This window comes from Thermodesulfobacteriota bacterium, assembly GCA_040755095.1.
GTDB lineage: Bacteria > Desulfobacterota > Desulfobulbia > Desulfobulbales > JBFMBH01 > JBFMBH01.
Map to the genome: position 1 here is coordinate 1 of JBFMBH010000005.1, position 57,671 is coordinate 57,671.

42 protein-coding genes and 1 tRNA gene (1 of these 43 running past the window's edge) are annotated in these 57,671 nt (G+C 67.3%); 24 read left to right on the forward strand and 19 right to left on the reverse strand.

Annotated features, from left to right (window positions below; translation table 11 throughout):
• The 6 genes from AB1634_01835 to AB1634_01860 all read left to right on the forward strand — a co-directional run.
• The coding region (locus tag AB1634_01835; protein MEW6218258.1) for a WD40 repeat domain-containing protein at positions 1-1,388 on the forward strand (1,388 nt) is incomplete at its 5' end.
• Positions 1,389-1,448: 60 nt separating this feature from the next.
• Positions 1,449-2,225 (forward strand): protein phosphatase 2C domain-containing protein, encoded by a 777-nt coding sequence (locus AB1634_01840; GenBank protein ID MEW6218259.1) that lies wholly within the window; start codon positions 1,449-1,451, stop codon positions 2,223-2,225.
• Between the two features lie 77 nt (positions 2,226-2,302).
• On the forward strand, positions 2,303-3,055 hold the full coding sequence (locus tag AB1634_01845; GenBank protein MEW6218260.1) for a Mut7-C RNAse domain-containing protein: 753 nt from the start codon (positions 2,303-2,305) through the stop codon (positions 3,053-3,055).
• A 72-nt stretch (positions 3,056-3,127) separates the two neighbouring features.
• A complete protein-coding gene (locus tag AB1634_01850) occupies positions 3,128-4,102 on the forward strand; it encodes an ABC transporter substrate-binding protein (protein ID MEW6218261.1) in 975 nt (324 codons plus the stop codon).
• Positions 4,102-6,933 carry an ATP-binding protein gene (locus AB1634_01855; protein MEW6218262.1) on the forward strand — a complete coding sequence of 944 codons (2,832 nt, stop codon included), beginning with the start codon at positions 4,102-4,104 and terminating at the stop codon, positions 6,931-6,933. Before AB1634_01850 ends, AB1634_01855 begins: the two co-directional genes overlap by 1 nt.
• A gap of 155 nt (positions 6,934-7,088) precedes the next feature.
• Positions 7,089-8,063 (forward strand): ABC transporter substrate-binding protein, encoded by a 975-nt coding sequence (locus AB1634_01860; protein MEW6218263.1) that lies wholly within the window; start codon positions 7,089-7,091, stop codon positions 8,061-8,063.
• Positions 8,064-8,087: 24 nt separating this feature from the next.
• Here AB1634_01860 and AB1634_01865 read toward each other — a convergent pair whose 3' ends face one another.
• From AB1634_01865 to AB1634_01885, 5 genes are all read right to left on the reverse strand, one after another.
• Entirely contained in the window at positions 8,088-15,890 is a 7,803-nt protein-coding gene (locus AB1634_01865) for a choice-of-anchor Q domain-containing protein (protein ID MEW6218264.1), read from the reverse strand.
• A gap of 64 nt (positions 15,891-15,954) precedes the next feature.
• The gene (locus AB1634_01870) at positions 15,955-18,354 is read right to left on the reverse strand and encodes a hypothetical protein (protein ID MEW6218265.1); all 2,400 of its coding nucleotides are present in this window, start codon (positions 18,352-18,354) and stop codon (positions 15,955-15,957) included.
• A 58-nt stretch (positions 18,355-18,412) separates the two neighbouring features.
• Positions 18,413-19,543: a cytochrome c3 family protein gene (locus AB1634_01875; GenBank protein ID MEW6218266.1), complete on the reverse strand. Its 1,131-nt coding sequence runs from the start codon at positions 19,541-19,543 to the stop codon at positions 18,413-18,415.
• A gap of 328 nt (positions 19,544-19,871) precedes the next feature.
• On the reverse strand, positions 19,872-20,276 hold the full coding sequence (locus tag AB1634_01880; protein ID MEW6218267.1) for a PilZ domain-containing protein: 405 nt from the start codon (positions 20,274-20,276) through the stop codon (positions 19,872-19,874).
• A gap of 43 nt (positions 20,277-20,319) precedes the next feature.
• A complete protein-coding gene (locus AB1634_01885; protein ID MEW6218268.1) occupies positions 20,320-21,015 on the reverse strand; it encodes a tetratricopeptide repeat protein in 696 nt (231 codons plus the stop codon).
• A gap of 340 nt (positions 21,016-21,355) precedes the next feature.
• Between AB1634_01885 and AB1634_01890 the strand changes: the two genes are divergently transcribed.
• The 3 genes from AB1634_01890 to AB1634_01900 are packed head-to-tail and all read left to right on the forward strand — an operon-like array spanning position 21,356 to position 25,974.
• Complete coding sequence (locus tag AB1634_01890; protein MEW6218269.1) at positions 21,356-22,321, forward strand: ABC transporter substrate-binding protein; 966 nt, start codon at positions 21,356-21,358, stop codon at positions 22,319-22,321.
• Between the two features lie 55 nt (positions 22,322-22,376).
• The gene (locus AB1634_01895; GenBank protein MEW6218270.1) at positions 22,377-25,346 is read left to right on the forward strand and encodes an ATP-binding protein; all 2,970 of its coding nucleotides are present in this window, start codon (positions 22,377-22,379) and stop codon (positions 25,344-25,346) included.
• Entirely contained in the window at positions 25,321-25,974 is a 654-nt protein-coding gene (locus AB1634_01900) for a response regulator (protein ID MEW6218271.1), read from the forward strand. The genes AB1634_01895 and AB1634_01900 overlap by 26 nt, the downstream gene beginning before the upstream one ends.
• Before the next feature lie 60 nt (positions 25,975-26,034).
• On the opposite strand, the gene panD is transcribed toward AB1634_01900, so the two are convergent.
• The 3 genes from panD to AB1634_01915 are packed head-to-tail and all read right to left on the reverse strand — an operon-like array spanning position 26,035 to position 27,994.
• Positions 26,035-26,424: an aspartate 1-decarboxylase gene (gene panD, locus AB1634_01905; protein MEW6218272.1), complete on the reverse strand. Its 390-nt coding sequence runs from the start codon at positions 26,422-26,424 to the stop codon at positions 26,035-26,037.
• Complete coding sequence (panC, locus tag AB1634_01910) at positions 26,421-27,290, reverse strand: pantoate--beta-alanine ligase (GenBank protein MEW6218273.1); 870 nt, start codon at positions 27,288-27,290, stop codon at positions 26,421-26,423. Before panC ends, panD begins: the two co-directional genes overlap by 4 nt.
• 17 nt (positions 27,291-27,307) lie before the next feature.
• Complete coding sequence (locus tag AB1634_01915; protein MEW6218274.1) at positions 27,308-27,994, reverse strand: tetratricopeptide repeat protein; 687 nt, start codon at positions 27,992-27,994, stop codon at positions 27,308-27,310.
• A gap of 204 nt (positions 27,995-28,198) precedes the next feature.
• Here AB1634_01915 and xseA point away from each other — a divergent pair, with 204 nt between their 5' ends.
• Positions 28,199-29,554 carry an exodeoxyribonuclease VII large subunit gene (gene xseA, locus AB1634_01920; protein ID MEW6218275.1) on the forward strand — a complete coding sequence of 452 codons (1,356 nt, stop codon included), beginning with the start codon at positions 28,199-28,201 and terminating at the stop codon, positions 29,552-29,554.
• A gap of 45 nt (positions 29,555-29,599) precedes the next feature.
• Here the strand turns inward: xseA and AB1634_01925 are convergent.
• The 5 genes from AB1634_01925 to AB1634_01945 form a co-directional block, all read right to left on the reverse strand.
• Positions 29,600-29,676 (reverse strand) — tRNA-Pro (locus AB1634_01925).
• Positions 29,677-29,737: 61 nt separating this feature from the next.
• A complete protein-coding gene (locus tag AB1634_01930) occupies positions 29,738-30,010 on the reverse strand; it encodes an HU family DNA-binding protein (GenBank protein ID MEW6218276.1) in 273 nt (90 codons plus the stop codon).
• Between the two features lie 156 nt (positions 30,011-30,166).
• Positions 30,167-30,916 carry a TIGR00268 family protein gene (locus AB1634_01935; protein ID MEW6218277.1) on the reverse strand — a complete coding sequence of 250 codons (750 nt, stop codon included), beginning with the start codon at positions 30,914-30,916 and terminating at the stop codon, positions 30,167-30,169.
• Between the two features lie 71 nt (positions 30,917-30,987).
• Complete coding sequence (locus AB1634_01940; protein MEW6218278.1) at positions 30,988-32,181, reverse strand: homocysteine biosynthesis protein; 1,194 nt, start codon at positions 32,179-32,181, stop codon at positions 30,988-30,990.
• A gap of 116 nt (positions 32,182-32,297) precedes the next feature.
• Positions 32,298-32,897, reverse strand: coding sequence for a CBS and ACT domain-containing protein (locus tag AB1634_01945; GenBank protein MEW6218279.1), 600 nt, complete (start codon positions 32,895-32,897; stop codon positions 32,298-32,300).
• 244 nt (positions 32,898-33,141) lie between these two features.
• Between AB1634_01945 and pheA the strand changes: the two genes are divergently transcribed.
• From pheA to AB1634_01975, 6 genes are all read left to right on the forward strand, one after another.
• Positions 33,142-34,257 carry a prephenate dehydratase gene (gene pheA / locus AB1634_01950; GenBank protein MEW6218280.1) on the forward strand — a complete coding sequence of 372 codons (1,116 nt, stop codon included), beginning with the start codon at positions 33,142-33,144 and terminating at the stop codon, positions 34,255-34,257.
• Between the two features lie 44 nt (positions 34,258-34,301).
• The gene (gene tsaD, locus AB1634_01955; GenBank protein ID MEW6218281.1) at positions 34,302-35,324 is read left to right on the forward strand and encodes a tRNA (adenosine(37)-N6)-threonylcarbamoyltransferase complex transferase subunit TsaD; all 1,023 of its coding nucleotides are present in this window, start codon (positions 34,302-34,304) and stop codon (positions 35,322-35,324) included.
• Positions 35,325-35,332: 8 nt separating this feature from the next.
• Entirely contained in the window at positions 35,333-35,857 is a 525-nt protein-coding gene (locus AB1634_01960; protein ID MEW6218282.1) for a DUF2062 domain-containing protein, read from the forward strand.
• A 5-nt stretch (positions 35,858-35,862) separates the two neighbouring features.
• Positions 35,863-36,789, forward strand: a complete 927-nt coding sequence (gene rsmA, locus AB1634_01965) for a 16S rRNA (adenine(1518)-N(6)/adenine(1519)-N(6))-dimethyltransferase RsmA (GenBank protein MEW6218283.1) — start codon at positions 35,863-35,865, stop codon at positions 36,787-36,789.
• A gap of 8 nt (positions 36,790-36,797) precedes the next feature.
• Complete coding sequence (gene surE / locus AB1634_01970; protein ID MEW6218284.1) at positions 36,798-37,568, forward strand: 5'/3'-nucleotidase SurE; 771 nt, start codon at positions 36,798-36,800, stop codon at positions 37,566-37,568.
• Positions 37,569-37,803: 235 nt separating this feature from the next.
• A complete protein-coding gene (locus tag AB1634_01975; protein ID MEW6218285.1) occupies positions 37,804-38,457 on the forward strand; it encodes a response regulator transcription factor in 654 nt (217 codons plus the stop codon).
• A 94-nt stretch (positions 38,458-38,551) separates the two neighbouring features.
• Here AB1634_01975 and AB1634_01980 read toward each other — a convergent pair whose 3' ends face one another.
• Together AB1634_01980 and AB1634_01985 are read right to left on the reverse strand one after the other, a co-directional pair.
• Positions 38,552-39,091 (reverse strand): methyl-accepting chemotaxis protein, encoded by a 540-nt coding sequence (locus tag AB1634_01980; protein MEW6218286.1) that lies wholly within the window; start codon positions 39,089-39,091, stop codon positions 38,552-38,554.
• 106 nt (positions 39,092-39,197) lie between these two features.
• A complete protein-coding gene (locus tag AB1634_01985; protein MEW6218287.1) occupies positions 39,198-40,382 on the reverse strand; it encodes a cytochrome c3 family protein in 1,185 nt (394 codons plus the stop codon).
• 365 nt (positions 40,383-40,747) lie between these two features.
• Between AB1634_01985 and AB1634_01990 the strand changes: the two genes are divergently transcribed.
• On the forward strand, positions 40,748-42,196 hold the full coding sequence (locus AB1634_01990) for a hypothetical protein (protein ID MEW6218288.1): 1,449 nt from the start codon (positions 40,748-40,750) through the stop codon (positions 42,194-42,196).
• A 120-nt stretch (positions 42,197-42,316) separates the two neighbouring features.
• On the opposite strand, the gene AB1634_01995 is transcribed toward AB1634_01990, so the two are convergent.
• From AB1634_01995 to AB1634_02010, 4 genes are all read right to left on the reverse strand, one after another.
• Positions 42,317-43,417, reverse strand: a complete 1,101-nt coding sequence (locus tag AB1634_01995; protein MEW6218289.1) for a cytochrome c3 family protein — start codon at positions 43,415-43,417, stop codon at positions 42,317-42,319.
• Between the two features lie 668 nt (positions 43,418-44,085).
• Positions 44,086-44,850, reverse strand: a complete 765-nt coding sequence (locus AB1634_02000; GenBank protein ID MEW6218290.1) for a hypothetical protein — start codon at positions 44,848-44,850, stop codon at positions 44,086-44,088.
• A gap of 98 nt (positions 44,851-44,948) precedes the next feature.
• Complete coding sequence (locus AB1634_02005) at positions 44,949-45,914, reverse strand: hypothetical protein (GenBank protein ID MEW6218291.1); 966 nt, start codon at positions 45,912-45,914, stop codon at positions 44,949-44,951.
• 129 nt (positions 45,915-46,043) lie between these two features.
• Positions 46,044-47,153 (reverse strand): cytochrome c3 family protein, encoded by a 1,110-nt coding sequence (locus AB1634_02010; protein MEW6218292.1) that lies wholly within the window; start codon positions 47,151-47,153, stop codon positions 46,044-46,046.
• Between the two features lie 416 nt (positions 47,154-47,569).
• Between AB1634_02010 and AB1634_02015 the strand changes: the two genes are divergently transcribed.
• From AB1634_02015 to AB1634_02045, 7 genes are all read left to right on the forward strand, one after another.
• Positions 47,570-49,732, forward strand: a complete 2,163-nt coding sequence (locus AB1634_02015) for a hypothetical protein (protein MEW6218293.1) — start codon at positions 47,570-47,572, stop codon at positions 49,730-49,732.
• Between the two features lie 154 nt (positions 49,733-49,886).
• Positions 49,887-50,519: a CsgG/HfaB family protein gene (locus tag AB1634_02020; protein ID MEW6218294.1), complete on the forward strand. Its 633-nt coding sequence runs from the start codon at positions 49,887-49,889 to the stop codon at positions 50,517-50,519.
• 15 nt (positions 50,520-50,534) lie between these two features.
• Positions 50,535-52,118, forward strand: coding sequence for a hypothetical protein (locus AB1634_02025; protein MEW6218295.1), 1,584 nt, complete (start codon positions 50,535-50,537; stop codon positions 52,116-52,118).
• Entirely contained in the window at positions 52,105-52,782 is a 678-nt protein-coding gene (locus AB1634_02030; protein MEW6218296.1) for a hypothetical protein, read from the forward strand. Before AB1634_02025 ends, AB1634_02030 begins: the two co-directional genes overlap by 14 nt.
• On the forward strand, positions 52,779-54,470 hold the full coding sequence (locus AB1634_02035) for a peptidyl-prolyl cis-trans isomerase (protein ID MEW6218297.1): 1,692 nt from the start codon (positions 52,779-52,781) through the stop codon (positions 54,468-54,470). The genes AB1634_02030 and AB1634_02035 overlap by 4 nt, the downstream gene beginning before the upstream one ends.
• 106 nt (positions 54,471-54,576) lie before the next feature.
• On the forward strand, positions 54,577-56,601 hold the full coding sequence (locus AB1634_02040; GenBank protein MEW6218298.1) for a cytochrome c3 family protein: 2,025 nt from the start codon (positions 54,577-54,579) through the stop codon (positions 56,599-56,601).
• On the forward strand, positions 56,601-57,671 hold the 5' portion of the coding sequence (locus AB1634_02045) for a cytochrome c3 family protein (GenBank protein ID MEW6218299.1). The gene runs 114 nt beyond the window's last position; the window shows 1,071 of its 1,185 coding nt (coding positions 1-1,071); the start codon lies at positions 56,601-56,603; its stop codon lies beyond the right edge, outside the window. Before AB1634_02040 ends, AB1634_02045 begins: the two co-directional genes overlap by 1 nt.

Genomic DNA, 57,671 nt, shown 5'->3' on the forward strand with positions numbered 1-57,671 from the left:
GCGTCTCCCTGTACGAGTTGGGGCGCAAGGAGGAGGCCGAGCAGGCCTTCAACCAGGCCCTGGACGTCAACGACGTGCTGCCGGAAGCGATCCACAATCTCATTCTGGTCAAGGTCCGCTCCGGTCGCATGTCGCCGGCCCGGGCCGGCCGGCACCTGGCCGCTCTCAAGAGGCGGCTGCCCAGGGCGGTCATCCTGGACGAGCTGGCGGCGGTCCTCGGGGAGCCGGCGGCAACGGTGCCGCCGCCCGGCACCGGCCCGGAGCTCAAGCTGTGCCTGCCGCGCAACAGCCTGGATGTCTATCGGGATGGGCAGGTCCTGGATTCGGTGCGCCGCTCGGTGGCGGATCACTTGGCCGGCCGCCGGTACCAGGCCAGCCAGGAGGCCCTGCTGACCGCCTGGCGCGGCCTGGCCTTCCGCCGGGACGAGGAGTTCATGCGGGTCTACCAGGCGCTTCTGGAGCACGGTGAAAAGAAGGAGGTGCAGGGCGCCATCCGGCTGAGCACCGGCCGCGTCCATCGGGGGGCGGTGACCGGCCTGGCCCTGAGCCAGGATGGATCGGTCCTGGCCAGCGCCGGCCGGGACGGCCGGGTGATCCTCCGGCGGCTGGTGCCGCCCAAGGGCAGCCGTGAGGTCCTGGGACCCGATCTGGGCAGCGGCTGCCTGGCCTTGAGCCCCAAGGGTCAACGCCTGGTCACCGGCGGCCGTGATGGCACGGTCAGCCTCTGGAGCTTCGACCGGCCCGAGCCCCTGTCCACGGTCCACGCCCACAGCGGTGCGGTGTCCGCGGTGGCGGTGAGCGAGGACGGTCGCTTCCTGGCCTCCGCCGGCATGGACGGCCGCTGCCGGGTGGTCGACTTGGTGGACAAGAAGGAGCGGACCCTGGACGTGAGCGCCGCCGGCGCCATGCGGGGGGTAGCCTTCCTGCCCCGCTCCCAGGAGCTGCTCACGACCAGCGATGACGGCACCGTCCGGGTCTGGGCGCAGAGGGGCAAGGAATGCACCCGGGTTCTGCCGGCCCACGCCCTGCCGGTGACAGCGTTGGCAACTGCTGCCGATGGCCGCTTGTTCGCCACCGCCAGCGCCGACCGGCGTATCTGCCTGTGGGAGGCGATGAGCGGCCGCTGCTTGAAGGTTCTGGAGGGGCAGCAGGAGGCGGTGACCGCCCTGGCGATGCTGGCCGACGGCCACCATCTGGCGTCCGGCTGCGAGGATGATACCCTGTTCGTCTGGAGCCTGAGCCGGGGGGCTTGCGTCCTGGTTCTGGATGGTCGAGGCGATGGCATCGCTGCCCTGGCCACTGGTCCCAAGCCGCACATGCTGTCGGTGGGCCGGGCGGACGGCGCCATCGGCTTGTGGATGCTCATCTACGAGCTGGAGCTCCGTTGAGCCCCCGGGACGGTGGGCGCAGGAGAAGAAGGTCCGGCGACGTGCTCAAAGGAGAAGGCTATGACGCTCCTCAATCGACTTCTGCGCCGCTGCCTGACGCTGGCGGCCTTTGGCCGCACCGACACCGGCCTGGCCCGCGGCCATAACGAGGACAGCTTCTGCGTCCTGCCCGGCCAGCGTCTTTTTGTGGTCGCTGACGGCATGGGCGGCCACAACGCCGGCGAAGTGGCAAGCCGCATCGCGGTGGAGACCCTGGTGGTCGCCTTCCCCGGCGAGACGGTGAAGGGCCTCTTGGGCAAGCCGGAGGCCATCCGGCATGCCCTGATTCGGGGCGTGCGGGAGGCCAACGAGGCGGTGATGGCCGCTGCCGTGGCCGACGATGCCCGGGCCGGCATGGGCTGCACCCTGATCGCCGCGTTCTGCGACCGGGCCGCTCTCCACACCTGCCACCTCGGCGACGTCCGGTGCTATCTGGCCAGCCGCGGCTCCTTCCGCCAGATCACCACCGACCACTCCCAGGTCGCCCAGCAGGTGGCCGCCGGGCTTCTGGACCCGGAGGAAGCGCGGGTCGGCTTCGGCCGCAACATCGTCACCCGGGCCGTGGGCTTTCCCATGGCCGAGGATCCGGAGTGCCACCAGGTGGAGCTGGCCGAGGGCGACCGGGCGCTCCTGTGCTCGGATGGCCTGTGGTCCATGGTTCCCGATGCCAGGCTGGCCGAGATCCTGGCAGCGGGCAGCTCGGCAGAGGCGATCTGCAACCAGCTGGTGGATGCGGCCAACGAGGCTGGCGGCCGGGACAATATCACCGCCGTGGTCATCCTGTTCGGGAAGGCGTGATGGCGCGGCCGGGCGCCCGGCTCCGCCCCGGCCGGACCTCGCGCCCCGGCAGGCCCGACTGACCGGACCCGGCTGCCATGGCTGCCCTTGCCTGCCGTTTCCTGGGGGACCTGCCCACCCTCCTCACCGTGCCCCATGACCGCGGCCTGGTCAGCCGGCCGCTGGGCCGGCGGACCTCGGTCAAGGACCTCATCGAGGCCTACGGCGTGCCGCACACCGAGGTGGCGGCCCTGACCATCAATGGCCAGGAAAGCGGGTTTGCGGCCCTCCTCCGGGATGGCGATGCGGTGATGGTGGCGCCGGTGCAAAGCCCGGACGATTTCTTCCGGCCCGGCTGCCTGCGGCCGGCCCTGGCCGCCAAGCCCGGTTTTCTGGTGGATATCAACGTCGGCCAGCTGGCCCGCCAGCTGCGGCTTCTGGGCCTGGACGCCCTCTATGACCCCCGGGCCGGCGACGAGGAGCTGGCGGCCCAGGCGGCGGCCAGCGGCCGGGTGCTTTTGACCCGGGACCGGCGGCTCCTGAAGCGAAAGGGGGTGGTCTTCGGCCGCCTCATCCGGGCCGGCGCACCGGAAGAGCAGCTCCTGGAGGTGGTGCGGCTCTTTGGCCTTGAGGAGCACTTCCAGCCCCTCAGCCGCTGCCTGCGCTGCAACGCCCTCCTGCAGCCGGTGGCCAAGGAGGCGATCGAGCACCGCCTCCTGCCCCTCACCCGCCTCTATTACCACAGCTTTCGTCGCTGCCCCGCCTGCGACCGCCTCTACTGGGCCGGCTCCCATCAGGAGGGGATGCGCCGCTTCCTGGCGGGTCTGCAAGGCCGGTTGGCTCGGCCTTGACTTCCTCCTCTGGCCCGGGCATGATGCGAACCTGTAGGAATTTGACCATTCTTGGCAGGGAGGATGGCGACCATGGGCAACGGGGTGTTTTCTCTTGTGGTGGCGGCGGTGGCAGGCGTCCTGGCCGTGGCCGGCTGCGAGCACCGGCCTGCGGTCAAGCCGAAGAAGGTGGGCATTGTCAACCCCAGCGCCGGCCTGGAGCAGGTGGTGGCAGGATTCAAGGCCGGCCTGGCCGAGCGGGGCCACCAGGAGGGCGAGACCATCGTCTTCCGCTATGACGGTCCCCTCCAGGGCTCAGGCGAGGTCGACAGCAGGATCGCCGCCCTCATCGCCGAGGATGTCGACCTTATCCTCGGCCTCACCACGCCGGTGGCCAGGAGGCTCAAGGAGGCTCTGACCGGGACGGCCATCCCCGGGCTCTTTGCCCCGGTCTTCGCGCCAGCGGAGGCCGGGCTGGTGGAAAGCCTGGCCCGGCCCGGCGGGCCTGTAACCGGGATCAGGATCCGGGGCAGCACGGCCAAGGCCCTGGAGTATCTCCTGGCCGTGGTGCCGGGGGTCAGGCGGGTGTACGTCCCCTGTCATGCCGGGGACATGGCCTCGTGTCTGACCCGGGACGATCTTGAGGCCGGCGCCGTGAAGCTGGGCGTTGAGCTGGTCTCGACCGAGGTGGACGGTCTGCCCGCCCTGCAGGCGGCCCTGGCCGCCATCCCCCCGGACGTGCAGGCGGTCTGGCTGACCTGCTCGCACCTTCTGACCTCCCAGGTGCGGGAGTATGTGGTGGCCGCCACGGCCCGGGGTATCCCGGTGGCCTCCTGCGCCCATCTCTTCTCCGGCAGCGGCGTCATGATCTCCTATGGCGAGAACGACTTCCGGATGGGGGAGCAGGCCGGCCGGATGGCAGACCGGCTTCTGAACGGCGCCTCCCCGCAGACCATGCCGGTGGAGACCGCCTCGTTCTATCTGCGGATCAACCGCGGCAAGGCCCGGGAGCTGGGCATCGAGGTGCCGGAGCGGCTCTTGCAGCAGGCAACGTTCATCGAGGACTGATGCCCGAGCCCTTCCCTCCCATGCCGCCGGCGGCGCCCGGCGGCGGTGCCCAGGCACCGGCAGGACGGCCAGGTCGCGGCCTGCGCCAGCGGTTCGCCGTGGCCGTCTGTCTGGTGGTCATTGTGCCTCTGATCCTCCTGGGGCTGACCTTGTCGGTTCTGGTCTACAGCTCCCAGAGGGAGCAGATCCTGGACCTGGAGCGGGAGGTGGTGAAGAGGGCGAGGAACGAGATTGCCCTGGCCACCCACGAGTTGGAGAGCATGCTCCACGTCGCCATGCTCACGGGCGAGATCCTGGACCTGGGCCCGGCCGACCGCGAAAACCTCCTGCAGCAGCTCATCTTTGTCGAGAACGCCGGCGGGCAGGAGATCATCGAGGAGCTGCTCCTGGTCGACCGGAGCGGCCAGGAGCGGGCCCATGTCTCCCGGGTCGATATCTTCACCAGCGCCGACCGCCGGGACTGGGCCGGCAGGGCCGAGATCCAAGAGCCCCTGGCCACCGGCAAGCACGCCTACGGTCCGGTGGTCGTGGACGAGGAGAACCTGGAGCCCTGGATCCTGCACTCCATGCCCATCACCAACTACCCGGGCGGCCCGGTGCAAGGGGTGCTCCTGGCCAAGCTTCGCATCAGCGCCATCTGGCGGCCGGTGGTGGACCGGCCGTTCGGCGAGCGGGGCCTCCTTTTCATCACCGATGCCACCGGCCGGGTCGTCGCCCACCCCAACATCTCCGCGACGCTCAGCAGCACCTTTTTCCTGCCGGGCATCGATGAGGGCCGCGGTCACGGACTGGAGGGGGAGGATCTGCTCCTGGTCCGGGAGCACTTCGATCTGCACCAGCAGCGCTTCTTCCTGGTCGCCACCACCCCCCACAGCGAGGTGCTCCACACGGCCTGGCACTCGCTGGGCACCACCGGCGTCTTTGTGCTGGTCTTTCTGGTCGCCGGCACCGCTCTGGGCCTGGCGGTGATCGGCCGGCTGGTCGGTCCCATCGAGAACCTGGCCCAGCGGGCCCGGCAGATCGGGGCCGGCGATCTGGGCGTCCGGGCGCCGCTGGTCGGCAGCGACGAGCTGGGCGACCTGGCGGCCAGCTTCAACGCCATGACCGACGAACTGGTGGCGAAGATTGACCTCCTGGCCACCCGGGAGGCGGCCATCCAGGACAGCTACCAGGTGCAGGCCCTGCTCAACCGCCTTCTGGAGCTCTCGTTGACCGGTCAGGGCCTGGACGAGATCCTGCGCCGGTTCATCGAGACCGTGACCTCGTTCCACGTCTTCGGTCTCGAGCACACCGGTGTGGTTTTCCTGCGGGAGGGCGATGTTCTCAAGATGAAGGCGGCCAGCAACCTGGCAGAGCCGTTGCGGGCGCTTTGCGCCGAGGTGGCTCTGGGACAGTGCTGTTGCGGCAAGACGGCCTTGAGCCGGGAGGTGCTGTTCGCGGACCGGGTTGATGAGCGTCACGACATCACCTATCCCGGGATGCCGCCCCATGGCCACTACTGCGTGCCGATCGTCACCGAGGGCAGCGAGGTGCTCGGCGTCTTCACCTGCTACACCAAGGCCGGCTACCGCCGCTCCGACAAGCTGGAGGCCGCTCTCAAGGCAGCCGGCAGCCTGGCGGCCCGGATCATCCGCGCCAAGCTGGCCGAAGAGGAGCAGGACAAGCTCCGGGCCCAGCTGCGGCAATCCCAGAAACTGGAGGCGATCGGCACCCTGGCCGGCGGCATCGCCCATGATTTCAACAACATCCTCTGCCCGATCGTCGCCTACAGCGAGCTGGGCCTGGCCGAGGTGCCCAGGGACAGCAAGGTCCACGGCTACCTGGCCGGCATCGGCCAGGCAGCCCGGCGAGCCAGCCAGCTGGTCCAGCAGATCCTGTCCTTCAGCCGCCGGAACAGCCAGGAGGTGGCGCCGGTGGAGCTGCAGGTGGTGATCAAGGAGGCCTTGAAGCTCCTGCGGGCCTCGATCCCCACCTTCATCCAGATCCGGACCAACATCGATCCCCGGTGCGGGCCGGTGCTGGCCAACCCGGTGCAGATCCACCAGGTGCTCATGAATCTGTGCACCAACGCCTACCATGCCATGCGCACCAGCGGCGGCACGCTGGGCGTCACCCTGCTGCCGGTCCGGATCAGCGCCGGCGACAAGGTCAAGGGCCTGCACCTGGCCCCCGGACCCTATCTGCGCCTGGAGGTGAGCGACACCGGCTCGGGCATGGAGCGGGCGGTTCTGGAGCGGATCTTCGAGCCCTATTTCACCACCAAGGAGAAGGGCGAGGGTACGGGTCTGGGCCTGGCGGTGGTGCATGGGATCATGCAGAGCCTGGGTGGACACGTCACCGTGTACAGCGAGGTCGGCCAGGGCACCACCTTTCACCTCTACTTCCCGGAGAGGCCAGCCACCTCTGCGGCCGCGGCGATCGACTCGGAGGCCCCCCTGCCGAAGGGCAGCGAGCGGCTGCTGTTTGTGGATGACGAGGCCGTCATTGTGGACATGGCCCGGCAGGTCCTGGCCGAGCTGGGGTACCAGGTGACGGCCTTCACCGATCCCCAGGAGGCTCTGGCCAGCTTCCAGGCGGCTCCGGATGGCTTCGATCTGCTGATGACCGACATGACGATGCCCAAGCTCACCGGCGACCGGTTGGCCCATGAGGCGAGGGCCTTGCGACCTGGGCTCCCGGTGGTGCTGTGCACGGGCTTCAGCGAGATCCTCAACGAGGAGAGCGCCAAGGCAGCCGGCATCGATGAATACGTGACCAAGCCGATGGGGATCCGGACCATCGCCACCGTGGTCCGGCGGGCCCTGGACCGGGCCGCGGCCCGGCGGCCGTAGCGCCCGACGCTGCTCCGACCTTCCTGTACGCCCGCGGCTGCACCGGGCGGGTGCCCCTGTTCGTCGCGGAACGTGAAGGCGCTTGACATGAAGGGCACTTTTTGGGAAGGTGACCGTACAGTCGGGCGTAACCCCAGCCCCAGGAGGGAGGTGTCATGCGTGTGCAGCTCGGCAGTCCCCTGGTTGTCCTGGCCCTCTTCTGGCTGCCTTTGCTCGGCGGATGCTCGACCGAAGAGCCCGAATCCCGGATGAAGATCATCGGCGTGCTCAACGCCAACGACAAGCACCTGCCCATGGTGGCCGGCTTCAAGGCCGGCCTGGCGGATCTGGGCTACCAGGAAGGGGAGAGCATCGTCTATCTGGAGGCCGGGCGGGTCTGCTCGGAAGGGGAGCTGGGGGCGGCAATGGGGGATCTGCTCCGCCGGCGGGTGGATCTGGTGCTGGCCCTGTCCACCAAAGCGGCGCAGGCTGCGGTGGCGGCGACCGCCGGCACGGCCGTCCCGGTGATCTTTGCCGGGGTCGTCGATCCGCTCGGGTCCGGTCTGGCCACCAGTATGCGGGCGCCGGATCGGAACGCCACCGGCGTCCGGGCCAGCCCTGGCACCGGCAAGGCCCTGGAGTGGCTGCTCCGCATCCGGCCCGGGGTGAAGAGGATCCTGGTCCCCTTTGCTGACGACAGTCCCCCGGCGGCCCAAAGCCTGGCCGCCCTCCGCGAGGCGGCGGAGAAGCTTCAGGTGGAGCTGGTCGTGCCTACCGTCGCCTCGTTGCCGGAGCTGGAGCAGGCTCTGGCCTCGCCGCCCAATGGGGTGGACGGGCTGTTCCTGCTGAGCTCGGCGCTGCTCGCCCGGCACATGGACCGGTTCGTGGCCGCCGCCATCCGGCACCAGCTGCCGTTGGCCTCGGCCATCGGCCATGAGAACGGGGTGCCGGTCACGGTCGGCCAGGACCGCTTCCAGGTGGGGCGCCAGGCGAGTCGTCAGGCCCATGCCGTCCTCCAGGGTACCCCCGCCTGGCGCATCCCCATCGAGCAGCCTGATGTGCTCCTGCAGCTCCACCTGCCCACTGCCGCTGCCAGCGGCCTGGCCATCCCCCCGGAAGTCCTGATCCTGGCCCAGGATGTCATCCGCTGACCGGCTCCGGCAGGCGATCGGCGCTCAGGGCCGGTACTCGTCCGCCCCCATGTCGTAGTCATCGGTGCCATCACCCAGGCCGGCCACGTCGTACGGCCGGCCCTGGCCGTCGTAGTCGTCCGCCGGCGCGTTGGCGGTGCCCGCCACGTCGATGGCCCCGGAGGCGCCGAGGCAGCCGGCCACCGGGTCGTCGACGCCGCGGCAGATATGGAAGTTCCCGCCGGCGTTGGGATTGCCGGCCGTGGCGAACTGCAGGTCCACGAAGACCGGATCGAGGTCGATATTGCCGGTCTTGTCCACACAGGCCGTGCAGCCGCCGGCGATATCGGTGTAGGTGGTGGTGGGCGAGCCGTTGATCTGGTGGTTGGTGCCGCCGGCGGTATTGCCCCAGAAGATGGAGTTGCGGATGGTGCCGCCGCCTTGCCAGCCGCCGCCGTTCCTGGCAGCCCGGTTGCCGGCCACCGTCGAGCTGTACAGGCTCATGGTGCCGCTGGTATAGACGCCACCACCGTCGTTGTACGAGACCCCCTCGATGAGGTTGCCGGTGATCATGCTGTTGGTGACGGTGGCGGTGGCGGTATTGTAGATGCCGCCGCCGTAGGTCTTGGCCTTGTTGGCCCTGAGCCAGGCCTTGCTCACGCTGGCGGTGGCGTTGCCGGCGACGGTGAGGCCGCCGCCGTAGCCGTTGATCGCCTCGTTCTCCTGGATGGTGGTGCCGGTGATGTTGAGGACCAGGGCCGGACTGTTGGTGCCGCTCACCGCGGTGTGGATGCCGCCGCTGTTGCGGGCCGAGTTGTTGCTGATGGTGCCGCCGGTGATGTTGGCGGTCAGGGTCAGCCCGGCCACGTTGCTGGCGGCCAGGTACAGACCGCCGCCGTCGGAGCCGGCGGTGTTGGTGACGGTGTTGGTGTCGATGGTGCAGTTGGTGAGCGAAAAGGTCAGGCTGGTGCCGGCCGAGAGGTAGATGCCGGCGCCCTGGGCGGAGGTGGAGTTGTTGGTGATCGCCGTGTTGGTCACGGTAATGCTGCTGGTCATGGCGGTCAGGTGCATGCCCCCGCCCATGCCGGTGGAACTGGTGTTGGCGTTCAGCGTGGTATCGGAGACCGAGACGGTCCCGATGCCGTTGGCATAGATGCCCGGACCGTGGCGGGAGGAGTTGTGGCTGATCGAGGTGGGGCCGGTGATGGTGAGGGTGGTGGCAGCGCCGGTCAGATACAGGCCGCCGCCTTCATAGTTGGTGGGGGTTGAATTGTACTCGATGGTGCTGCTGTTGATCACCAGAGGCGAATTGGCGCAGTAGATGCCGCCGGCATGCTGGCCCGCGGTGTTGTTGCTCACGGTGGTGCCGGTGATCGTGGTGGTGGAGCTGCGGTTGTTGAGATAGATTGCGCCGCCCATGAAGATGGTCTGGTTGGAGACCAGGCTGCTGTTGGTGATGGTCAGGGCGCCACCGGCATTGGCCGCGTAGACCCCGGAGCCGTAGCGGGAGGAGTTGGGGGCCACGGCGTCACCGATGGTGCAGCTGTCGATGGTCGCTCCGCCGCCGTCGATGTGGATCCCGGCGCCCCCATTGTAGTTGTTGGCCGGCGTGTGGCCCTTGACGATGCAGTTCTTGATCGTCGGCGCCGCGTTGTTGGAGATGAAGATGCCCCGGTCCTTCTCGGCGCCGGAGAACTGGTTGTCGATGGTGAAGCCGTCCACCACGGCGCTGGCTGTCTCGCCGTTGCTGAAGGTGAGCACCGGGTTGTTGCCGGCAGCGCCCTGGATGGTGGTATTGGCGGCGCCGTTCTCGGAATAGACGTAGACGTTCTTGCCGCCGAAGTTGACGTTCTCCGAGTAGGTGCCGTTCTTGACCAGGATGTAGGCGCCGCTCGGGGTGCTGCCGCTGCTGATCGCCCCCTGGATGGAGGTGTAGTCGCAGCCCGAGGCGCAGACCGTGATGGGGTTGACCACCGTCAAGGTGCCGCCCGGGTCGGCTGGCGTCCCGGTGGCCTCCGCCGCCTCCGTATCCTGGGCGTAGAAGCGGTACTTGAGGGTGCCGTCGCCGTTGTAGGCCACGGCCCGGCTGGCGGTGAAGAGCTTGCCGTCGGTGTAGGTGGTGTCGCCGGCGTCCACCGCGGTCATGTCGTGCTTTTCGCCGGCCTCGTAGGCCAGGTTGTCGTTGGCATCGATCCACACCTGCACAGCGCTGGGGGCGTCGTTGTCTGTGTCGCTGTACGACACCCGGAAGACGAAGGTGTTGCCGCCAGGACCGGAATCCGGGGCGACGCCGTCGGCGGTGTAGCCGGCCTCGCCGGTCCAGGCCAGGGTGGGGGCGTTGTTGGGGGTGAAGGTCACGGTGACCGTGCTGTTGGCCGTGGGCGGGCCGGTGGCATCGGCCGTGCCGTCGTTGGCGAAGAAGCGGTAGGTGTAGACGCCGTCACCGGTGTAGGCCAGGGGCTGGGTGGCGGCGTACCGCTTGCCGTCGGTCACGGTGGTATCGCCAGCATCCGTGGCGGTCAGGGCCATCTTCTCGCCCGGCTCGTAAGTGCTGTTGTCGTTGGCGTCCACCCAGACCTGGATCAGGGCCGGCAGGGTGTTGTCGGTATCGGTGTAGTCCACCCGGAACTGGAAGCTGCTGGCATCCGGACCGCTGTCCGGGTTGACGCCGTCGCTGGCATAGCCGGCCTCGCCGGTCCAGGCCAGGGTGGGGGCATTGTTGGTCACGGTCAGGGTCTGGTCGGCGGTGGGCAGCCCGGTGGCGTCGTCGCTGCCGTCGGAGGCGAAGAACCGGTACTTGAGGCTGCCGTCGCCGGCAAAGAGCACCGGGACCGCAGCGGCGTACCGTTTGCCGTCGCTGTACGTGGCGTCGCCGCCGTCCGTGGCGGTCAGGGCGTGCTTTTCGCCCGCCCCGTAAGTGTTGTTGTCATCGGCGTCCACCCAGACCTCGATGAAGGCCGGCGCCGTGTTGTCAGCATCGGTGTAGTCCACCCGGAAGGCAAAGCTGGTGCCGCCGATGGCGCTGTCCGGATGGACGCCGTCGGCAACGTAATTGGCTTCGCCGGTCCAGGCCAGGGTGGGCGGGTTGTTGGTGACCGTGAGGCTGCCGCCAGCCACCGGCGCGCCGGTGGCCTCGAAGGTCCCGTCCTGGGCGGAGAAGCGGTACGGGATGCTGCCATCGCCCGCCATGCTCACCGCCAGGGTCAAGGTGTACCGCTTGCCGTCGGAATAGGTGGTGTCGCCGGCATCGGCGGCAGTCATGGCGTGCTTTTCGCTGGGGCCGTATGTCCCGTTGTCGTCGGCATCCACCCAGACCTCCATCGCCACCGGCGGGTCGTTGTCGGCATCGGTGTAGTCGACCCGGAAGACAAAGCCGGTGCCGCTGCCGCCGCTGTCCGGGCTGACGCCGTCGGCGGTGTAGCCGGCTTCGCCGGTCCAGGCCAGGCTGGGCGCGCTCACGGCCGAGCGGTACTCGTCGGCGCCGAGGTCATCCGCCGCCCCCTGGGGCCGGGCATCGCCGTCGAGATCCGTGGCCGGCGCGTAGGCGGCGTTGCCGTGGTCGACGGCCGCCGAGACGCTCTGGAGGTGGAAGTCGCCGGCCGCCGCATCCACGAACAGGGGGTCGCTGTCCGACAGATAGCCCTCGACGGTGAGGGTGTAGGCGGCTCCGGTGTGGTCCAGGTACGGGCGGTTGGTGAAGATGCCGTCGTGGCCGCTGGCCAGGAGGGCGTCCTGGATGGTGACCGAGCCGGCGTTGAAATGGACGACATGGCCGCCGCTGGTGGCGCTGTTGTCCCAGAGGATGCAGTTCCGGAAGACGCTGCTGGCGCCCTGGTTGTAGATGACGCCGCCGCTGCCGGCCGTAGCCTGGTTGCCGGCAAAGGTGGAGTTGACTGCGGTCAGGCTGCCGGTGTTGACGTAGGAAACGCCGCCCTGGGTGCCCCGGTTGTTGGCCACCAGGCAGCTCTCGAACAGGATGCTGGTGCCGGCGTTGGACGGGTAGACCACGCCACTGGTACCGCTGGCCGTATTGCCGGTGATGGTGCAACGGACGAAGCTGGCGCCGGAGCCGTTGGCATACACCGCACCACCGGCACCGGTCGCGGTGTTGTCCTTGAGGACGACATCGATGAAGTCCGCAGAGCCGTTCTGGGAGAAGACCGCACCACCGCCGCCACTGGCGGTGTTGTTGCGGATGGTGCAGTTGGTGAAGGAATGACCAGTGGCCGCATTGAAGAAGGCACCGGCGCCGTTGCCGGCGGTGTTGTTGTAGATCTCCGAATTGGTGATGGTGGCCACTGCCGCGATGTTGGCGGTGTAGATGCCGCCGCCGTTGGCGCCCGGGTTGTTGTTGCTGTGGATCTTGCAGTTGTTCACCGTGGCGGTGGCGGAGTTGAAGTAGACACCGATGGTGCCGCCGGTGACGGTGAAGCCGTCCAGCAGGTTGCCGGAGTTGCTCAAGAACAGCACCACGGTGCCCGGGTTGCTGATCGTGGTCACCTCGGGGCCGCAGACCGAGCGGACCGTGGTGTCGGCATCATTGACTCCGGAGAAGGACAGGTTCTCGTTGTAGGTCCCGTCGTAGACCAGGACCGTGTGGGCGCCGTCGACGGCATCGATCGCCCCCTGGATGGTGGCATACCAGCCTACGCCGCCGCCCGGCCGCACCTTTTGGGCATTGACCACGGTCAGGGTGCTGCCGGTGACCGGCGTGCCGATGGCCGGGTCTGTGCCGTCCGAGGCGGCGAAGCGGTACGCGAGGACATTGTCGCCGGCCAGGGCCAGGGACATGGTCTTCTTGTACAGCTTGCCATCGGCGCAATTGGCGTCACCGGGATCGTCGGCACTGAGATTGTACTTCTCGCCCGGCTCGTAGGCGCTGTTGTCGTTGACATCCACCCAGACCTGGATGTCGCTGGCCGCTGGCGGGCACTGATTCTCGGGGTCGGTATAGCGGACGAAAAACTCGAAGTCGGCGCCCGTGGCGCCTGCCGCGGGCTTCACCCCTTCGGCCCGGCAGGTGGCCGCCACCCACTCCAGAAGCGGTGGGCTGTTGGCCCCGGCCACCACGCTGAAGGTGCTGTCCGCGGCCGGCAGCCCGGTGGCGGCGCTGCTGCCGTCGCTGGCATAGAAGCGGTAGCCAAGAGTGCCGTCGCCGGCAAAGGCTACCGCCCTGGTGGTGGCGTAGAGCTTGCCGTCGGCATAATTGGTGTCGCCGCCGTCCATCGCGGTCAGGTCGTGCTTCTCTCCAGCCTCGTACGAGCCGTTGTCGTTGGCGTCGATCCAGACCTGGATGCTCGCCGGCGCCTGGTTGTCGGCATCGGTGTAGCTGACCCGGAAGGTGAAGCTGGCGCCGTTACCGCCGGTATTGGGGCTGACGCCGTCGTCGGTGAAGGATGCCTCGCCGGTCCAGGCCAGGGTCGGGCCGTTGTTGAGGATGGTCACGGAGCCATCGCCAGTGGGGGCACCGGTGGCGCTGTTGCTGCCGTCCGAGGCGGTGAAGCGGTAGCGGATGATGTTGTCGCCGGCACTGGTCAGGGTGAGGCTCTTGGTATAGATCTTGCCGTTCATGACATTGACGTCGCCGGCATCGACCCCGGTCATGGCGTGCTTTTCGCCCGCCTCGTAGGAGCCGTTGTCGTTGGCATCCACCCAGACCTCGACGAAGCTGGGCGGCTCATTGTTGAAGTCTGTGTATTCCACCCGGAAGGTGAAGGTGGAGGAGGAAGGACCGCTGTCCGGGCTGGCGCCATCGGCGGTGTAGCCGGTCTCGCCGGTCCAGGAGAGGAAGGGGGCCTGATCCGTGCTCTGGTATGGATTCCGGTCCTTGCCCTCCAGGTTGTTGTTGCCATGGCAGCCGACACAGATATTGGTCACCGAGTGGTTGATCCAGGCGGTGCCGTCGCTGGCCGCCAGGGGCACATCGGCGGGATCGGGCGGAACGGGAGCGCCCAGGATGGTGGTGATGGCGTTCTTGTACCAGATCTCCAGGCCCGGCTCGCGGCCGGTGAGCTTGCCGTCCCGGACCATGGCCAACCGCGTGGAGCCATGGACGTTATGACAGTTGGGACAGGTCATCAGGCTGGTGTTGCCGCCGCTCCAGTCCGCCGGATACTGGTAGTTGTTGATCACCATGTGGTACTCGTGGCGGTTGACGCCAGCGGTGACTAGGTTGGTGCTCATGTTGCTGGAGCTGAGGAACGGGCCCGAGTCGTGGCAGTTGTAGCACAGTCGGGACTGGTTGATCAGGTTGCCGGAGTTGGGGGGCCGCGGGACCAGCATGGGCTCCCGGGTGCTGGTGCCGGTGCCCTGGCCCATGCCCACCAGCTTCAGCCGGAACCCCTCCCGGTAGACGCTGGGGTCGGTGGTCGCCGATTCACCGTCGTCAAAGGTCCTGGGGTCCGCGTCGATGTTGTGGTCGCTGGCGTAATCGTGGCAGGAGTCGCAGTGCACCGGCCGTCCGGCCAGGGTCTGGATTCCCCCTTTCGAGGGGTAGTTTTCGCCGGCCACCAGGCCGTGGCCGGTCTTGTAGTAGCCCCAGCCGGTGCCGTAGGTGTAGCTGCCGTCCTCGTCGCCCACCACGTTGGGGGCGCTCACGCCATAGATCTCGGAAGGCTCCTTGTCATGGCAGGTGGCGCACCACTTCTCCTTGCCCGACCGCAAGGTGCTGTTGTTGGTGGCCAGATAGACGCCGGCATCCCAGTTGGCCTTGGCGCCGAGGATCGGATCGTCGACCCCGTCGTAATCGCCGCCCGGAGAGTGGCAGGGGTTGCAGACCGTGGTGGCGGCCAGGGTGGTGGCGCTGTCCTTGAAGTTGGGGAAGGCGTTGGTGTCGTGGCAGCCGTCGCAGCCGATGTTCGGGCCTTTGGCGTCGTCGGTGTCGTTCTCGGTGTGGGTGGAGTGGCTGGCAAAGGTGCCGGCGCCACCCGTGGCGCCGCCGTAGCCCAGGTCGTGGCCGTGGCAGTCCGGGCAGGTGCCGCCCCCGACGCCGCTGCCGTGGGCAAAGCCGTTGTCGTGGCTGTGGCAGGGGATGCAGTACGCGCCGGCCTGGCCGCCGCGCACGTTGGTGTGCAACTGGTCCGGGGCCGAGCCGTCGTTGCGGAAATGCCGGGGCAGGGTGTGGCAGACCTCGCAGACCCCGTCGTAGACGGCATTGCCATCGGCGTAGGAGTTGGCGCCCTCCTTGCGGAAGAACTTCACGGTCTTCGTGCCGCTGTTGGGGGTGGGCAGGCTGGACTTCACCAGCTTGCCGTAGAAGATGGCAAAGGTGTTGCCGGCACTGGCCTTGCCGAGCTCCATGGCCGGATCCACGGTCAGGGTCTCGGCGGAGTTGCCGGTGATCCGGTAGTTGTACGAGATCTGGCTGGTGTTGGGCATGAGGATGTAGCCCACCAGCGCATCCGGCTCCCAGCCGGCGCCGTCCATGGTCAGGGTGGTGGCGGTCAGTCCGGTGGAGGTCCCGGTGGCCACGTAGCTGGCGGCACCGTATGTGCGCATCTGCATCTGGTGGTGGGGCCAGTGGCAGGTCCGGCATTCGATGGACCAGGTGCCACGCTGGCTGTTGGTGGTCCGGCTGGAGTGGGGCACCACGTAGGGGGCCCGCACGTCGTTGTGGCAGCTCCAGCACAGGTTGTTGAACGGCGTGTCGTCGATGTTCTGAGGCTCATGATCCACCCAGGCAGGGTGCTGATCCTCGACGATGTAGTGGCAGGAGTCGCAGCCGATGGTCTCCTGCGCATAGTGGGGATAGTCGACCCCCAACTGGTCCGCCCGCACCGTCCGAACCCAGCCCCCGGCCAGCACCAGCACGGTGGTCACGGCCAACGCTGTCATCATCCTGATCTTCATGCCGCCCTCTCTTTGCGATCCTGCGTTGCCAGTCAACCCGCGCACGGCCAACGTGCCTGCGGCCCTAAGGGGTCACCCGGAGCACGGCCCCGTCCGCCAGCAGCGCCGCCGGTGTCAGCCGGCCGTTGGCCACAAAGTCCACCAGGTAGTAGAAGGTGTAGCTGCCCGGCGGCAGGGGTGGCAGCTCCACCACCGGCCGGTGGGCGTAGGAGCTTTCGTCCAGGGCTCCCCGCCAGAAGGGCACCAGCCGGCGCTGCCAGATCTGCCGCGTGCTGTCGTAGGCCAGCCATTGCTGGCCGGCCCGGATGAGCAGATACCATTCGCAGTTCACTCCCAGGGCAGCGCCCGGGGCCACGGCTACGCTCAGGCGTCCCCGCCCGGCGGCCGCCAGATCGACCGTATCGAGATCGTTGGCCTTGAGATCCGGCACCGGATAGGGCGAAGGCGCCACGATCGGCGGCAGCGAGACGTCATCCAGCCAGGCCATGCCGGCCGCTGTCTGCTCCGCCCCTTGCGCCAAGTATTCCCAGCGCAGGACATGGCGGCCCGGCTCCACGGCGAAGCGCTCTTCGTCCCAGTCCCGCTCGCCGGACCAGCGTCCCCTCTCCTCGCCGTCCACCAGGAAGCGCAGGAGCTGGCCTTCGGGCAGGGTCGAGATCCGGGCCCAGAATCCTACCTCACCCGGGGCGGTGGCCTCCAGCGCCACCTCCAGGAAGCTGAGTCCCGCATCGCCCACCGCGCCCGCTGCCATGGCCCCGCTGCCGGAGCGGCTGACCCCATTTTGCAGCTGCCAGGGCGCCACGCCGCCGGAGATCCAGGGCAGGGTCCCCAGCCCGCTCTCGTCAAAGGTCACCAGGCTTGCCGCCGGCAGGAAGCGGGCGGCGGCCGTCTTGGCCTCGTCCATGGTCAGCTGGCAGCTGGGCTGGGCACCGGTGCAGGCACCGCTCCAGCCGGCAAAGACCTGCTCGGCGCCGGCCGTGGCCACCAGAGTCACCGGGGTGCCCTCCGGGTACTGGGCGCTGCAGTCGTCCGGGCAGGCAATGCCTGCCGCTGCCACCGAGCCCAGGCCTTGCACCTGAACGGTCAGCGGCCAGTTGACCGGCTCGGCCCCGAACAGGGCATGGATGATGTGGCTCCGGTCCACGGCCCGGAAGGTGTAGCTGGCCACCGGTCCCTGGGAAACGCCGTCCACCAGCACGTCAAGGATGGCAAGCCCCGGATCCGGGGTGATCTCGTAGCCTTGATCCTGGCCGTGCAGCACCGGGGAGAGGCCGGGAGGCGAGATGGCGCCGCCCGGGCTGCTCGTGGCCTCGATCGTATACTCGTTGAGGGCAAAGCGGGCCTCCACCGCGTGGCTCATGAGCACCCGGGGCATGGTCAGCTCGGCCAGCGGGCCGGCGTCGTCGCCGTCTACCAGCACCGCGGCCACGTGGTAGCCGGCTTCGGCGCTGACCGCCAGGCGCAGGTCCTGGCCGGCGGGCACCGGAATGCGGCCCGCCGGTGCAATCCGGCCGCCGGCCCGGGCCCAGGCCTCCACCACCGGGGTGGGGGCAGGGCCGAAGACCTCCACGGTGCCGGCGTTGAGGGAGGCGACCAGCACCTGGCCGGTGCTGGCCACCGCCACGGACAGGGGGGTGCGCAAGGGGCTCTCCAAGTCGAAGATGGTGCTCAGATGCTCGCCGTCGCCAGCGAAGACCTGAACCACGTTCTGGTACGCATCGCTGACCAGCACCCGGCCGGCGTCGTCCACGGCCAGGCCCAGGGGCTTGATCAGCAGGCCGTCGCCGATGCCAAAGGTGCCGAAGGCGCGCCGGTAGCGGCCCGCCAGATCGAAGACCTGCACCCGCGCCCCTTCATGGGGTCCCATGGCCGAGGTGACCAGGGGCAGGTCAGCCACCAGAAGCTCGTGCCGGACGTCATCCACGGCCAGGGCCGTGGGGTGGTTGAGCTGCCCGGCGCCACTCCCGGCCCCGGCAAAGGAGAAGAGCCGCCGGCCGTTCCCGTCATAGACCTTGATCACGCCGTCCCGGTCGTCGGCCACATAGACGGTGCCATTGGCAGCAACGGCAATGGCCAACGGCCGGCCAAGCTCGCCATCCCCTTGGCCCAGTGCATGGAGTCTCTTGCGGTCGGCGCCGAACACCTGCACCGAGCCGTTGGTCACGCTGCCGGCGAAGATCCGGTCGTCCGGGCCCACCGCCAGACTGACCGGCTGGGTCAGACCGTCGAGGCCCGGCAGAGACCGTCCCTCCCGATCCCACGCCGCCACCCGGTTCTCACCGGCCGGAATGCCGTAGATTCGGTCCTGCCGGTCCAGCGCCATGGCGGTGACCTTGCCGGTGAGGATGGGCGCCTGGCGTCCGAAGCCTTCGGCCGGACCGGCGGCCCCGGCCGCCGGCAGGAAGGGTGCCAGGACCAGAACAGCCAGCAGCAACAGGATCCCGCATCGCCACGTTCCCTTCATGATTGCAGACCTCGCCTCGGAATGGTCGGCCTCTGGAGGTCGGGGAGCCCAGGGGGCCTCAGATCCCGTCCTTGGTGGAATGACATTTGAAACAGCCCGTGCCGGCGGCGGCGCCGGTGGTGCCCACCACCATGGCTGTCCGGTCCCAGCGCAGCATGTCCGGGAAAGGACTGCCATGGGCGCGGTGGCAGGACAGGCAGATGACCTTGTCGGTGCCTGGACGTACGACGTTGGCCGCAAAACCGGTCAGGGTCGGCTCCGGCCGGCCCACCGGCACCTGGGGGTCATAGACCGTGTAGCTGGTGTACTCGGACCCCGCCTCGCCGGGAATGACCGCATCGGCGGGGTGCCGCAGCCAGGGGCTGGCGCCGCCGCCGTTGTCGGTGCCCATGAAGGTGGTGGCAAAGCCGGGAGAGTGGAAGTTGTAGTGGCAGCCGGCACAAAACTTGCCAATCGATTGCGGACTCTGGTTGTCCGAGCCGTCGCCGCCGTAATAGGTGTTGTGAGCGGTACCGGTCGGGCTCTGCTCCCAGTCAGGATCCTCGATGCCAGTGACACCGGCACCGCCCAGGAAATCGTGACCGGAGGGGGCGGCCAGGAAGCGGTACCAGCCGCCGTCTGCGCCCACCGGCTGGCCGGCCGGGTCGCCGCCGTGGTGCCTGACGCTGTTGTGGCAGCCCTGGCAGCCGTTCTTGCGGCCGCCGGTGGTCTGGGCATCGGTCAGGGTCAGGGAGACATGGCAGCTGTTGGCGCAGCCGACCGCGCCCGGCGCCACCTCGAGGGCGGCGTCTCTGGCCGAGACGCCCCGGACGTTGTGGCCGTGCTCGTCGCCCAGCGCGGCCACCCAGTAGAAGTTGCCTCCAGCCAGCGGGTCGGCGGGCGGAACCAGATTGTAGACGATGGGAATGCGGGAATCGGCGACACTGACGATGGTTGCCCCGGCACTGCTTGTGTGGCAGCCGACGCAGTCGGTGACCAGGAGGGCGCCCTGGGGGCCGCTACCGGTGCCACCGCTCAGGCTGCCGCCGCTCCAGCCCGCCCCGGTGCCACTGGCCACCACCGCGGCGCCGGCCTGGCTGTTGTGCATGGTGTGGCAATTGCTGCACAGGCCGCTCACCCGAGCGTGACTGGTCGATTCCCAGCACAGCACCATGCCCATCGCCAGAGCCATGATCCGTCCGTCGTGCATGCCCGTGCTCCATCCGCCATTCGGCGCCGGGGCCGCGAATCCTTGGCCCCGGTGCAGCGCGCCGCCGGCCGTGCTGGCCTCGGAGCTGCGCTGGCTGGCCCCCCGATCATCACGTGGCCCGGATGGCCGACAAGGCTTCCTTTTCCCTTTATCGCGGCACTGTTCCGATGTCTTTTCTAGGGGTTGGCGTGAGCTGGCAACACTCAAGCCATAATCCCATAGTACGAAATAGCCCCTGCCAGGACAATGGAAGCCATTTCTCGGAAGCTTGACCTTGTGGGAAGGGACTTCTCGTAACGTTCCTGGGGCGGGGCCGGGGCAGGACCTTTCAGCCAGCGTTTCCGGCGTTGCGCAGGGTCCGGCTGGGGGGAGTCGGACGGCAGGGGGCACGTTGGGCCGCGAGCCTGTCCAGAAACAGGGACAGCTCCAGAAAGAGATCCGAGGGCAGCTGGCAGAAGGCGACGCCCAGACGGAAGAGGCGGCGGTGCCCTGCTCCGACCTCGGTGCATGAGGTCACCCGGCCGCTGAGGCGAACCCGGGAGGTCAGGCGGAACGGAAACTGGACCACCAGCTCCAGGTGGGCTCCTGGAGGCAGGCACTGCTCGCAGACCAGACAGAGGCCACCCTGGCTCAGGTCCTGACTCTGGGCCATGCAAAAGGGAGCCTGGGATCCTTGCCGCCGCAGGCTCAGGACCAGCGGGCGGTCAAGACGGCAGTACTGGCGCGTTTCCATGGCTGGCTCTCCTCCTGTCCGGCTGCCGTCCCGTACAAAACGATCACGGGGCAGCTGCGCCGGTTCCCGGCAGCTCGGCGAGGCGCTGCCGGGCCCGGCCGGCCAACTGCCCATCGGGGTAGCGGTCGATCAATGTCTGGAATCCCTGGCGGGCTGCCGTCAGGTCGCCCAGCTGGCTCTGGGACTCGGCACGGTAGAACAGCCACAGGGGCGACTTGCTGTCGATCCTGTCCGGGGATGCGGTGGCGGTAGCAGACAACTGCAGGAGCTCGGCCCAGGAGCCGTTCAAATACAACGCCCTGGCCATGGAGATCTCTGCGGCCGGCAGCACCGGGGAGGCGGGATAGCGGCTTCGGAGCTGGGCACGGCGTGCCAGCGCTGCCGCCACCCGGGGCGGCTGATAGTCCCGCAGATCCATCTCGATCAGGCGCCAGTAGCTTTCCTGGGCCAGGGGCACATCCGGACACTGGTCGATGATCTCCTGGTACAGATCCGTCATCCGCCCCAGGTTCGCGGTCCGGTCCGGTCCTTGCGCCAGGTCGTGGATGGTGGAGAAGAGGGCCATGGCCCTCTTCTCCTGGTCATCACGGGACATCGGCGCCTTGTGCACGGGGCCCGCCTGGGAATCGGCCGTGATCCCTGCCGCCTCCGGTTGGGCAGCGGGGGCAGACGGCGGCCGCCACAGATGGGGGGCAAGAAGAAGGCTCGTGATCAGGACGACAAGAGCGGTTGGCGGCATTTTTTCTCCTGGTCGACGCGGTGTTGATCGTTCAACAAGTCGGGGCGCGCAGTGTGATCCATGCTTCCATGCTAGGCAATGGCCAGCCGCCGGACAAGAGAAGAGAGCTGTGTGTTTCCTGGATCGTGCGTGAATCAGCTTCACATGTGGCGCGAGCCAGCAGCCAGGCAGGCAGAGGGCAGCGAAAGCTGCATGGGTGGCGCGGCCTTGGCAATGTCGGAGCCATGATTGCCATCCACCGCCCGGGTTGCTATTCTGAACCTGACCGGGGCTCGGCCCGCTGGACGTGACCGGTGGAGCCGCCTGTTCGCGGGGCGGATCCGGAAGGAGGGAAGCGATCGTGCGCAGCACCCGAGGGCTGAGCCTGGTGCTCGGCCTGGCCATGCTGGTGGGATGCGGGATGGGGCCGGAAGAGAAGCCCGTCCCGGTGGTGGGCATCGTCAATGCGAACCCCGCCATGGGCAAGGCGGTGGCGGGCTTCCGGGAGGAGTTCGGCCGGGAGCAGCCCGGGGCCGGCCGGGGGGTGCGCTTTGTCGATCCTGGACAGCTGGCGGGCCCTGAACAGGTGGACGCCGCCCTTCGGGAGATGGTGGCAGGCAAGGTGGACCTGGTGTTCGTCACCTCCACGCCTACGGCTCTTCAGGCCAAGGAGGTCCTGGCCGGGCGGGACGTACCGGTGGTCTTCGCGCCGGTATTCAACGTCCTGGCTTCCGGGCTAATGGAGAACCCGATGCGGCCCGGTGGCTTCATGACCGGGATCCAGGGCGGTGGGCATGCAGGCAAGGCCCTGGAGTGGCATCTGCGGGCAGTGCCCCACGCGCGCCGCCTGCTGGTTCCTCTCTTGCCTGCCGACCCCAGTGCCCAGCAGTGTCTGGCCGAGCTCCAGGACGCCGCCTTTCCCTTGGGCGTGGAGCTGCTCGTCCGGGAGATCCAGGACGAGACCCAGCTGCGGTCGGTTTCGGACGGCCTCCCCGGGGACATCGATGCCTTGTGGCTTCTGAACTCACCCAAGCTGATTCGCCTGGTCAAGCTGTTCACCGAGGTGGCCATCGCGCAAGGCTGGGTGCTCTCCTCCGCCACCTCCCAGGTCGAGGGCGGGGTCATGGTGTCCTTTGGCCAGGATCTGACCGAGACGGGCCGGCGGGCCGGCCGCCTGGCCAGGCGCATCCTGGAGGGCGTGCCGCCCGCGCAGATCCCGGTGGAGCCCGCCGAGTACCGCTTGGGCATCAACCTGGGCACCGCCAGGGCCGCCGGGGTGACCATTGCGGACGAGGTCCTGCGCCAGGCCGACATCATCGTGCAATGAACGAGGACCTGCTGCTGTGACCGGCCGGTCATCGTCCCGGAGCCTCCGGCGCCAGTTGACGGGAGCCTTCCTGCTGCTGAGCCTGGGGCCGTTGCACATCCTGGGCGTTGTCTTCCTGTGGCAGAGCTGGTCCCTGCAGTTGGAGCAGGCTGTGCGCCTGCAGATGGAGATCTCGGAGCGGGTGGCGGCGACCATCGTCAGCTATTTCGAGCGCCTCGAGGATCACCTCCTGACGGTGCTGGGCACGGAGCGTCTGGTCTCCCTGAGCCTCGACCAGCAGCGTTGGCTCCTGGAGCACGCGCGCTCCCATCGCATGAGCTCGACCGACCACCCCCAGGAAGCATTCCAGGAGCTGGCGCTTCTCGACAGCCGTGGCGTAGAGCGGGCGCGGGTATCCCGGACTGCGGTGGTCACCGGCCCTGACCTGCGGGATCGCTCCCAGGATGACGCATTTGTCGTGCCCATGATCAGCTCTGCGACGTATTTCGGACCGGTCCATTTCCACGCGGACCTGGGGGAGCCGACCATGACCATGGCGGTCCCGATTCAGGATCTGGTGCAGGACCGCCGCCGCGGGGTGCTGGCAGCAGAGATTCGCCTGCGGGAGCTGTGGGGGCTCATCACCCAGCTGCGGATCGGGGACAAGGGAGAGGCGTATCTCGTCGACGCGAGCGGCGCGGTGGTGGCCCATCGGGATCCATCCGTGGTGCTGCGCGGCACCCGGACCATGCTGCCGGAGCGGCAGGGGCTCCGGCAGGGCCTGTCCGGCAGGTGGGTGGTGTCCGCTTCTCGGCCGGTGGCGCTGGGCGGCCAACGCCTCGTCATTGTGACGGAAAGGCCCCTCCTGGAGGCCGTGGGCTTCACCCTCTTTCTTTCCCTGACCATCACCCTGTGTGTGGCCCTGGCGGTGGGCCTGGTGGCGACCCTGGCCATCCTGGTGCGGCGGCGGATCGTGGCGCCCATCGAGCTTCTGGCCAGAGTTTCCCAGGCCATCAGCAGCGGCGATTTGTCGCGGCGGGTGGAATTCGCCAGCGACAACGAGCTGGGACTCCTGGCCGACAGCTTCAACCGCATGGCGGCCCGCCTGACTGGGACCATCAGCGCGCTGGAGGCGGGGATCGTCGCCCGGGAAGAGGCCAATGCTGAGCTGGCAGCGGAGATGGAGCGTCGCCATCAGGCGGAGCGCCAGTGGCAGGAGAGCGAGGCCCGCATGGCCGCCATCGTGCGAGCCTTTGACGGTTTCCTCTATCTGGTCGATGCCAGGGGGCGGATCCAATTCATGAACCAGCGCCTCATCGAGCACCTGGGGCGTGACGCCACCGGCGAGCAGTGCTTCGAGGCCCTCCATGATGTCGTTCCCCCATGCCCCTGGTGCGTGCGGGATGCCGGGGTGGTCCGGGAGACGCTGCGCGTCGAGGGGCGCGCCCCCAGGAACGGCCGCTGGTACTACGCGGTGAGCACGCCGGTGCAGCACGCTGACGGTTCGTTCTCGCAGCAGATCATGCTCCTCGACATCACCGACCGGAAGCTGGCGGAGCAGCGGCTGGTAGAGGCCCACGAGCGGCTGCTGACCGTCTTCGACAGCCTGGATGCGGCGGTCTATGTTGCCGACATGACCACCTACGAGCTGCTGGTGGTGAACCGCAAGGTCAGGGAAGCCTTCGGCGAGGTGGAGGGACGACTGTGCTACGCGGCCCTGCAGGAGGGGCAGACCGGTCCCTGCTCCTTCTGCACGAACGATCGGCTCCTGGACGAAGCCGGCTGGCCCACCGGGGTCTGCCAGTGGGAGACCAGGAACCCGGTCACCGGTCGCTGGTACGACCTGCGGGATCAGGCCATTCCCTGGCTGGATGGCCGCATGGTACGCATGGAGATCGCCACCGATATTACCGAGCGCAAGCTCATGGAGGAGAGCTTGGCTGCCGAGAAGGAGAGGCTGGCGGTGACCCTGGCGGCCATTGCCGAAGGGGTGCTGGCCACCGATACTGGCGGTCGGGTCGTGCTCATGAACCGGGTGGCCGCGGAGCTGACCGGCTGGGATCCGGTCGAGGCCATGACCAGGACGGTGGCCGAAGTGCTGCCGCTGCTGGATGAGGCCTCCCGTGGGCCCCTGCCCATCGCCGAGCCGCAGGCAGCGGACACCGGCCACAGCGAAGGGCGGTTTCAGGAGGCGCTGCTACGCTGCCGCAGCGGCCAGGAACGGCCGATCGCCGTGGCGGCGACGCCCATTTTTGACCAGAGCCAGATCCGACTGGGCGCGGTGTGGGTCTTCCGGGACGTTACCGAAGAGCGACGCCTGGCCCGCCAGCTGCTGGAGGTGGAGCGGCTCCGCTCTCTGGGCACCCTGGCAGCCGGGGTGGCCCACGAGATCAACAACCCCCTGGCCAGTGCCTCCCTCAATCTCCAGGTTCTGCTCCAGAGGCTGGAGTCCCGCTCGGAGGAGGACCGGCAGGCCTGTCTGCCCAAGCTGCTGTCGGCGGAGCGCAACATCGAGCGGGCCTCCACCATCGCCCGGGAGCTTCTCCAGTTCTCCCGCCCCGACCGCCCCGGCTGCAGCACCCAGCCCCTCGGACTTTGCGAGGTTCTCTCCCACAGTCTGGCCCTCATCGAGGACCGTCTGGGGGGCGTGGTGGTCGATCTGCGGTGCGAAGGCCTCCCGGAGGTGCCAGGCGATCCCTCGCGGCTGCAACAGGTGTTCACCAATCTGCTGATCAACGCCGTCGAGGCAATGCCCGCCGGCGGCCGGGTCAGTATCACGGGCCAGTGCCTGGGCGACCAGGTCGAGATCGCCATCAGCGACGAGGGCGCAGGTATTCCGCCCGCACAGCTCGGCCGGATCATGGATCCGTTCTTCACCACCAAGGAGCCCGGCAAGGGCACTGGTCTCGGGCTTTTCGTCTCCTACTGGATCGTCCGGCAGCACGGTGGGATGCTGCGGCTGGAGAACAGACCGGGCGGCGGGGCTACAGCATTCATCACTCTACCTGTCTGGAGGGGCCATGCAGCGGATCCTGCTTGTCGATGACGATACGGAGTTCAGGACCAATCTGGAGGAGGTCCTTGCCGAGGCCGGCTACGAGGTGGCGGCGGCCTCCAACGGCAATGAGGCCCTGGAGCTGCTGCGAGCGGAGAGCTTCGACGTCGCGCTGCTGGACGTGATGATGCCGGGCATCAAGGGGACTGACCTCCTGACGGCTTTGCGGCTGACCAGGCCGCGGATGCGGATCATCATGCTCACCGCCTTTGCCACGGTGGAGAATGCCGTGGATGCCATTCACCGGGGGGCCAGTGATTACATCGCCAAGCCGTTCAAGATTCCCAATCTCCTGGTGGCGATCCGCAAGGCGCTGGAGGACGCCCGGTTCGAGGAGAGCCTGGGCCAGCTGCAGCTGGACCATGCCATCCAGAGCCTTTCCAACTCCATCCGGCGGGGTATCATCTCGTCGCTGGCCCGGGTCCCCGGCATGCGGCTCATGGAATTGACGCGGGAGCTGGGCGTGGATGACCACACCAAGGTGGTCTTTCACCTGAAGATCCTGCGCGAATCGGCAGTCATCGAGCAGGGGACGGACAAGGGCTACCGTCTGACCACCGCTGGCCACAACCTGAGCTCCATCCTCAAGCTTCTGGCCGATCGCTTTCCGGGCAGCTGACGCGGGAGGGGGCAGGACACAAGGCTGCTGCCCGCAGGGAAGAACGCCGGGCGCCGGGGCCTATTCGCGGTCGGCGTCGGCGAAGGGGTGGGGGGCGAGCTGGCGGCGGATGCGGTTGTCTGCATCCAGGAGGATGATGGCCGGCTGGAAATCCGCCAGCTCGGCATCGGAATAGAAGGCGTAGCTGGCCACGATCACCAGGTCGCCGACCGCCACCTTGCGGGCGGCGGCGCCGTTCACACAGATGATTCCCGAGTCGGGCGGGCCTTCGATCACATAGGTGCTGAACCGTTCTCCGTTGTTGATGTCATAGACATCCACCGCCTCGAACGGCAGCAGGCCGACGGCGTCCATGAGGGCCCGGTCCACGGTCAGACTCCCCTCGTACCGGAGGTTGGCGTCGGTAACCGTGGCCCGGTGGATCTTCGATTTCAGCATCGAGCGCATCATGACCGGCCTTGCTCCTCGCCGGGCAGCAAGAGCCCGTTGTCGATGAGGCGGGTCTCCCCTATCCAGACTGCCATGGCCAGAATCGAGCGGCGGTCCACGATCTGCTGGCGGTCCATGGTCTCCTGGTCGACGATGGTGGCGTAGTCGATGCGCGTGCCGCGGTGGCCGGCGATGGAGGCCCGGACCGCCTCCTCCAGCCGTTCGGACGCGGTCTCGCCGGCCGCCACCAGCTGGCGCGCCAGCTGCAGCCCCTGCCAAAGGGCCAGGGCTGGCCCCCGCCGTTGCTCATCACTCAGGTAGCGGTTGCGGGAGCTCATCGCCAGGCCGTCCGCTTCCCGCACCGTGGGATGGCCCACCACGGTCAGGTCCCAGTCCAGGTCTTGCACCATGCGGCGGATCACTGCCAGCTGCTGCCGGTCTTTCTCGCCGAAGATGGCCACGTGGGGCGCGACGATGTGGAAGAGCTTGGCTACCACAGTGGCCACCCCTTCGAAATGCCCCGGCCGACTGGCCCCGCACAGCCCCGCGCCCACCCCCTCGACCCGGATGCGGGTCCGGTGGCCGGGGGGATACATGGCGGCGGCTGGAGGGGTGAAGAGAACATCGACACCGGCCTTGGCAGCCAGGGCGGTATCCCGGGTCAGATCCCGCGGGTAGCGCTCCAGGTCCTCGTTGGCCCCGAATTGCAGTGGATTGACGAAAAGACTTGCCACCACCCGATCCGCGTGCCGGTGGCCAGCGGCCATGAGGGCCAGATGGCCGGCATGGAGAGCGCCCATGGTGGGCACCAGGGCCAGGGTGCGGCCGCTGGCCCGGGCGGCCTTGGACCAGCCGGACATGGCAGCAGGCGAAGCGATCGTCTCCATGAGGGTACTGGGAGGAATTACTGCGCCTTCAAGCGAGCCAGGCGCTCCGCCACCCGCTCCTTGGGCAGGGCGCTGTTCTGGTCGGCCCGGGCGAGATAGGCCTCGTAGGTCTGACGGGCCTGGTCCAAGGCCCCCTGGGCCTCGTGGAGCCGCCCCATGCCCAGGCAGGCCTGCTCGGCAAAGCCGTCCCAGGCGGCCAGGCCCTGGTAGTGGCTCATGGCCTCGCCAGGCTGCCCTTTGATCTCCAGGGTGACCGCCAGGGCCAGCTCCACCAGGGGAGCCAGGGGACTCTTCCTGTTCAGCTCTTCCGCCACCGCCCGGTAATGGCTGAGGGCCTCGTCCAAGCGTCCGGCCTGCCGTTCCAGATGGCCCAGCTCCAGCCGCGCCCACAACCCGGCGCCAGTGCTGCCGTACCGATCTCCCACCTCGGCCAGAAGCCGTTGGCGCTCGCCGCTGTCGACAGCCTCCAAGGCCAAAGCCAACCGGGCCGCTCCCTCATCTGCCGTGCGCTCCTGCCAGGCCGAGAAGGCCTGCCAGCCCACCACAGCCAGCACCACGACCACGCCGGCGACCTGCAGCTTCAGGGCGTGCTCCCTCAGGAAGGCAGCGGCCCGAGGAGGCACGTTCAGCTGCTCCAGGAGGCCCTGCTTCTCGGCCACCAGGGTTTCCAGCCGCTTCTTGCTGAAGGCACTGTCGTCTGCCATGCATTCCTCGCTGTCCAACGGCACGGCCGCCGGGGGCATCTGTCCTCTTCGGGACGACATCACAAGCGACGGGGATCGCGGCACGAGACATGGCCGCCATCGAAAAGGTGGATTGTGACACAGGCCGACAGGGTTGTCAAAATCAAATCCGGCTCTGGCCGCGGGTTTTGACGGCCGGGCGGGGCCGTGGTAAGAGACCAGACCATGTTCGCCACCACCATTCCGGTGCAGACGGTCAGCGAGCTGACCCGATCCATCCGAGGCCTCATCGAAGCCCATTTCCCCTTTGTCGCCGTTGCCGGCGAGATCTCCAACCTGCGCCGGCCCCTGTCCGGTCACCTCTATTTTTCCCTGAAAGACCAGGAGGCCCAGCTCAAGGCGGTGCTCTTCAAGCCGCAGCTGCGCTACCTGGCCATGACCCCGGCCGATGGGCTGGAAGTCGTCTGCCGGGGACGGCTGTCGGTCTACGAGCCGCGGGGTGAGTACCAGCTGGTGGTGGATCTCATGGAGCCCCGCGGGGTGGGGGCCCTGCAGCTGGCCTTCGAGGCCCTGAAGGGGCGGCTGGCCGCGGAGGGCCTTTTCGCTGCCGAGCGCAAGCGGCCGCTGCCGGTCCTGCCAGAGCGGATCGCCCTCATCACCTCGCCCGCCGCGGCCGCCCTGTTTGACTTCCTGCGGCTGGCCCGCCAGCGCTGCCCCGGGGTGGCCATCGATATCCATCCGGCACGGGTGCAGGGCGAGGGAGCGGCCGCCGAGATGGTGGAAGCCCTGACCCGGATCCAGGCCTTGCGGCCGGCGGACGTTATCGTCTTGTGCCGAGGGGGCGGCTCGGCAGAAGACTTGGCCCAGTTCAACGACGAGGGCCTGGCCAGGGCCATCGCGGCCTCGACCATTCCGGTCGTCTCGGCGGTGGGCCACGAGACCGATTTCACCATTGCCGATCTCGTGGCCGATCTTCGCGCCCCCACCCCTACCGCCGCCGTGGCGCTGGTCCTGCCGGATCGGCGCCGGCTCCTGGAGGCGATCTGCGAGCTGGAGGGACGTCTGGGGCGGGCGCTCGGGCGGCGGCTTGTCCAGGAGCGGCAGGCGCTTGTCGGCCTGCGCCGGGCCCTGGGCGACCCGCGGGCGCTCCTGGATCACCAGCTCTTGCGCCTCGACTATGGTGTCCAGGGGCTGCGGCAGGCCATGATTGCCCGCCTGCAGGCAGGCACCGGCGCCCTGCTTCGGCTGCAGGCGCTGCTGGGCTCGCAGAGTCCCGCAGAGCGCCTCTTCCGGCAGGCCCAACGTCGGGAGCACCTGCGCCGGGAGTTGAATCAGCTCATGCGCCAGAGACTGGCTTTCGGCCGCAGCCGGCTGGAGCGACTGGTCGGGGTGTTGCAGGCAGTGAGTCCCTTGGCGGTGCTGGGACGGGGCTACGCCCTGGTGCGGACGACACCGGACGGGGTGGTGGTGCGGGACAGCGGGCAGGTGGCCAGGGGGCAGGAGCTGTCGGTGCGCCTGGCCGCGGGGCAGCTCCTGGTGCGGGTGCTGGAGACAGGGCGGGGTGAAGACGGAGGGAAATAAGAAAGCCCCCGGAGGATCTTCCCCCGGGGGCTTTCCCAGCGCGTGTGGTCGGGACGAGTGGATTCGAACCACCGACCCCAGCGTCCCGAACGCTGTGCTCTACCAGGCTGAGCCACGTCCCGACACGATGAGCTGTATCCGCCTTACGCCGTCTCCTGTCTCGAATACACCTTACGAACCGTACTACTTGATATTGTCCGTCAACCGGCTGCCCGGCTTGAAGCGTGCCACCTTGCGGGCCTCGATCTTCATCATGCTACCGGTGCGGGGATTGCGCCCCTGGCGAGCAGCCCGCTCCGCCACTGAGAAGGTGCCGAAGCCAACCAGCGTTACCCGATCCCCGCTGCCGAGGGCATCGACGATGCCATCGATCAGGCCGTTGAGAGCCTTTTCCGCGGCGGCCTTGCTGATGTCGGCTTCACTGGCCATTCTCTCCACCAAGTCACTTTTGTTCATGCTGCCTTCCTCCTCAGTGTGTTGTGGGTTCGAGCCAGGTTCTCATGTGCGTCGGCGTCTGTCACAGGCCCCTCACCGCGATGCAGAGCCGGATTGTAGCAAATCGAAGTCGGTTGTCAAACAAAAAAATGGCCAGCAAAGCGCCTTTGCAGCCGGCTAACAGGTGTCGCGGGCGGCCAGATTGACGGTGACCTCCTGGACACCCAGCGCATCGAAGCGCGTGACTACAGACCGCCGCCAGGCGGGATCCGCTATCCGGGGGAAATCGCCAGCGGTGATCTCGATGCGGCAAGCTGCATCGGCCACCAGGCGCACCCGGCAGTCACCGATAGCACAGGCCTTCAGCACGGCCTCCAGCTCGGCCACCAGGGCCAGCCTTTCCCGGGTTACCGCCAGGCCGCTGGCCAGGCGGGTGGCCAGGCAGGAGCCGGCCGGCCGGTTCCAGGTGACAAGGCCCAGGAGCCGGCTCGCTTCCCGGACCTCGGCCTTGGTCAGGGTGGCCGTTGCCAAGGGAGTGCCGACGCCCAGCTCGGCCAGGGCACGCCGGCCTGGCCGGGTCTCCCTGGTGTCATCGGCATTGGTGCCATCGACCAGACTGCCCCCGCCGGCGCCGGCCAGATGGGCCAGGAAGGCCTGATACAGCCGCCGCTTGCAGTGATAACAGCGATCGGCTGGGTTGGCCACCAGCTCAGGCCAGTCCAGAGGCGACGTCCGGATTGCGGTGACCGCGGCGCCCAGGCCGCGGGCCACGGTCTCGGCCCAGCCCCGGTCCGCGGGAGGCTGCAGAATGGAGTGGGCGTGGAGAGCCAGGACCCGGCCGGGTCGCGCGGCAAGGGCGGTGGCCAGGAGCAGGGTGCTGTCCGCGCCGCCGGAGAAGGCTACGGCCAGCAGTCCGCCTCCGCCCAACAGGTCGTGAAGATGCCGAAGTTTGGCGGCCAGGGCCGGGGGCCAGACCGCGGCCGCCGCCGGCCCACCCGTCAGCCAGTCTTGGCTGGGGAAGCCAGAGAGGACGGCAGGGGCGTGATCGGTTGCGTGAGGAGGAGCTTGTCGTCCACGATCCATCGCTTCAGAGTCTCCGCGATCTCCCGCGCCCGCACCACACTCGACAAGGGCGCGGTGGGGATCTTCTTCCCGGCCACCTCGATCACACCACTCTTGAGCTGGGCGTACGAGACCTCGCCGTAGTTGCGGGCGACGCCGTTCGGGTAGTCGTAGGCGTAGTCAACCACCTGGGTGAGGAGATCGCCGTCCGAAACCCCGGTGAAGGCGGCCATGGCCGCGTCCAGGATCGGGATCGGCACTCCCAGGCCTACGGCCAGCGAGCTGCCGTACCCCTGCATGCTCACCCCGCGGAGCCAACGGGGATGCATGGCCCTGAGGTCCCCTTGCACCATGAGGGTACCGGCGGGCCGGCGTGGTGTGCCGTTCTTGCGCCGGGCCTGATCCGGGTTGTGCTGAGTACCGTGCCAGGTGACATAGCCGATTCCGCCTCCCAGGAAGATGCGGGTGCCGAGGCCGATGGTCCGGTACAGGGGGTCATTCATGAGTGGGCTCAGCTCGCCGGCGCTGCAGTATGTGGCGTTGCGGCCCTGGGATTTCAGGGTCCCCATGTAGGTGTAAATGGTGCGGTCGGAAAGATTGATGGCGCAGTTGTAGTTCTGGTAGCCGTTGCGGGGGTTGCACAGGAGCGCGTAGGGCAGGTCGTCCAGGGTGACCTCCCGGTCGAGCCGCTTGTTGGGGTAACAATGGGTGCCGTAGCCCTCGACCCGCAAGCGCACCTTGCGCCGGGCAACCAGGTCCTCGATGACGTGGCCGCCGCCGTACCGGAACTCCCCTGGGAAGACCTTGTTCAAGGGGTCATCTTCACTGGGCTCGGTGGCGCCGATGTAGATGTCCACCGCTGCCAGGCCGGCGTACGCCGGAACGTCGTTGAGCCAGACCCGGGAGCCCTTGATGGTGGGCTTGGCATGGCCGAAATTGATGAAGGCCCCTGAGGAGCACATGGGGGCAAAGGTGCCGGTGGTGACGACGTCGACGCTGCGGGCCGCGTCCTCAGGACCGACGCGCCGCACGACTTCCACCATCTCTTCTGCGGTCACCACCACCGCCTCGCCGGCCAGAATCCGGCGATTGATCTCTTCATACGTTTTGATGCAGGGCTGTTCGCTCATGGACAGGGTTGGCCTTGCGGCCTGGTCATACCGGGAAGAGGGGCGGAAGAAGGGTCGGGGCCGAGCACGGGATCGGCCGCGCAGGCGCCTCCGGGGCGGGCCAGGGACTGGCGCTGTCAGCTCATGACCGACAGGACCTTGTGCCCAGCCCGCTCCAGGGCGTCAACGATGGGATCCATGTCGCCCTTCTCCAGACGGAAATAGTAGATCTTGCGACGGGAGGAATGGGTTTCGGTGGCGAAGCTGATGATCTCGCCATGGTGCTCCTTGATGATGCGGGTGACCTCGGCGAGACCGCCCTTCTTGCCAATGACGATATCCAGACGGGAGGAGGCCTTGAGCACCCCCATGACCTCGATGAAGGACGAGAGGATGTCGGTCGCGGTGATGATGCCCACCAGCCGCTTCTTCTCCAGAACTGGCAGGCCACCGATCTTGTAGTCGTGGATCAGCTTGGCCGCCGATTCGATGTTGGCACTGCTGTTGATGGTAATGGGGTTGATGATCATCACCTGCTCCACCGGGATGTCTTCCATCATCGAAGGAAAGAAGAACTGCCGGAGGTCGCTCTCGGTGATGAACCCCACCAGCTCCTCGCTGTCCATCACCGGCAAGTGACGGATCGAGTGCTTGCGCATCAGCTGCGCCGCATCCTGCAGGAGGGCACGCCGATCGATGGTGACCGGATCCTTCGTCATCCAGGTTTTGATCTTCATGGCGCGTCCGGAGCGGGTCAGGGAGCGGCCAGCAGGCCGGGCCAGGGGATGATGGCAGTCGGCTGGGCTGCTGCACAGTAGAATACTTTGCTGTTCTTTTCAAGGCTATTCCTGCCCGGGCCGGCCGCCTGGATCCGGCCGGCCGCAAGGATTTTCCTTTCCAAGGCCGGCCGGATGCTTTACAGTTCTGGCTCTCCTGTGACCTGGAACGACGTGTTGCCCTGTCCCTTCTTCGACCGTTGCCATGACCATCGAGCACGATCTGGACGACGATCTGGATGCCATCCGGCATCGGATTGATGCCATTGACAGCCAGCTCCTGGGTCTCCTCCATGAGCGGTTGGCCTGCGCCCGGGAGATCGGCCGCCTCAAGGCGCAAGACAATCGGGCCAGTTGGGATCCGCGGCGGGAGCAGCAGATTCACGAACGGCTGGCAGCACAGAACCGTGGTGTCTTCCCGGAGGACGCGCTCCACAGCATAGTTCACGAGATCATCACCACCTGCCGCCTGGCGCAGCGGCCGACGACAGTGGCCTACCTCGGCCCTGAGGGCACCTTCACCCAGGAGGCGGCTGAGCTTCATTTCGGCCGGCAAGCGTTGTTTCTGCCCAGGGAGAGCGCCGAGGACATCTTCGAGGATGTGGCTCGGGGCCGCTCGGAGTACGGCGTGGTGCCGGTGGAGAATTCCATCGAGGGCTCGGTGACCTCCACGCTCGATGGCTTCATCCGGTGCCGGGTGCAGATTGTCGCCGAGCTGTACCTGCCGATCCGTCACCATCTGTTGTGCCGATCCGGTGACCGGGAGGCGATCCGGACGGTCACCTCCCACCCCCAGGCCCTGGCCCAATGCCGGGGCTGGCTGCAGAAGAACCTGCCTGGGATCCCTTGTCAGCCGGTGCTCAGCACCGCGCTCGCTGCGCAGCTGGCAGCCCAGGACGGGAGCGTGGCTGCCATCGCCAGCCACGAGGCTATGAAGCGGTATCGGCTGCAGGTGGTGGCGCCCCGCATCGAGGATCGGGCCGGCAACACGACCCGCTTCCTGGTCATTGGCCGCCAGTCCCCCATGCGAACCGGCCGTGACAAGACCTCGGTGCTCATCGGTCTCATGGACCGTCCGGGTGCCCTTCAGGCCACCTTGAGCCTCCTGGCCGACCGCCACATCAACCTGACCCGCATCGAGTCCCGGCCCAACCGGGATCAGCCCTGGAGCTACCTGTTCTTCCTGGATCTGGAGGGACACTACGACGACGACGTGGTGCAGGACGGCTGCCAGCGGCTGCGGGAGGCGTGCACCGCCTTTGTCTGGCTGGGCTCTTATCCCAAGGCTGACCGCCGGGATGAGCCGGCGGCGGGCTGTTGACAGACGCCCTGTTGCCGGATGCCGGCAGGCGCCTCCGGTGAGCTATGCTGGTCCTGGGTATCGAGACCTCCTGCGACGAGACAGCGGCCGCGGTGCTGACCGAGGACGGTCGGGTGCTGGCCTCGGTGGTGGACTCCCAGGTGGCGATCCACAGCCGTTTCGGCGGCGTGGTGCCGGAGCTGGCCTCCCGCCGGCACATGGAGGCCGTTGCCCCGGTGGTCTTTGCCGCCTTGGATGGGGCCGGGGTTGGCCTGGAGGCCATTGACTTCGTGGCCGCTACCCAGGGGCCGGGCCTGGTGGGCTCGCTCCTGGTGGGCTTCTCGTTTGCCAAGGCCCTTGCCTACGTGCGCCGGCTGCCCCTGGTGGGGGTCAATCACATGGCCGGTCATGTCGCGTCCGTGTTCCTGACCGAGGATCCGCCTGCCTTCCCCTTCGTCTGCCTCGTGGCATCCGGCGGGCACTCCAGCCTGTTCCTGGTCGAGGCGCCTGCGAGGCTCCGCCTTCTGGGTCAGACGCGGGATGACGCTGCCGGTGAGGCCTTCGACAAGGTGGCCAAGATCCTTGGCCTGGGCTATCCGGGTGGTCCCCTGGTGAGTGCGGCGGCGCAGGGGGCGGATCCGGCGGCGATCCGTTTCCCCCGAGCCCTGCTGGAAGAGGACAGCCTGGATTTCAGCTTCAGCGGCATCAAGACCGCCGTGGCCCAGCATGTCTGGCAGGAGGCGAGGGCGGGCCGACCGGTCAGCCCCGGGGAGGTCTGCGCCGGCTTCCAGGAGGCAGTAGTGGAGGTGTTGGTTGCCAAGCTGCTGCGGGCGGCGGCACAGTGTCGCTGTCCGCGGTTGGCCCTGGCCGGCGGGGTGGCGGCCAACGAGCGGCTGCGTGCACTGCTCGCGGCCCGGGCCACTGCCTCCGGGCTGGCGGTTTGGCTGCCGGCGCCGGCCTGGTGCACCGATAACGCTGCCATGATCGCCTTGGCTGGGCTTGCCAAGTACGATCCCGGCTTGCCATCGGCCTTGGACGCTGATGTCTACTCCCGCTCTTCATTTCCGGGCGGTCTTCTTGCGGTCTAGGGACGCCTATGGCCCTGTTGCAGCCTCGCCGGGCTTTGCGCTACTACTCCCTGCGGCTGCAGCGGCTCCGGGGTGAGCCTCGGGGGCTGGCCCTGGGAGTGGCCATCGGCGTCTTCATAGGCATCACCCCCACCATCCCTCTGCATTCCCTCCTGATCATCGCTTTGACCTTGGCCTGCCGGGCCAGCACCCTGGCCGGAATCCTGGCCAGTTGGCTAGTCAGCAACCCGGCAACCTTTGTCCTCCAGTATTATTTGTCCTGGTGGCTGGGGGAGGCCCTCTTGCGACGAGGGCTGTGCTGGAGTCAAGTCCAGGGGGTGGTGGCCTGCGTCCTTTCCGAGGCTCCCTTTCTGGAACGGCTGTCCGCCGTCTGTCGGCTGGGTCTCGACAGCTTGTCGGTGCTTCTGGTGGGCGGTGCGGTTCTTGCCCTGCCGTTTGGACTGGTGAGCTATTTCGTGGCCTGGCGTTTCTTCCGGATGCTGGCCAAACGGCGACCGTTGCGGTCTGGTGCCGCCCGGACATCGGAGGAGTAGCCGCCATGAGTCGCCGTGGTCGGCGCCCGGAAGCGCCGGGGCAGGATGGGCCTGGGGAAGGCCGGTCCACGGTTCGCGAGGTGCTGGACCGGCAGGGCCTCGCCCCCAGCCGCCGGCTGGGGCAGAACTTTCTGGTCCATCCCGGGCTGGCGCAGAGGATCGTCGACCAGGCAGGGATTGAGGCCGGCGATCTGGTGGTGGAGCTGGGGGTCGGGCTTGGCGCTCTCACCAATCTTCTGGCCGCCCGGGCCCATACCGTGGTGGGGTTGGAGATCGATGCCGGACTGGTGCGCTGGCACCAAGAGGCCGCCGGCCTGGCCGCCAACGTCCGCCTCCTCCACGCCGACCTGCTGCACTTCGACTTGGCTTCCCTGGCCGCGGAAGAGGGACGGCCGCTCAAGATCGTCGCCAACCTGCCCTATTCGGTATCGTCGCCATTCCTGTTCCGCCTTCTGGATCTGCGGTCCGCCGTGGCCTGGGCGGTGATCATGCTCCAGAAGGAGGTGGCGACCCGCCTGGCCGCCCTTCCCGGCTCCAGGGACTACGGTATCCTCTCGGTGCTGCTGGGGGCCTGCGCCCGGGTCCAGACCCTGTTCACGGTGGGGGCGGCCCATTTTCACCCCAGGCCCCGGGTGGATTCCGCGGTGGTGCGGGTCACCTTCCTCCCTCCGCCACCGGCAGTGGCCAACCTCCCGTTGCACGATCCCGACTGGCTAAGGGCGGTGGTCAAGGCCGCCTTCGGCCAGCGCCGGAAGACGCTGGCCAATGCCCTGTCCGCTGGCCTGGGCCTTGAGCGGTCGCTGGTGGAGGAGGCGACCACTGGTCTGGGCTGGGCCGGGGAGCGGCGGGCCCAGGAGCTGGGGGTGGCCGAGTTCGTCCGCCTGGCCAATGCCTTGGCCCCCCATCGTCCCGTCCCCGGCCGGAGGGGATGACCTGAGCCATGCAGATCCTCATCACCAACGATGACGGCATCCATGCCCCGGGCCTCGTGGCCTTATGGACGGCGCTGGCACCCCGCCACCAGGTGAGGGTGGTGGCACCGGACAGCGAGCAGAGCGCTGTCGGTCATGCCATCAGCTTGCATACACCACTTCGGGTGCGCCGCCTGCCCGGGGACGCCGGCGATCCCTGGCTGGCAGTCAGCGGCACCCCCGCAGACTGCGTGAAGATCGCCGTCGCCGAGCTTCTGGAGAGACCGCCGGACCTGGTGGTCTCCGGCGTCAACCGCGGTCCCAATGTCGGCATCAACCTTCTGTACTCCGGCACGGTATCGGCGGCCACCGAGGCCGGCATCCTGGGCATCCCGGCCCTGGCCGTTTCCCTGGATACCTACGAGGACGTGGATTTCTCCCTGGCAGCTCAGGTTGCCGCTCGACTGGTGGATTGGGGGGGCTGGCGAGCAGGTCCCGGTCCGGCGATCCTCAACGTCAATGTGCCGGCGTTGCCCCGGGAAGCCATACGCGGCCTGCGCTGGGCGCGCCAGGCCCTGGGCGCGCCCCGGGAGCGCTACGAGCGACGCCAGGACCCCCGGGCCAACACCTATTACTGGCTGGCCGGCGAGGCGCCTCCCCCAGCCGAGGCTGTTTCGGATCGGGCGGCCCTGGCTGCAGGCTACATCACCCTTACGCCCTTGCGCTACGACCTCACCGATGAGGCGGCGCTGGCCAGCCGTCTGGGGGCGGCGATCGAGTCGGCGGACCTGGGGCTCTGACGCGGGACCGCATGGAGATGGTGGAAGCAGGAGGCGTCCCGGGCTGGCGTGGTGCGGGCGGAGTGCCGGTTTGGGCCTGGAATGACTGCCGGCCGCCGGTGCGCAACCCTGGTTGATTTCAGTCCAGGGGGCAGAGTATGATGGTTTCTGGTAACTGGGCGTCCTGAAAGGACGTTCCTGTTCGGTCGGAGCTCGGATCGCCAGCAGGCCGGGAGCGGAACGGAGGCACAGCCCTATGGTCCGGATCATGATCGTCGACGATCATACCATTCTCAGGCAGGGGGTGAAAGAGCTCCTGTCCCTCAACGATGAGTTCGAGGTGGTGGGAGAGGCAGCCGACGGCCGCGAGGCCCTGGCCCTGGTGGAGCGCTGCCACCCGGATGTGGTCTTCATGGACATCTCCATGCCCGGAATGGGGGGGATCGCCGCCACCCGGGAGATCAAGAAGCGCTCCCCCGAGGTGAAGGTGATCATTCTCACCATGTACCACAACAGCCAGTATGTTCACGAGAGCTTCCAGGCCGGCGCCAGCGGTTACCTTCTCAAGGCGGCCTCCTTCAACGAGCTGGCCTTGGCCGTGCAATCGGTGGTGGAGGGCAAGACCTACCTGAGCCCTGGCATCTCCGACCAGATTGTCCGCACCTTCCTGGCGGCCGGTGACGAAGCCGCCAAGAGGAGCCCCTGGGACACCTTGTCTCCCCGGGAGAAGGAGGTGGTACGCCTGGCGGTGGCTGGGAAGACCAGTCAGGAGATTGGCGATATCCTGTGCATCAGCTCCAAGACGGTGCGGGTGCACCTGTCCAACATCATGAAGAAGCTGGACATCCATTCCCGCACCGATTTGGTGCGCTTCGTGCACGCCATGGAAGAGATGGGGCGGGATGTCTGAGAAGGCCGTCGAAGTCCAGGGGGGCATCAACACAAAAGGGGCCGCAAGGCCCCTTTTGTGTTGGCAGGAGTCTGGAGCTGCTTCGGGCGCCGGTCTAGAGCATGAACCGCTCCAGGCGCTCTCGACAGGCCGCCAGGGCCTGGCGGGCCCGATTCAGGTCTTCCTGCTCCAGGGCCTGTGCCGCGGCTGATTCCCCGTTCCGCACCTCCCGCAGGCCGTCCCGCAGGCTGGCCAGCGTGGCATTGATGGTCGCGGCCAGGTCCTTCATGGTGTCATGCTCCCGGAGGCGAACCTGGACGGTGAGGTCCCCTCTCTGGACGGCCTGCAGATCCTGCTCGATCCGGTACATGGGGCCGGCGATCTTCTGGGGCAGGAAGATCGCGAGCAAGGCTCCCCCCAGGAGGCTGACCAGAGAGCCGGCAATCACCACCGGCAGCAGGAGGTCGCTCACCCGGCGGATCTTCAGATGGGCCTCGTAGAAGGAGGCGGCCGTTTCGTGGCGGGCATAGAAATAGAGGATCAGCGCCGCCACCAGGGAGCTGAGGATGATGGTGCCCAGGATGCGCACCAGGAGCCAGACCTGGAATTGCCTCTTGACGTTGAGATTGAGCTTTTTGCGCTTGTAGTGCGGCATTCCCCCCTCCTCGCAACGCTTGGGTGGTCCCCTTGGTTCCCTTCTCTATTCCCGTTCGCAGATGGTGGCGGCGCCGGACCGGAAAGCATCCGCTGCTGCCGCCCGCCTACGCGAGATCCTTGTGACAGCCGATGCACAGCTCCTTCTTGGACGGCTTGCGCAGCCGGAATTCAATGCTGGCGCCATGGTCGGCATGACAGGAGTTGCAGGTGATCCGTCCGTCCTCCAGGGTGTTGTATTCCTCCGGGATGGTCATCCCTTCCCGGGGGTAGACGTTCACAGGATGGGAGAGGACGTCCTTGGCTTCCTTGTGGCAGGTGTAGCAGATGGTGATGTTGGTCTCGAGCTCACTCCGCAAAGGAGGATGGTCGTCCGGCTTGCTGGCCCGCGCTCGTGGCTCGGGGGCCGCGGCTGTCCTCACCGGGGGCGGCGCTCCCACGGCCAGGCGCACTGGCTGGTTGGCGGCGAAGCGGACCAGGTAGCGATCGCCGTTGCGCAGGATGGTGTGCTCAAGCTCGATCACCTCGCTGCCCGCCTCCGCCGCCACCTCGACCGGTGAGACCGAGGTGGCCGTGGAGAGCTCCATGGCCTGCGATTCGCTCCGATTGCCGAACATGTCCTGGGATGCCACCCGGAAGCTGTATGTGGTCTTGGCCTTGAGGCCGGACAGGAGCACTTCGTGCTTGAGGCTCAGGTCATTGTCCGTGGGGGACTCGTTGTCCATGGCGCCGACACCGTAGAGCACCCGACTGTCCGCCACCTCGTCGGTGCGCCAGGCAATGGTGGCCGAGTAGAAGACCCCTCGCCGCACCTCTTTGACCTTGAGATCAGCGATCCGGGGCGGCGTGTGGTCATTGACCAGGGGGGGCAGGTCCTCCAGAGGGGGCAGGTCGAGCTGCTCGCTCACCAGGCCGCCGTGGCCATTGCTGGCCTTGACATAGAGGACATCGTCCACATCCGCCGGCGGGATCACAAACACATGCTCGGGCTGCGCCAGACCGCTTTCTCCCAGCCAGCGCAGATTGCGGGGCATGTCCGTGGTGGCGCGGCCCCTGGCGCCCTTGGTAGCGGTCCGGGTGGGGGCCAGATGGCAGACGTGGCACTCGCGCCGCAGGAACGGCAGATGGATGAAGGGCTTGGCCAAGCTCTCGTCGCATTCCTGCTTGTGGCATTCGTAGCACGCCTCCGGGTCGTTGGGATCAGCGGCCGGGGCGCTGTGGGCAGCGGGACCGAGGGCGGCCAGGGCAGCGGCCAGCCCGGTGGCCAGAACGAGGTACTTGGGAGCAGCCATGATGCATCCTCAGCGAGCAATGAGCACGAAGCGCCCCACCTGAGGACCTTGACGCCTTCCCTCCTCCATCGGGGGCTTGTCAGGGTCCGGGCCGACCGCAACGCCTCGATCGTGTGCGCAGACGAGGTCGCACCTGGCGACCTCGCCCATCAGCAGGAAGCCCGAGGGGCGATCCTGCGACGTCAATGGAGAGGGTGGGAGTCAGCTCCCTGTGAACGGTGGGTGGCGTGTGGCGCCGGTGGGGCACCGAAGCTCCACAAAGCCATTATAGAACAATGGCCGAGGCATTTCCAGATGCCGCTGCCGGTCGCGGTTGCGAGAAAATCCCTTGACAAGGGCAGCGGGGGGCGACTAATGGACAAGGCATGCGCTCCTTCATCCTCCTTCTTGCGTTGGTGCTTGCTGCCTGTACCCCCGGTCCTGGCAAGCCTGGGCGTCAGGTGCCGCCGGCCGACGCCGCTGGCCTGGCCGTCTATCTCACCGCCTCGGAGCCGCTGGCCACGGAGGTTTCGTTCGAGCTCAATGGGCTCGCCCTCTTCAATGGCGTCGAATGGCTGCTCCTGGATCCGGGGCCCCAGACGATCAGCGCCCAGGCCGTGGGGGAGGGTCAGATGCTGTTGGGCTTTTTTGCGGTGCCGCCCGGGGATTACACCCGGCTGCGGGGCACCGTCGGCCCGGCTCGGGTCTCCGAACGGGGCGACGGCGTCCGCCTGGTGGGCCAGGCCGAGGAGCGGGAGCTGGGCTTTGAGGCCAAGATGCGGCTGGTGGCCGGTCAGCGGGCCTGCCTGCTGGTGGACTGGCGGGTGCGCTCGTCTCTCCAGGACAAGGACTGGACCCCGGTCCTGACCGTGACGCCGCAGATGCCGGCCATGACCCGGGAGCTCCTCTATGTGGCCTGCGACGATATCGACACGGTATTCGTGGTGCGCATGGATACCAACCACGTGGTGGCCGCCTTTGGGGTCCGGGGCGGGCCCACTCAGCTGCGCTACGATGACGCCGTGCCCATCCTCTATATACTGGCAAGAGAGACTCGCCTGATCACCGGCCACGACCCCTACGGCAACCGCCAGCTGTCGCGGGCCTTCCTGGGAGGGCTGCCCGAGCCCCGGTACTGGGATCTGTCCAGGGATGGCCGCTGGGCGTTCGTGACCGACACCGACCAGGCGCTCCTGCAGAAGATCGATGTCACCTCCGGCTTCGTGGCCCGCCAGCAGTCCTTGAGCCAGCGTCCGGGACGGGTGTTGTTTGTGGCCGAGGCGGAGTCGGGACGGCTGCGCCGGGAGCTGGTGGCGGTCGCCATGCCCCAGGCCCAGCTGGTGGCCTTCTTCGACCCCGAGACCCTGGAGGTGCTGGAGCCGGCCAGCCTGACGCCGGTCGGTGCCGGCGCCTTGACCGGCGTTGACTCGGGCATGGAGCCCGGCCAGATGCTGATGGTGCAGGGCCTCCTCCATGTGGCGGATCGGTTGTCCGGCACCGTGACCATCTACGACCTCAACCGGGGGCGGCATCTGGCGCGGGTGGCTGTGGGCCTGGAGCCGGTGGCCCTGCTGGCCGGCAAGCAGGACCGCGTCTATGTCAGCCACGCCGGCAGCAGCAACGTCATGGCCCTGGCCCGGGGCCATCACGCGGTGCTCAAGGATGTGTTCGTGGGGCCGCAGCTGGGGGAGATGGCTCGCCACCTGCGGCGGGGCAGCCTCTATGTGGCGGTGCAGGGGACCCAGGCCGTGGCGGTCCTGGATCTCAACTCCGACGCCCTGCGGGCGCAGATCCCCTTGCCGGGGCGGCCGGTCTCCCTGCTGGCCGTCGAATAGGCGGAAAAAGAGCGGCCCCCTGGCTGAGCCAGGGGGCCGCGGTCATGTGGCCCGGGGCGGCAGGAGGAGGGAGGAGATGGCGAGAGGAGCCGCCCCGGAAAAGGATCTTCCTCAGGAGATCTAGTCCTTGTTGGTATGACACTTGAAGCAGCCCGAGTCTGCAGCTGCGCCGGCATTGTGGGCGTTCATGGTGGCGTAGTCCCAGCGGAGCAGGTCGTCGAAGGATGTGCCGTGTGCCCGGTGGCAGGAGATGCAGGTGACGATGGCCTGGCCGGCCACCGCCGGATTGACCGCTGCGGCCAGGTTGACCACGCCCACCGGCGCCTCGGCGTTGTCGACGTACGCGGCGTACTCGGAGCCGGTGGCGTCGCTCAGGTCGAAGTCCACCGGATGCCGCAGCCAGGGCGCGCCGAAGGTGGAGTCAACGCCGGTGTTGCCGGTGCCGCTGTGGAAGTTGCCGTGGCACTCGGCGCACAGGAAGCTGATGGTGCTCTTGTCCACCGAGGCCAGCTCGTCGCTGATCCGGTCCTTGCCCTTGTACTTGTTGCGATCAACGCTGGTCTCGTTCTCCCAGTCGTTGTCCTCGACGCCGGTGATCCCCATCAGGAAGCGGAAGCTCTTGCCCACGGTGCTGCCGTCGAGGGTGGCATCATCGGCATGGTGGGCGCCGGAGATGTCCTGGAAGTCGTCCGCTGCCGCATGCTTGCCGTGGCAGCCATAGGAGCCGGCGCAGGTCAGCTGGCTGGCCCAGGAGGCGGCACCGCCCGCCACCTGCGAGCCGCCGGTGGGGGTGAAGGTGGCGTCGTTGCTCCAGCCGGGGGGCGTCAGGCCAAAGGCCGCGCCATCCTGGGTGGCGATCCCCTTGACGTTGTGGCCCTTCTTGTCGACATCACCCTGGGCGTCCGCCACCCAGTAGAAGTTGCCGCCGGCCAGCACGCTGGTCACCGGCGAGGGGGCAGCGTCGGTCTTCAGGACCAGGGGGATGTTGCTGGAGCCGCCCAGGAGCGCCGTGCCGCTGTGGCAGCCGACGCAGTCGCCCCGGGTCAGGGCCCGTTGCGGGGTGTTTGTGCCGTCATTGGCCATGCTGGCGCCGTTCTGGGAGTTGTGCATGGTGTGACAGTCCGAGCAGACGCCGGTGACCCGGGCCTCGGCATTCCCGCTCAAGCCGCAGAATGCCAGCGCGAAACCGAAGGCAACGATGGAACCATACAGCTTCTTCATGTCAGTGCTCCTTCTTCGAGAAGAGGTGTCGGTGATGCATGACCTGCGATGTTGTTGTTGGTAAGTCACATCCCTCCCTGTGGTCGCATTATGCTCATTTGGGCCTCATCCCGGTAATGAGCGTACTGTCCATCCCATAATGACCTCCTCATCCCCAAGAGTTGTCGTTGAGAGCACTCCTTGCTCCAATTATCTCAGATTCCGATCCCTCATTCCATAAGGCAAGTGCTGTATTCTTCTCTGAGCACCTGCTCATCATCCGTCAGCCGTCTGCTTTGCTGCTACGCGGATCAGTCACTCGGGCTCATGGCGTTGAAACCAGTCCTTGGAATCAGTGTATCATAGCTGCCAAGGGGATTGAATGGGATAAGTGTTTATTTTTGCCTAAGCCCATGCTTAGCATGCAGTAAGCCCAGGTGATTTGGCGATGGGCAGTTTTTGGCCATTGTTCAATGTAAAGAAAACGGTATGGCTTCGGCAAGAGAGCATGTCTTCACCTCTGGCGGGCAGAAGATGAAGCGACTTGACAGATCCGGAGTGGGCGAAGGGGGGAGGAGCGGGGAATACCCCTCAGACAACGGCGCGTCCAGACGGACCTGGACGCTGCTTCAGGCCCGGTACCGCTTCGAGAAGGGCGAGCTTCTGAGAGGGCGAGGCAGGTGAAACGCCTACATCATCATGGCGTGGGGATCGATATGGCAGGAAAGGCAGTTGGTGGGGTTGGCAATGCTCTTGTCATGGGGATTGCCGTGGCAGGTCAGGCACTCCGGCAGCAGGTCCGGGCCGTGGCCGAAGCGGTGGCAGAACACGCAGATGAAGGCACCGTGCTTGGTCTTGTTGGTCCGCTGCAGCTCCAGCTGCTCCGGGTGACAGCCGCCACAGTACGTGGACGGGATGTCCGTTGACCAGGCCACATGGGTCGGCTCATGGGGCTGGTGGCAGCGTAGGCAGGCGCCGTAATCCATGCCCTCCACATGGGCCTGGTGGCATTTGAGGCAGGTCTTGAAGGTGCGGTGCACCGGGTGGCAGAAGGAGCAGTCCACCTCGGCATGGGCGCTGGGGAATTCCTGCATGGCGTCCCCGGGGTAGGGGTGGCAGGACAGGCAGGCCGGCTTGTTGTCGCTATCCTCCCGGAAGGTGATGAGCAGGGGCCGGTGGGGATCCTGGTGGCAGGTCAGACACTCGGCCCGGGCGGCGAAGTGCTTGTTGGCAGCGGGCTGGTGGCAACGGGAGCATGCGGGCACCGCGTTCGTGCCCCGGGGGGGGTGCTCCACGTGGCAGTCCAGGCAGGTGACCCGGGTGCGGTGGCGCTCGCCGTCCTCGAAGATCGCCTTCTGCTGGTCGGGATGGCACTTCTTGCAGTCGGCGTTGGTCAGGACAGGGGGCTGGGCCCCGGCCTCCAGCACGGCAACCAAGAGACTTGCTGCCAGCACGCCCGCGATACCTGCCCAATAACCTTTGCTGTCCACCGTCGCCTCCCGCCGGTGGGCCCACCGGCATGTGCCCAGGCCAGTCGCCCAGGAAGCCTGGGCTACTTCTGATGGATCTCGAAAACCTGCACGCGCTTGTTGAAGGTGTCAGCGACGATGACCCGGCCGTAGGCGTCCACGCAAACGTCGGACGGGTAGGCCAGCCACCCCCGTCCCGAGCCCTGGCCGCCGAACTCGAACAGATAGCGTCCCTTCAGGTCGTAGACGTTGACCCCATGCCGCAAATAGTCCGCCACGTAAATGCGGCCGGCCCGGTCGTCCACCGCCACCCCCCGGGCTCGGGCGAGCTTCCCTGACGAGCCACCCTTCTCGCCGAACCGGAACAGGAAGCGCTCCTCGGCGTCGTAGACATAGACCCTGCCCATGCCCTCACTGAGGAGGTAGAGATTCCCTTCCCGGTCGGTGTCCAAGGCGATGATATCCGCCACCTGGCGGCCGCCCCGCACCGTGTCCGTGGGGGCGATGACGTGGAGAAACCGGCCCTCCCGGTCCAGGACCAGGGCACCCGGATAGTTGCTGCCAGCCATGATGAGGCGGCCTCGGGATCCTTCCACCAGATGGCGGGGGGAGAATTCGCTGGCGCCCTCGAAGCCGTCCAGGGTCATTTCCCGCACCTTGATGAAGGCGCCGTCATAGACCTTGATCGCCGGCAGCTCGCCCTGGGCCAGAGGGCCCCGGCCGGCGTAGAGCAGGCCGTCACCGGTCACCAGCACCGCCGAGGCCCGCCCCAGCTCGCGCCCCTCTCCCAGGGTGAAGGTCGGAAAGTAGTCGGCTCCGGCATAGAGGGCGATCCGGCCGCCGGCCCCGGAATGCAGGACGTAGAGCTCCTCGGCCTTGCGGTCGTAATGGAGGACCGAGGTGTAGCCCAGGGCCATGCTGTTGGCATCCACCTCGAGGACCTTGATCACCGCCGTCTCCACATTGGCTGCCGTGGTGGCGGCGGCGCCGGCTGGCTGGGGCCAGAGCGTGGCCAGGAGCAGGATCAGGAGGAGGACAGGGCTCAGCATGGCGCCCATATTATATGGTAGGCTCGACCGGGAACAAGGGAAAAGTGGCCAAGAAACAAGAAGGGCGGCCCGAACGGGCCGCCCTTGGAGGAGCTTCTCGAACAGCTCCGAAAGAGGCCGGCGATGAGGCTAGTCCTTGTTGGTGTGGCAGCGGAAGCAGCCGGTGTCGCTGTTGGCGCCGCCGCCGCCGGCGATCATGTTGTCGTAGTTCCAGCGTAGGAGGTCCGCGTTGTCGGAGCCGTGGGCCCGGTGGCAAGAGATGCACAGCACGATGCCGTCCGCCGGAGTGGCGGGAAGGGCAGCGGTGCCGCGGGTCGTGGCGCTCAACGGCGCGCCTACCGGAACTTCCTCGTCATAGGCGTTGGTGCCCGCCGTGCCGTAGGAGGCATAGGAATCCCAGGCCTGGGAGGCGTTGCCGAGCCGGAAATCGGTGGGATGACGCAGCCAGGGAGTGCCCCCGGGGTCAGCCTGGCGGGTGGTGTTCAGGTTGGTGTTGGCCGAGGCGCCGACGCTGTGGAACAGGCCATGGCATTCGCCGCACAGGTAGCTGATGGTGGTGGTGTCCTCGTAGCCGGTGATGGTGCCGGATCCCACGGTGGCGCTGTTGCCGTTGATGCCGTCGTAGGCATTGCCGTCCGTGTCGCCGAAGCCCTTGTAGCTGGCCGAGGACTCCGTGCCGTCGATGCCCGCCAGCAGCCGGAAGCCGACCGCGGTGTCGTTGTGGTGACCGCCGGCGATGGCCACGGTCTCGTTGGCGTAGCTGTGGTTGCCGTGGCAGCCGAAAGAGCCGGCGCAGGTCAGCCGGTTGGTGCCCCAGCCGGCGGCGTTGGCGGGCAGGCCTGCAGCCACCGCCATGTAACCGGGTGGGGTATTGGCCAGCACGCCGTCCTGGGCGCCGGTACCGTTGACGTTGTGCTTGGTGTTGTCGGCGTTGGCGCTGTTGATGTAGCCGCCGGGCAGGACTGTGGCGGTCGAAGCGGCGTCACCCCAGATCGCCGGCGCATCGACGCTGGTCAGCCGGTCGGCGGCGTTGTCCTGCTTGTGGCAGCCGGCACAGGTGTCAATGGTGAGCGAGTCGTTGGTGGCGGTGGTGTTGCCCATCACCGTGCCGTTCTGGCTGTTGTGCATGGTGTGGCAGTTGGCGCAGGGGCCGGTGACCTTGGCATCGGCGCTGCCACCCAGGCCAGCCAGCACAGCGGCCGCACCGACCGCAATCAGGGTGCCGTACAGCTTCTTCATGGTCTTGCCTCCTTGTTGTTTCGTTTTACGGGTTCTTGGGCCAGACTGCGGGACTACAGTTCGGCATCCCAGTCGTGGACTCCGGCCCGATGTCTTGTCTCCGTATGCTGCTCTACTACCCCATTTGCCATTTGCCTGCAAGGGAATTCGCCCTGCCATTCATGGTCGCCACTGTACGCGATCGGAAAGGGAAAAGATATACGGCGGCTGGCGTATTTTGTTCTGGCCGGTGCTTAGTTCATGATAAGCACTTCTTAAGCACCCGCCAGGGCTGGCTTGCGCACTGCATTTCGCGGTAGCCGGACCGGGGCAAATATGGTAAGGGAATGCCCGGATCCAAGGCCCCGGGCCGGTTTTGGCGTCAGGCCAGGGGGGCGACAGCCGAGCGGCCACTCGCTGCTCACAAGGAGATCTCGTTGAAGTCCAGACAGACCTCGGTTGTCGGCCTTCTCGCCATGCTGGGGGCGGCATGCGGGCTTGGCGTTTCCTGGCGCCAGGCCGGGGCCGGGCCGGTGGCCATCAACGCCACCCTGGACTACTCCGAGACGCGGGGGGACAGGGACAATGACAACGCCTTCCGCCAGACCTTCCAGGTGAGCCTGGCGGATGATATCGCCGTCACCGATACCGTAAGCCTCACCCCGGGCTTCCGGCTCAACAACGACTCCAGCGGCGAGCGCAGTGGCGCCTACGCCATCGACCCCAACCTGGGGCTGGCCATGAATACCGACCTGTTCAGCATGAACGGGTCGTACTCCACGACCACCCGCAAGTCCTCGGGGGATCAGCCCAAGACCTTCTCCCAGGCCTGGGACGTCACCTGGGCCAGCCGCTGGGACCAGCCCTGGCCCTCCTTCCCGGTGCCGGTGCCCTCGGTGCGCGTCGCCTACGGCGGCAACACCACCGAATCCGGGGACGACCTGACCGGCCGCAGCTCCTTTGTCACCGGCACGGTGACCGAGGAGTACGACATCTCCATCTTCCAGCTCGCCTACCGCTTTTCCCGGAACATGAACTGGGACGAGATCGACGAGATCACCGGCACCAACGACACCCATGATTTCAGTGTCGACGCCAGCGACCGCTATCTGGACGACCGGGTGCAGCTGTCCATGAGCCACCAGACCACCCTGGACCGCCGGGTCACCGAATTCAAGGGCGGGGCCGGCAAGGTGATCGAGGAGGGCTTCACGTTGTCGGAGGACGCCTTTGCGGGGCAGGACCCTCGACCCGCAGAGGAAAATATCTTCATGGACCTCAGCCTCGCCAACGGGCTCGTGAACAGGACGCTCACGGATCGGGTCGTGAACATTCGAGCGGGGGTCGATACCCCTGGCGCCATTAGCGGGGAGGAGTTCTGGAATATCCTCGTGGAGGTGCCAGCGGCGTTACAGGAGGTCTCCCGCATCTCTCTCTGGCTGGCCGAGGAGCTTGCGCTGGAGCCGGAAGGTCTGGACACGGAAGGCGACTACAGCTTTGACGTCTACGGGGGCATGACCCAGAATGGTCCCTTCCACCGGCTGACGGGGGCGGATGGGCTCGGCGTGTATCAGTCAGGCGTTTTCCCGTCGGCCGGCGGCCTGCCGTTGGGGGGAGGGCTGCGGCCCCGTTTCCTGATCGACCTGCCCGCTGGGGCGTGGAATGGGGAGAACTTCCTCAAGGTGGTGTGCCGGATTGAGAAGCCAGTCTCCGTGGCGGCCTGGATCAGCGAGGTGACGCTTTCCCATGTGCGCACCCTCACCACCGACGACGAGAAGGACGTCAATATCAGCAACACCTACAAGACCGGTCTGACCATGAACGTCGTCCCGGCCATGGACTGGCGCTTCTCCACCGGCCTGGTGCACACCCTGCGGGAAAGCTCGCCCGGGGGCGAGCGCACGGACCTGACCCACAACATGAACCTGTACTGGACCCCCAACCGTTATTTCCGGCCAGTGACGGCGTTCAACCGCAGTATCTCCTCGGGGGACGAAGAGGATACCCTGGAGAACCGCTCCTACAGCATGCGGGTGGCCTCCATGCCCCTGGATGCCCTGTCCACCTCCCTGGGCTTCACCCGCACCGAGGGCTACACCAACCAGGCCCTGGAGACCATCGGGGATGCCCTGTTTCTGAGCCTGGACTCCCAGATCCTCCCCGATTTGTCCGCCAGCCTGGCCGCTTCCTCCACCAAGACGACCAACCGGGTCAGCGGTGCCACGGCCTCGGCCATGCAGGTGGATCTGACCGGCAACATGCGGGTGACGCCCCGGCTCACGGCGGACGCCACCCTGGAATTCAGCGAGGCGGACGAGGAGCCCTTCGGCTATGGCGCTGCCCTGTCCTGGCGGCCGACGGATGTTCTGGCCTGCACCTTGGACTACGAAGGGGGCAACGAAAGCACCATCACCTTGTCTCCGGCCGTGCGGCTGAGCCGGGAGCTGCAGCTGACCGGCTCATTCGTCCACAGTGACGAGGACGATCTGTTGTCCGTGCAGTCCAAATGGCTGCTCAACGAGCTCATGACCCTGGACCTCCGCTACCGGTGGCGGGAGGAGGAATGGGCCTGGAACGTGCGCTTGACAGCAGGCCTGTGATGTGCTCTACTCGCCCCGAAGTCTGCGCTGCTGCGTCCAGTCCAGGGCCGGCGGCCACGGATCCGGAACCGATTGTGCTGTGTGGGGCGACGGCATTGGCGGCAGGCGGCCGTGCTCCGGACCGGCGGCATTCTGGCAGAGAGGACTTTTCCATATGGCTGGCTGGTGGCCGATCCGGCGGCAGGTGCGGAAGGCGGGCGGCAGGGGATGGCAGGGGGCCGTGGCGGCTCGCCTGGGGGGACTTCTGCTGGTGGTCCTGGTGGCCGGTTGCAGCTCCCATGCCCTGACCTATTATGTCCGGGAGGGCGCTGACCTGACCTTCATCAAGAAGGTGGCGGTCATGCCCCTGGCCAACAACACCAAGGAGAAGTTTGCCGCCGACCGGGTGCGCAACATCGTGCTGACCCAGGTTCTGGTGGACAGCCTGTTCGACGTCACCGAGACTGGCCAGCTGGAGAAGATCCTGGAGGAGGAGGCCGGCAAGGCGGATGCGCCTCTGGATGAGGCCCTGGCCCGCCGGCTCGGCAAGCGGTTGTCCGTACAGGCGTTTCTCCTGGGATCGGTGGATGCCTACGACGAGGAGCGCAAGGGCAACTACTCGTATCCCGTCGTTGCCATGACCTTGAAGCTGGTGGATGCCGAGACCGGTCTCATTCTGTGGCAGGCCAGCGGCTCTTACAGCGGCTACAGCAGCTGGAGCCGCATCCTCGGCACCCAGGGCAGGGATCAGTCGGCGGTGACCTTTCGTCTCGTGCGGTCGCTTCTGGCCAGTCTCAGCGGCGACTAGTCTGGCCTTCGCTCCGTGAGGACGCATCGTCCAGCAGGCCTGCCGTCCCACCGCCTCATGAGCCTCGGCTTCTCCCCCGGTGCCTGGCCCCGCCTCCTGATCCTCCTCTTCCTGCTGGGCCTCCTGCCGGCAGCCCCGGCGCCGGCCGGTGCCGCCAGCGGCAAGGTGGCGCTTCTGCCCTTCGACGATCTGTCCCGGGGCGCCAATTCGGTGGACCTGGAGATGACCACCCAGGTCGCCGATCTCCTGACGGTGTCCGGAATCAACGTGGTGGATGCCCAGGCGGTGCGGGCGTATCTCGCGACCAACCGCGTGCGCCACACCGGGATGATCGATCTCTTCAACACCATGGGCATGCGGGAGGCCCTGGGTGTGGACTGGATCCTTACCGGCACGGTGACCCACCGCCGCCCCGAGCCGCAGCCGGCCCTGGGCCTGTCCCTTCTCCTGGTGGACGCCCACACCGGCAAGGCCGTCTGGGCCTGGAACGAGAGCCTGGCCGCCACCGAGCTGGTGAAACCCCTGGGAATCGACGCTGTCACCAGTCTGGCCGCGATCACCGATCTGGTCCTGGCCCGGGTGCCGTTCCAGTTTCCGGAGCCCGGCGAAGCCCTGGTGGACCTGCCCATTCCGCCATACTCGGTGGAGAGCTTCGATCTGAGCTCCCGGTTCGTCGCCGGCAATGGCCGGATGGAGTGCCGGGTGGGCTTCCGTTTTGATGAGGAGCCGCCCACCGACGTCTTCCTGAAGCTGGGGGGCAAGCGCATCAGTCTGGTGTCCATGGCCAAGGAGAGCGGCACCTACTGGGCGAGCTGGCAGGCGCCGGAGGCAGAGGGGCGCTATTCGGTCGCCACGGTTCTGCGGTGGAAAGGCCGGCGGGAGGAGTCCAAGTTCCTGGCCTCCTACCGGGTGGTGAACGAGCCGCCGACCGTGTCCCTGCGCTTCGGCAACGGCGTGCCCCTGGGGGATTCCGGCGTCATCGCCTTCCGCTCCTTCCTGAGCATCAGCCCGGTCGTCAACAAGACCGCTCCCGTGGCTTCGTTCCGCATCCAGATCGAAGACCCGAAGACCGGCGCCTTCCTCATGGACTTCAAAAGCATCGAGAGCCTGCCCGAAGCCATGGTCTGGCGCGGTGCCGGTGATCAGGGGCCTCTGGGCTCCGGCTACTACCGGCTCATCCTCACCGTCACCGATGTCATGGGCAACGAGATCGCGGATTCGGCGGAGCTGTACCTGGGCAAGAATCAGCCCCGGGTGCTGCCCGCCATGGAGCGTCTCGAAGACGGGAGGGTTCAGCTCCACCTCATGGCGGTCCCCGATCCCCAGACCGGCGAGATGGAGCCGGTGCCGGTGAAGTACTGGCAGCTGCGGGTCACGGATCGGGAGCGCAACTTCCTTCTGGAAGAGGAGGGAGAGACGCTGCCGGCCACCGTCACGCTGGATCCCGGCGCCGAGACGGTCTTTCTGGTCTCCTACCTGGTGCGGGATGTCCTGGGCAACGAGCGCCACGCCCGCAGCGAGACCGTGGAGCTGCCCGTTACCGGCGGCGGCGAGGACCAAGACAAGAAGGAGACCGATGTCTGGCATGAGGAGTTCTAGTTCGGCCAGCACCGGCTGCTGGCCGCCCGGGTCGAAAAGCCGCTCCGGGGGGACCCCTGGCGGTTCGCATCCAGGTCGGGTACACTGGCTCGTCACCGTTCTTCTGGCGTGTCTCGCCGCCGGCTGCGGCAAGGCCCAGCACAGTCTGGGCCTGGTGGCCGCGGGGGGGGAGGGGATCTGCCGGGTGGCGGTGCTGCCCTTCCGGGACCAGGGCAAGGTGCCCTTTGGCGGGCACGTGGTCCAGCGGACGTTCACCGCGGAGCTCATCGCCAGCGGCCGCTTCGATGTAGCCCTGGAGGGTGAGGTGCTGGCCTTTTTCCGGGAGAACCGGCAGCTGCCCCAGGCGACCCTGTCCCGGGACTTCTACATCAAGATGGGCCAGACCATGGGCGTGGACGCCATCGTGGCGGGCACGGTGCTCGGCATGAGCGAAGGCTCCGAGGGCCGGGATATGGTGGTGCCAGAGGTGGCCTTCTCCCTGGAGCTGATCCGGATCCGGGATGGCAAGCCCCTGGTGGTGACCCACCACCACCGTGCCGGGGATGAGTATCGATGGCTCATGCACGTCGGGGTGGTGCAGACCATTTCGGAGCTGGTGAGCCGGATGAGCAAGGAGGCGATCGAGGAATGGCGTATCTTGGGCTTCGAGGGTTGTCGGTTGTGAAGCGGGCCAGCTTGCTGGGCCTCGTGACGGTGCTGGTGCTCTGGGGCTCCCTGGCACAGGCGGTGTGGCCCTTCGGGGAACGGCACCTCCTGGTTCTCAATGGCGCCGGGCACAGCAAGGCGGATTTTCTGCAATTCTGGGAGCAGTGGAAGGAAGAGGACAGCCCGGTTCCCGACAGCCCGGATTTCTGGATCGACTGGCTGCTGTTTTATCAGGAGGCCGAGCAGATGGAGCTGGGCGATGCCCCGGCGGTGCAGGCCAAGCTGTTCACCTTCCTCAAGGTGCGGGCCCTCATGCAGCTGCGCCAGGACGAGGTGACCAGCAGGATGGCCGCCGTCGATGAGGAGCGCCTCTGGCAGCGCTATTTGCAGGACGAGGCGCCCCTGTACAAGATCGAGAGCGTGCTCATCGCCGACCAGGCGGCTGCTGGCCGCTTCGCTGAGCTGGCGCGGGCTGGCCGCCCGTTCGCCGAGGTCGTCACCGATCCCAGCCTCGGCCTGGCCGAGCCGCCCAAGGTGATCTCGTCGGACTGGCTGCGGAAGAGCAAGGTGCCCGAGACCTACCGGGAGGATCTGGCGAAGGCCGAGCTCGGCTCCGTGCTCGGTCCCCTGTTCTGGGAGCCCAAGAAGACCTACTACCTGGTGCGGAAGGTAGAGCAGCAGGCTGGCAGCCAAGAGGACTTCCAGAGGATCCGCAAGGACATCGAGGAGCGGCTCTTCAAGGAGGAGGACGGCCGCCTGACCAGAGACCTCCTGGTCCGTCTGATGAAGGAGTACGAGGTGGTGACCCACGACGACCGGATCGAAGCCCTGCCCATGAACGGCGGCTCCCAGGAGCAGCTGAGCGCCGTGGTGGTGGAGATGAAGGGCGGCAGGACGGTCACCGGCGGTGAGCTCGTGCAGATGGTGATGCGGGATCTGTCCATGCGGATGCGGCCCAATGCCCAGGGCTCTTTCGACATGGTGCATGGCGATTTCAATGACGCCAAGCGCCGGGTGCTCATGGATTACCTGGGGGCGGAGCTGACGGTTCGGGCCGCCCTGGACCGTCACTATGAGCAGAAGCCGCCCATCAAGGATGTGTTCGATTTTTACCGCCAGCGGCGCATGATCCTCGAGCTGAAGAACCGGCTGTTCCGCACCCAGGTGGAGGTCAGCGACCAGGAGGCCCAGGCCTTCTACCAGGCCAACCAGCAGCTGTTCACCCACCCCGCCTCCCTGGAGCTCGCCATCCTGAGCACCCGGGACGAGAAGCTGGCCGATTTCCTGCGCAAGGAGCTTCTCTCGGGCAAGGATTTCTTCGAGGTGGCCAACCATGTGGTGGCCGGCGGGGTGAATCCGACCAATGTGCTGGTGAGCGATCTCGATCCGGCGATGGTCGAGGCCCTGTCCGGAGTGGCCGAGGGGGCGCAGGTGGGCCCGGTGAAGATCGGCGAGGATACCCACTTCATCAAGCTTATCCGCCGGCGGGAGTCGGTGGTGCGGCCCTTGGACGAAGTCAAGCACATGATCACCAGGAAGCTGCACGAGGAGCGGATCCAGGAGAAGGAGGAGGCCTTTCGGCAGAAGCTGCGGGCGGTCTCCAAGATCGAGGTGGATGACGGCCAGTGGCAGGAGGTGGTCCGCACCCTGAAGGCCCAGGAGGCGGCCCGGCAACAGGAGAAGGACAAGCCGGCAAAGGGCAGTTGAAGGCAGCTGCGAGCGTCTTGCAGGGAGGGATGGAGCCTCGGCCGGTGGCCTGTGACCTGGGCGAAGGCCGGATCAGGGTACAACCGTTTGCGAAGAGGGACTCTCGATGATGCAGGAGACACGCCAAGTGGGCAATGGCAGTCGGATGGGGCTCTTGGGGAGACAGGGAACGGTGTGGCTGTTGACCGCCGCGCTGCTCCTGGGGCTGGCCGCCTGCGTGCCCCAGCCGTCCGAGTCGTCCCGATCTGCCGGCAAGGCCAAGAAGAGCTGCGTGGAGTGCCACGAGACCGAGTACAAGGCCTTCCAGACCGGGGTGGTGCACAAACCGGTACAGGAGGCCAAATGCGACGGCTGCCATGACCCCCACGGCATGATCGGCGGCACCTTGCTCAAAGCGGATGAGCCGGAGCTGTGCTATTCCTGCCACGCTGCCGTCCGCCAGGCGGTCCAGGGGGCGGCTCACGGCCATCCGCCGCTCCAGAGCACGACGGCCGCCTGCACCAGCTGCCATGCTGTCCACAACTCCCCCCATGCCAAGCTCCTCAAGGAGCCGGCCGCTACCTTGTGCTTCAAGTGTCACGATCAGACGGAGTTCGGCCGCACCAACCGTCACCAGCCGCTGCAAACCGGGTGTGCCTCATGCCACCAGGTGCATGGCGCCCCGGCAGCCAAGCTGCTGCCCAAGGAGCCGGACGCCTTCTGCCAGGACTGCCACCAGCCGGACGGCAAGGGGATGGAGGCAGGCCACCGGGGGTACCCCGTGCAGGGGGGCTGCGTCTCTTGCCATCAGCCCCACTCGGCCAGTCGCGCCAAGCTGATCCGGGAGGTCCCGCACCAGCCGATGCTGGAGGGGCAGTGCGAGTCCTGCCATGCCGGCAAGGGCAAGCCCGAGCCACTCGCCCTGACCGGCACGGGCAGCAGCCTGTGCCGCGGCTGCCATGACGATGTGACCGCCGGTCAGACCCAGAGCGTCCATGCACCGGTCACCGGGGGCGAGTGTCTCTCCTGCCACGCCCCCCACGGCAGCAACCACCAGGCCATGTCCCGTCAGGCCCCGGAAAGGCTGTGCTTCGAGTGCCATACCTTCAAGCAGATCGGGCCGGAGAAGACAGGGCAGACCGAGAACGGCCACCAGCCGGCTGCCGAAGGCCGGTGCCTGACCTGCCACGCGGCCCACGCCGCACCGGTCAAGCCGCTGCTCAAGAGCCCTGCCGCCGACCTGTGCTTCTCCTGCCATGGCAAGGAGCCGGGGTTGGCCGACCGGAGCCACCAGCCGGTGAAGGAGCGGCGCTGCACCTTGTGCCACTCGCCCCACGAGTCCCAGGGCAGCCATCTTCTGGCGGGAAGCGAGCAGGAGATCTGCCTGACCTGTCACAAGAAGACCGGGGACGATATGACCCTGGCCTATCTCCATCATCCCTTTGCCAACGGCGATTGCACCGGCTGCCACGCCGCCCACGGCTCCAGAAGCGCCGGCATGCTCAAGGCCAGCGGCGTTGCCCTGTGCGCCTCCTGCCACCAGAAGCTCATCGAGGAGCGGACGGCCAATATGAAGAAGCATCAGCCCTTTGCCCAGGGCGAGTGCATGAAGTGCCACGCCCCCCATGGCTCGGACAACCCCTTCACCCTGGTGCACAAGCTGGCGGACACCTGCTTCACCTGTCACAGCGGCCTGGAGCGCCAGATCGGCTCGGCCCGGCAGGTCCATGAACCGGTGGTCAAGCGGAACTGCACCGCCTGTCATACGCCGCATGCCTCGGCCCAGGACCACCTGATCACCCGGGCGATGCCCGAGCTGTGCCTGGCCTGCCACAAGGAGGTGGCGGAATTCTGGAGCGGCGGCTTCGCGCATGAGCCGGCGGTCTCCGGGCAGTGCGCCAGCTGCCACGTCAGCCATGCCGGCGCCGAGGCCAAGCTGCTGGCCCGCAGCGCCTCAGGTCTGTGCGCCACCTGCCATCAGATCAGTGATACGGAGATGGTGCGGATCCACAAGGGGATCCGGCCGTCGGAAAAGAGCTGCACCAGCTGCCACGACAGCCATGGCTCTCCCACCCAGAGCCTGACCTTTGCGGTGGAGCATGCCCCCTTCAAGGAGCGGGACTGCAAACCATGCCACGAGGAGGCGAAGTGATGCGCGGCTTTTTCCTGATCGTCGTGATGGCGGCCGGCCTCGGCTTCACCCTCGCCGAGGCCCAGGCCGCCCGGACCAACTGCACGGCCTGCCACGACCCCGAGAGCTTCGCTGGCCGGGTGGTGCATGGCCCGGTGGCGGAGAAGAAATGCTTTTCCTGCCACAGCCCCCACGCCTCCCGCCATGAAGCCCTGCTCTATGGCAAATCCCCGGAGCTGTGCTTCAGCTGCCACAAGGATATCGACGAGGGGCTGAAGAAGCAGGAGATGCTGCACGGCCCGGTCCGGCAGGGCAAGTGCGCCGACTGCCACCTGCCGCATGCGGGCAAGGACGATGCCCTGCTCAAGGCCGGGGTACCGGAGTTGTGCTTCGGCTGCCACAAGGAGGTGGCCGGCCGGGGTGCCCGGCATACCCATGCGCCGTTTGCCCGGGGCCAGTGTCAGGCCTGCCACGTGGCCCACGGCTCCAGCACGGTCGCCCTGCTCAAGGCCGGGGTGCCGGGGCTGTGCCTGGGCTGCCACAAGGACGAAGGCGCGATCCGCGGCAAGCATTTGGGACGGGCCCTGGCGGGGATGGACTGCCTCACCTGCCACAGCGGCCACGGCTCGGACCACAACGCCCTGGTGCGCAACAACCTCCACCCGCCGTTCAAAGACAAGGACTGCGGCACCTGCCACAACCGTACCGACAAAGGGGTGGCCCTGTGCTTCGACTGCCACGAAGGCATCCAGAGCTCCTTCAACTACACCCACAACCACATGATGTCGGTGTCCGGGGTGGACAACATCTGTCTGTCCTGCCACAACGCCCATGCAGCGGACGACAAGAAGATGCTGGCCGGCACCCAGTACGGTGTCTGCAAGCGCTGTCACGCCGACACCTTCAAGCGCCGGGAGGGGGCGTTGCACACCCATCCCAACTGGGGGGTCTGCACCAATTGCCATCAGGCCCACGGCTCCAACCAGATCGCCCTCATCCGGGGGGATGGCAATGGCACCTGTGAGCAGTGCCATGCCACCCAGGGCAAGTTTGTCCACCCCATCGGCGACAAGGTCCGGGATCCCCGTTCC

Bases quoted from the DNA above. Each gene is read 5' to 3' on its own strand.
- AB1634_01840 (MEW6218259.1), top strand. From the start codon at position 1,449: ATGACGCTCCTCAATCGACTTCTGCGCCGCTGCCTGACGCTGGCGGCC.
- AB1634_01845 (MEW6218260.1), top strand. From the start codon at position 2,303: ATGGCTGCCCTTGCCTGCCGTTTCCTGGGGGACCTGCCCACCCTCCTC.
- AB1634_01850 (MEW6218261.1), top strand. From the start codon at position 3,128: ATGGGCAACGGGGTGTTTTCTCTTGTGGTGGCGGCGGTGGCAGGCGTC.
- AB1634_01855 (MEW6218262.1), top strand. From the start codon at position 4,102: ATGCCCGAGCCCTTCCCTCCCATGCCGCCGGCGGCGCCCGGCGGCGGT.
- AB1634_01860 (MEW6218263.1), top strand. From the start codon at position 7,089: ATGCGTGTGCAGCTCGGCAGTCCCCTGGTTGTCCTGGCCCTCTTCTGG.
- AB1634_01865 (MEW6218264.1), bottom strand. From the start codon at position 15,890: ATGAAGATCAGGATGATGACAGCGTTGGCCGTGACCACCGTGCTGGTG.
- AB1634_01870 (MEW6218265.1), bottom strand. From the start codon at position 18,354: ATGAAGGGAACGTGGCGATGCGGGATCCTGTTGCTGCTGGCTGTTCTG.
- AB1634_01875 (MEW6218266.1), bottom strand. From the start codon at position 19,543: ATGCACGACGGACGGATCATGGCTCTGGCGATGGGCATGGTGCTGTGC.
- AB1634_01880 (MEW6218267.1), bottom strand. From the start codon at position 20,276: ATGGAAACGCGCCAGTACTGCCGTCTTGACCGCCCGCTGGTCCTGAGC.
- AB1634_01885 (MEW6218268.1), bottom strand. From the start codon at position 21,015: ATGCCGCCAACCGCTCTTGTCGTCCTGATCACGAGCCTTCTTCTTGCC.
- AB1634_01900 (MEW6218271.1), top strand. From the start codon at position 25,321: ATGCAGCGGATCCTGCTTGTCGATGACGATACGGAGTTCAGGACCAAT.
- panD (MEW6218272.1), bottom strand. From the start codon at position 26,424: ATGATGCGCTCGATGCTGAAATCGAAGATCCACCGGGCCACGGTTACC.
- panC (MEW6218273.1), bottom strand. From the start codon at position 27,290: ATGGAGACGATCGCTTCGCCTGCTGCCATGTCCGGCTGGTCCAAGGCC.
- AB1634_01915 (MEW6218274.1), bottom strand. From the start codon at position 27,994: ATGGCAGACGACAGTGCCTTCAGCAAGAAGCGGCTGGAAACCCTGGTG.
- xseA (MEW6218275.1), top strand. From the start codon at position 28,199: ATGTTCGCCACCACCATTCCGGTGCAGACGGTCAGCGAGCTGACCCGA.
- AB1634_01930 (MEW6218276.1), bottom strand. From the start codon at position 30,010: ATGAACAAAAGTGACTTGGTGGAGAGAATGGCCAGTGAAGCCGACATC.
- AB1634_01940 (MEW6218278.1), bottom strand. From the start codon at position 32,181: ATGAGCGAACAGCCCTGCATCAAAACGTATGAAGAGATCAATCGCCGG.
- AB1634_01945 (MEW6218279.1), bottom strand. From the start codon at position 32,897: ATGAAGATCAAAACCTGGATGACGAAGGATCCGGTCACCATCGATCGG.
- pheA (MEW6218280.1), top strand. From the start codon at position 33,142: ATGACCATCGAGCACGATCTGGACGACGATCTGGATGCCATCCGGCAT.
- tsaD (MEW6218281.1), top strand. From the start codon at position 34,302: ATGCTGGTCCTGGGTATCGAGACCTCCTGCGACGAGACAGCGGCCGCG.
- AB1634_01960 (MEW6218282.1), top strand. From the start codon at position 35,333: ATGGCCCTGTTGCAGCCTCGCCGGGCTTTGCGCTACTACTCCCTGCGG.
- rsmA (MEW6218283.1), top strand. From the start codon at position 35,863: ATGAGTCGCCGTGGTCGGCGCCCGGAAGCGCCGGGGCAGGATGGGCCT.
- surE (MEW6218284.1), top strand. From the start codon at position 36,798: ATGCAGATCCTCATCACCAACGATGACGGCATCCATGCCCCGGGCCTC.
- AB1634_01975 (MEW6218285.1), top strand. From the start codon at position 37,804: ATGGTCCGGATCATGATCGTCGACGATCATACCATTCTCAGGCAGGGG.
- AB1634_01980 (MEW6218286.1), bottom strand. From the start codon at position 39,091: ATGCCGCACTACAAGCGCAAAAAGCTCAATCTCAACGTCAAGAGGCAA.
- AB1634_01985 (MEW6218287.1), bottom strand. From the start codon at position 40,382: ATGGCTGCTCCCAAGTACCTCGTTCTGGCCACCGGGCTGGCCGCTGCC.
- AB1634_01990 (MEW6218288.1), top strand. From the start codon at position 40,748: ATGCGCTCCTTCATCCTCCTTCTTGCGTTGGTGCTTGCTGCCTGTACC.
- AB1634_01995 (MEW6218289.1), bottom strand. From the start codon at position 43,417: ATGAAGAAGCTGTATGGTTCCATCGTTGCCTTCGGTTTCGCGCTGGCA.
- AB1634_02005 (MEW6218291.1), bottom strand. From the start codon at position 45,914: ATGCTGAGCCCTGTCCTCCTCCTGATCCTGCTCCTGGCCACGCTCTGG.
- AB1634_02010 (MEW6218292.1), bottom strand. From the start codon at position 47,153: ATGAAGAAGCTGTACGGCACCCTGATTGCGGTCGGTGCGGCCGCTGTG.
- AB1634_02020 (MEW6218294.1), top strand. From the start codon at position 49,887: ATGGCTGGCTGGTGGCCGATCCGGCGGCAGGTGCGGAAGGCGGGCGGC.
- AB1634_02030 (MEW6218296.1), top strand. From the start codon at position 52,105: ATGAGGAGTTCTAGTTCGGCCAGCACCGGCTGCTGGCCGCCCGGGTCG.
- AB1634_02040 (MEW6218298.1), top strand. From the start codon at position 54,577: ATGATGCAGGAGACACGCCAAGTGGGCAATGGCAGTCGGATGGGGCTC.